We start from the raw sequence: 56,892 nt of genomic DNA on the forward strand, positions 1-56,892 counted from the left end.
GGACCCGGCCCTCCGTCGTGACGTACAACTGCCGTGTCGTACGCGGCTGTTCAGATCACCGCCGCCGGCTCACCGCCGTCAGGTCACCACCGTCATATCAGCGTCGGCTCGTCGCCGTCCGCCGGAGCGCTCGCGGAGCCGGTGGTCTCCTCGGGCGGGGTGGACACCGGTGTACTGGGCAGCTCCGGCGCCGGGCCGCTGGCCGAGTTGTCCGGCGGCGTGGGCGGGTCCGGCGGGTCGTCGGGCGGCGGAACGGTCGGGTCGTCCGGCGGCGTGGGGTCGTCCGGCGGGTCGACGGTCGGCGGAACGGTCGGGTCGTCCGGCGGCGTGGGGTCGTCCGGCGGGTCGACGGTCGGCGGATCGGACGGGTCGTCCGGGTCCTTCGTCCCGGTCGGATCGTCTTCCGACGGCTTCTTGCTCGGAGTCGGCGTCGGATCGTCCGCGGTTCCCACGATGCCGTCCTCGCCCGGGTCCGGGGGCGCCGGACGGCTCGTGGAGTCCGAGTTGCTGTCGTCGTCCCTCACCGGCTGGTCCGCGCCGAGCCCGCCGCCGTTCTCACCCGGACCGGCCGACGGGTTGACGCCGACCCGCTCCGAGGGGGTGTTGTCGTCGGGGTTCGAGGTCGCGCCGAGCGTCACCACCGTGCCGAGCACGGCGACGAGGAGCGCGCCCGCGCTCGCGGCCACCAGATTGCGCCGGGTGCCGTGCACCAGCCGCTTGACGCCGCTGGTCCGGTGCGACGCCGGAGGTCCGGTCCGACGCGTGACCACCGTCGCGAGCTGGGGCGTGGGCGGCGCCACCGAAGCGAACGTGGCAGGTACGCCACCGGGGGGCGACGCCGACTCCTCGTACCGGGCGTCGGGCACCTCCTCGCCCGCCATCGACCCGAACCCTGCCGCCGGAGTGGCACCCGTACGGTCGTCGACCAGCGCGAGGGCGCGGCGGCCTGCGACGGCACCGCGCTTGTCGGCGACGGCGCCGCGCAGCCCGACGGAGGATTCCAGCTCGGCGCGGGCCCGATCGTACTGTCCGCCGCAGAGCGCCAGTATCCCCAGCTCATGGTGGAAGTAGGCTTCTTCGGAGACCTCACCGGCGACCCGGGCCACCTCGGCGCCCGCCCGCAGCGTGCGCTCCCAGGAACCCCAGTCCAGGCTCGCGGCGAACGCGGGCGCGACCGCGCGCGCCAGCTGTACGGCGGCGTTCTCCTCCTCGCCCTCCACCGGCGGCAGGGCGACCGACACCAGCGTGGTGAGCGCCGCGAGCACGGCGTCCGCCTCGGCGGCGACCCGCTCCGGGGTGACCGAGGGATGCCCGGCCCACCAGGCGTAGTGCTGGGCGGCGGTGTTCGCCTTCTCCTCCGCGTCGGACGCGTACCCGACGGTGACCAGCTGGGTGTGTACGCCCGCCGCGAGCCGGTAGTGCGAGCCGACCGGCGTGACGAGTGCGCAGCCGACCAGCTCCGCGAGCGCGGCGTCCGCGTGCGTGTCCCCGACGAGGGCGGGCAGATGCGCCTGGTGCGGCACCTCGCCGCCCAGCGCGACGGCGAACCGCAGCGTGGCGCGCGCCGATTCGCTGAGCCGGGAGGCGAGCAGCGCGGCGGGCGCGGCGCCGTCGGCGAGCGAGGGCAGCGGTACGTCCTGGACGTCCTCGGCGTCGAAGGGCGCGTCCACGGGCGCGTCCTCGTAGTAGCCGAACTCGTCGAAGGCGTTCGGATCGGCGCGCAGCTGGTCGCGCTGCCGCAGCAGCGCACCGGCCTGCACGAAGCGCAGCGGCCGTCCCTCGGACTCGAACCAGAGGTCGCCCGCCCAGTTCGCCTCGTCCTCGGTCAGTACGCGGCCCACGGCACGCTCGAGCAGTTCGAGCCCGCCGGCCCGGCCGAGGCCACCGAGGAACACCTCTTCGAGGAGGGAGTCGGCGGACGGCGCGGCGACCTCGGGCGTCGCGGAGATCAGGAAGGCGCACTCGGGTGTCGCGTCGAGCAGCTCGTCGAGCGCGCTGCCGCCGAACTCGATGTCGTCGAGGACGACGACCGCGCCGATCTCACGGACGAGGGCGAGCAGTTCGTCCGGTTCCGGCCGGTACAACGGCGCGCTGTAGACGGCCGCGAAGAGGTCGTGCAGCAGATCGCTCACCGTGCGGCGGTAGCCGCTGAGGCGTACGACGCCGTCGGGCGCGAGGTCCGCGCAGTCGTCGGCGACGGCGTCCAGGAGCGCCGTACGGCCCGATCCCGACGGCCCGGTGAGCCGTACGGAGCGCCCGCGCGCAAGCAGGCGTACGAGCCGCTCACGCTCCTCCTGCCGCTCCAGGAGCGGCAGCCTGGGTTGCACATGCCCCGGTGGTACGGGCGGCTGCGCGGCGCGCGCCAGCTCGGCGCGCTCGGCGGGCGTGAACTTGACCGGTCTACCCGGCCGCTCGCCCGGCGGGCAGAGCTCTATCTCGCTGCCGTCGACAGGATTGACGGTGAGCAGGAAGTCACCGGACACCAGCTGAACGGTGCGCGCCAGCGCCGGTGTGCCCTGGCCGCTTCCCGGTGCGAGCGCCTGCGTGAGCGGATCGCGCGGCGGTCGCTGTCGAGGCGTACGACCTCCCCCACTCTCGAATTCGCTCAAGTGGGAGGTGCCCCCACCATCACGGCCGAGCTCTTCGGGTCCTCGGTTGTTCGTCGGGTCCATAGGTCCAAGCCCCCCAAAAGCGTTGTGTGCCGAGCCCCCCGGCCTGCTGCACACTGCGCTGTCGCTTCTGGTCCGGTGCCCGCTCACGGGTTGGTGAGGGTAGCGAGCAGCCGAACCCTAAACCTTCACACAGTATCTACGAACAGACGGGGTACGGCGTCGTCCGAGACGTCACAGCTTCATGAGGATTGTGCGTCCTGTGCTTTTCATGCAGGAGACGGCGGTCCGTTTCCTTGAGAAAGCTGGTTCGAGTAAGCGGCGGTACGTTCCTTCTGGAGGCGGCGGTCCGGCTCTCACACCCGGGGCAGCGACTCGACTCCGATGCCGCCCTCGACCGCCAGGATCCGGTGCAGCCGGGTCGCCACCAACAAGCGTTGCATCTGCGGCGGAACGCCGCGCAGCACAAGCCTCCGGCCGCACCGCCCCGCCCGCCGGTGGGCCCCCATGATGACACCGAGTCCGGTGGCGTCCCAGGAGTCCAGCTCTGACAGGTCGAGCACCAGGTCGCCGGCTCCGTCGTCGACGGCCGAGTGCAGGACCGTACGGGCGTCCGCCGCGCTGACGACGTCGAGGCGGCCCCCGACGACCAGCTCGGCGTGGTCGCCCTTGATGTGCATATGCGCTCCCCGAGAGTGCGTTTGGTGTTCAGCGTCTTTCGTGCTCTTCCGTGTCCTGTGTTTGTGCCAGGACTGACTGTTGTACCGGGGCAGAAGTTGCCGTCTGTAAGCGAACCGATACCGAAACCACCCCGAAGGGTGATCACTGTAAGGGACGACAGAAGGTCAGTAGGGGTAAAAACCCTGCCCGCTCTTGCGTCCGATATCGCCGGCGTCGACCATCCGGCGCATCAGTTCCGGAGGGGCGAACTTCTCGTCCTGGGTCTCCGTGTAGATGTTGCTCGTCGCGTGCAGCAGGATGTCCACGCCCGTCAGGTCGGCGGTGGCCAGCGGCCCCATCGCATGACCGAAGCCCAGCTTGCAGGCGACGTCGATGTCCTCGGCGCTGGCCACGCCCGACTCGTACAGCTTCGCCGCCTCGACGACGAGCGCCGAGATGAGCCGCGTCGTGACGAAGCCGGCCACGTCGCGGTTGACGACGATGCAGGTCTTGCCGACCGACTCCGCGAACTCCCGTGCGGCGGCGAGCGTTTCGTCGCTCGTCTTGTAGCCGCGCACCAGTTCGCACAGCTGCATCATCGGGACCGGCGAGAAGAAGTGGACGCCGACGACCCGCTCCGGGCGCTCGGTGGCCGCCGCGATCTTGGTGATCGGGATGGCGGAGGTGTTGGACGCGAGTACGGCCTCGTCCCTCACCAGTTTGTCGAGCGCGCGGAAGATCTCGTGCTTGACTTCCAGCTTCTCGAAGACGGCTTCGACGACGATGTCGGCGTCGGCGACCGCGTCGAGATCGGTGGTCGCGGTGATGCGCCCCAAGGCCTCTTCGGCCGCACCGGCGTCCAGCTTCCCCTTGCTCACGAACTTCTCGTACGAGGCCTTGATGCCGTCGGTGCCACGGGCCAGCGCCTCATCGGTGACATCCCTCAGGACGACGTCCCAGCCGGCCTGTGCGGACACCTGGGCAATACCGGAACCCATGAGTCCGGCCCCGATGACGGCAAGCTTCCGTGCCACAGTCCGACTCCCCTAACCCGCTTAACACGCTGCTTATATCTGCCTCTCCGGCGGACCTTAGCGCTCGTGAAGGGCTGTGTGACTAGTTAGTAATGCGCGTCACGTCTCATAGGGCGGACATCACACCGGCATGGGTCATTCCGCCGCTCGTACGGCGTAGTTGAGGACCTTCTCGCCCAAAAGGTCCTCCATGTCGTCGAGAAGGTCGAGGGCTTCACGGGACACCTCGGCGGCCCTCCGGCCCGCGACCATCTCGCGGCCGATCATGGCCATGAGGGTGGACTGGACCCAGCTGATCTGTCCCGCCATCAGTGTGGGCAGCGGGTCGTCGGGGGCCGCGTCCGTCTCCTCCCTGAGGGTCTGCTCGAGGTGTTCCAGGGCCTCCTGCTGAACGCGCCACAGCCGGGCCTTGAGTGTGTCCGCCTCGTGAATGACACGAAGGAAGTCGCCGTAACCCTCCATGAGGCCCACCTTGGGCGAGACGGCCTCGACCTCCTCGCGCAGTTCGCGCAGCACAGCGGCGGCGGCCGACTCGCCTTGACCCCGGGCCCGTACGTACCGCGAAAGCCGGTCGACGATGCCCTTGCTGCGGTCGAGGAAGAGGTCCTCCTTGGCCGGGAAGTAGTTGTACACGGTGTTGACGGAGACGTCGGCGGCGTCGGCGACTTCGGCGATGGTCACCGTCACGAAGCCCCGCTCCACGAACAGCCTGGTGGCGATGTCCGAGATGTGCTGCCGGGTCTGCCGCTTCTTCCGCTCCCTGAGCCCCTCTGCCATGCCTCCATCGTAGCTTTGTTGTAGTCGCTGAAATTTTGGTGTCGTTGCAAAATTTCAGCGACTCTGTTTTTCTTGGGCGCATGGCAATCATCAGCACGGCCGGGCTGGCCCGGACCTTCCAGACGAAACAGGGCCCGGTGGAGGCGGTGCGGGGCGTGGACCTCACCGTCCAGCCGGGCGAGATCGTCGGCTTCCTCGGACCCAACGGCGCCGGCAAGACGACCACGCTCCGGATGCTCACCACGTTGCTCGCACCCACCGGGGGCGCGGCCACGGTCGCGGGCTGCGACCTGGTCCGCGAACCCGGCCGTGTGCGCGAGAAGACCGGCTATGTCGCCCAGTCCGGAGGCGTCGACCCGACCATCTCCGTACGCGAGGAACTGGTCACCCAGGGGCGCCTGTACCGCCTGACGAAACCTCAGGCGATCGCTCGCGCCGAGGACTTGGCCCGGGAGCTGGACCTGACCGAGCTACTGGACCGCAAGTGCGCGGCGCTCTCCGGCGGCCAGCGACGCCGGCTGGACATCGCGATGGGCCTGATGCACCGGCCCGAGGTGCTCTTCCTCGACGAGCCGACGACCGGGCTCGACCCCGGCAGCCGTGCCGATCTGTGGGACCTGGTGCGGCGACTGCGCGACGAGTACGGCACGACGGTCTTCCTGACCACGCACTACCTCGACGAGGCGGACGCGCTCGCCGACCGCCTGGTGATCGTCGACAAGGGAACAGTGGTGGCCGAGGGCACGCCGAGCGCGCTGAAGCTCAAGTACGGCGGCTCGATCGACGCCACGCTCCAGGACACGTTCCTCGCCATCACCGGACGCAGCGCCCCGCCCCAGGACACCACCCCCGTCGCCGTCTAGTCGCCGTACAGGAGTCATCCCTTGCTCGCCCACGACACCGCGCTGGTCTTCGGCCGCTATGCCCGCCAGACCCTGCGCTCCAGGTTCCAGATGCTTTTCGGCATCCTCATGCCGTTGCTCTACCTGCTCTTCTTCGGACCGCTGCTCACCGACCTGCCCCTGGGCTCGCAAGGCTCGTCGTGGCAGGTGCTGGTCCCCGGGCTGCTGCTTCAACTCGGCCTGTTCGGCGCCTCCTTCAGCGGATTCTCGATCATCATCGAGAAGCAGACCGGAGTGATCGAGCGGATGCGGGTGACACCGGTCAGCCGACTGGCCCTGCTGCTCGGACGGGTACTGCGCGACGCCCTCCTCTTCGTCTTCCAGTCCGTGCTGCTGGTGCTCACGGCGCTGGTGATGGGCCTGCGCGCACCGCTCGTCGGTGTCCTCATCGGCTTCGCCTTCGTGGCGCTGCTCTCCGTGTCGCTCGCCGCGCTCTCGTGCGCGTTCGCGATGACGGTGCGGACTCCGCAGGAGTTCGGTCCCGCCATCAACGCGATCGCGATGCCGTCCATGCTGCTGTCCGGTCTGATGCTGCCGATGGCTCTGGCGCCCGGCTGGCTGGACGTGCTCTCGCGGTTCATGCCGGTGCGCTATCTGGTCGACGCGGTACGAGACGCATACATCGGCTCGTACGCGACTTCGTCAATGCTGTACGGCGTGATCGTGGCCGTCGGCTTCACGACGCTCGCCGTGACAGTGGGCACACGAGTGTTCCGGAAGGCCGGAGCGTAACTAACCTGGTCACATGGTCAATCTGACGCGCATCTACACCAGGACCGGCGACCAGGGCACCACCGCCCTCGGCGACATGAGCCGGGTCGCCAAGACCGATCTACGGATCGCGGCGTACGCCGACGCCAATGAGGCGAACGCGGTGATCGGTACGGCGATCGCTCTCGGGGGGCTGGACGAGGAGCTCGTGAAGGTCCTCACCCGCGTGCAGAACGATCTCTTCGACGTCGGGGCCGATCTGTCCACGCCCGTCGTCGAGAACCCGGAGTTCCCGCCGCTGCGCGTCGAGCAGTTCTACATCGACAAGCTGGAGGCGGACTGCGACCGCTTCCTCGACGAGCTGGAGAAGCTGCGCTCCTTCATCCTCCCCGGCGGCACGCCCGGTGCGGCACTGCTGCACCAGGCGTGCACGGTCGTACGGCGGGCGGAGCGGTCTACGTGGGCGGCGCTGGAGGCGCATGGCGAGGTGATGAACCCGCTCACGGCGACCTACCTGAACCGGCTCTCCGACCTACTGTTCATCCTTGCGCGTTCCGCCAACAAAGATGTCGGGGACGTGCTCTGGGTCCCGGGTGGGGAGCGCTGACTTCTCCGCGTAGCCGTACGGCGCCTTCTTCGGGAACACCGTGTAGCCGAGCGGGATGAGCAGGTTGATGCCGATCACGAACAGCATCCTCGACTGCCAGGTGCGCAGCGACTCGGTCTCGCCGCCGGAGCCCACGTACCAGATCGCGGCCTGGAGCAGTGCCAGGGCGACGACCGCCGCGAGAATCCACCGGCCCGCGACCTTCCACTCGTGCACCGCGCGGGCGAAGCCGTACTTCGGCGGCTTCACCGGTGGCGGGCCGCCCGCGAAGCGGTGCGCGAACTGGGCGTCCGCCCACTTGATCATGGAGTGGCCAAGGCCCACGGTGAAGCCGATGTAGACGGCGGCAAGGCCGTGCTTCCAGTCGGGCTCGGCGCCGTTCTTGAGGTCGATGGCGGTGACGGTGAACAGCAGGACTTCGAGGAGCGGCTCGCACAGCAGCAGGGCGAGGCCGGTCCTCGGCATCTTGAGCAGATAGCGCGCGGTCAGGCCCGCGGCAAGCAGCACCCAGAAGGCGACTTCACAGACGATGATGAGTGTGACGATCATGGTTCGCTCCTCTCGGTCACCGTTCCAGGCTCCCGGCGGCAGCGGCCCGGATCGTCGTCGGCGGTGACGAAACGGCACTGCATCCTTCGATGTAGCCGCGGACCGTTCCCCAGGATCAGGCGCCGGGCGCCTACGCCGTGTTGGATGGATTCATGGCCGTACGACTCCCCCGCCCGCACCGCGACGACGTGCGGATCGCGGTGGCCGGGCTGCTCGGAGGGCTCCTGCTCTGGGTCCTCGGCCTCTTCCCCCGCCCGGCGGGCGACAACGGGATCGTCCTGTGGTCCCCGGAGTGGGCGGCGCTGCTGCCGCTCGTCGTGACGGCCGGCTGCGAGCTGCTGCGCCGGACCATGCCGCGTACGGGTCTGCTCATCGGGGTCGTCATGCTGACCGTGGACACGATCACGCGGGGCAACGTGGCCACCGTCGTGCTGTTCACCGACCTCGTCTACGCGGCCGTCCTGTACGGCACCCCCGCTTCCGCCCGCCGCATCCCCTGGATCACCGGGCTGCTCACGGTGCTCGCCGCGGTGGTGCCCGTCGCGGTCTGGCAGGTGCCGGAGGCCATCCTGATCGGCGTGGGCGTCGGCGTGGTGGGACTCGCACCCGCCACCACCGGCTTGATCGTCCGCCACCACCGCGACACCGCCGCCGCCGAGCGCCTGCGCGCCGAACAGACCGCCCTGCTCGCCGAGATCGACCGCACCCAGGCCGTCACCGCCGAACGTGCCCGGATGGCAAGGGAGTTGCACGACATGGTGGCCAACCACCTGTCCGCCATCGCCATCCACTCCACGGCCGCGATCTCCCTCGACGACCCGGACACGACAAAGGACGCCCTCGGCATCATCCGGGAGAACAGCGTCGAGGGCCTGGCGGAGATGCGGCGGCTCATCGGGATACTGCGGGACTCCAGCGGTGACACCGAGCCCTCGGCCGCCCCCACCCTCGACGGACTCGGCGCACTCGTCGACACCGCCCGCGCCAACGGCCTGGACGTCACGCTCGACACCACGCACGTAAAGCTCCCCGCGCCGGTCGAGCTCGCCGCGTACCGGATCGTCCAGGAGTCCCTGACCAACGCCCTCAAGCACGCCTCTCCCGGCCGGGTCACCGTGACGCTCGCCCAGCAGGACAGCACCCTGAGCCTGCGGGTGACCAGCCCGTACGGCGACCGCGACGGCCCGCGCGCCCCCGGCTCGGGCGCCGGTCTCGTCGGCATGCGGGAGCGGGTCGCGCTGCTGGGCGGCACCTTCGAGGCCGGGCCCGAGAGCGCGCCCGACGCGGACGTCTCACGCGACGGCAAGATCTGGACCGTACACGCCACCCTGCCGACCACTCTGGGAGGAACCGAATGATCCGCGTGCTCGTTGCCGAGGACCAGTCCGCCGTACGCGCCGGGCTCGTCCTCATTCTGCGCAGCGCGCCCGACATCGAGGTGGTCGGCGAAGCCGCGGACGGTGAGGAGGCGGTCGCGCTGGCGCGTGAACTGCGGCCCGATCTGGTCCTGATGGACGTCCAGATGCCCCGCCTCGACGGCGTCTCGGCCACCCGTCAGGTGGTCGACGGGGGCCTTGCCGACGTGCTCGTACTGACCACCTTCGACCTCGACGAGTACGTCTTCGGGGCGCTGCGCGCGGGCGCCTCCGGCTTTCTGCTGAAGAACACCGAGGCGCGCTCTCTCCTCGACGCGGTCCGCACGGTCGCGCGCGGCGAGGGGCTGATCGCGCCCGCGGTCACGCGACGCCTGATCGCCGAGTTCGCCGCCAAGCCCGTACGGGATCCAGGGCCCGACCCGGCGGTCCTGGAGTCCCTCACCCGCCGTGAACGCGAGGTGCTGTCCTGCCTGGGCGACGGGCTGTCCAACGCCGAGATCGCGGGCCGCCTGGAGATGGCCGAGGCCACGGTGAAGACCCACGTCAGCCGCCTGCTGGGGAAACTGGAGCTGCGCAGCCGGGTGCAGGCGGCGGTGCTGGCTCAGGAGTTGGGCGTGTAACAGCACCACCCTCATTGGTCTGGACCTCTTGACCTGTGGTCCAGACCTTTCTATTGTCCAGCGCACCCCCTCACACTGCCCTCATCTCCTTCACCTCCCCGAGGAGTCCCTGGATGCGCTTCGGCCTCAGAGTCAGACACAGAGCCATGGCAGGGTTCGCCACCCTGCTGCTCCCGCTCGCCGCCCTGGTCGGCCTCGCCGGCCCCGCCCAGCCCGCCACCCCGAGCTCCGCCCCGGACGCCGTGGACATCGCGACCGCTCCACCCCCGGTCCAGAAGGTCAAGCTCGGTTACTTCATCGAGTGGGGCGTCTACGGCCGCAACTACCACGTCAAGAACCTGGTGACCTCCGGCTCCGCCGCGAAGGTCACGCACATCAACTACGCCTTCGGAAACGTCGTCGACGGCAAGTGCGCGATCGGCGACTCATGGGCCGACTACGAAATGCCGATCACCGCCGACAATTCGGTGAGCGGCAAGGCCGACACCGCGGATCAGCCGCTCAAGGGCAACTTCAACCAGCTGCGCCAGCTGAAGGCCAAGTACCCGCACATCAAGATCCTCTGGTCCTTCGGCGGCTGGAGCTGGTCCGGCGGCTTCACCGAGGCGGCCAAGGACCCGGCGGCCTTCGCCCGGTCCTGCCACGACCTGGTCGAGGACCCGCGCTGGGCCGATGTCTTCGACGGCATCGACATCGACTGGGAGTACCCGAACGCCTGCGGTCTGACCTGCGACACCAGCGACGCCACGGCCTACGCGGACATGATGCGGGCCCTGCGCACCGAGTTCGGCTCGAAGTATCTGGTCACCGCCGCCGTCACGGCCGACGCCTCCCCCGGCGGCAAGATCGAGGCCGCCGACTACGCGGGCGCCGCGCGGTACCTCAACTGGTACAACGTGATGACGTACGACTTCTTCGGCGCCTGGGCGGCGAACGGCCCCACTGCCCCGCACTCCGCGCTCATCCCCTACAACGGCATTCCGCAGAAGGGCTTCACCAGCGCCGAGGCCATCGCCAAGTACAAGTCGCTCGGCGTGCCCGCGAAGAAGCTGCTGCTCGGCATCGGCTTCTACGGCCGTGGCTGGACCGGCGTCACACAGCCCGCGCCGGGCGGTACGGCGACGGGGGCGGCCCCGGGCACGTACGAGGCGGGCTTCGAGGACTACAAGGTCCTCAAGACGTCCTGCCCGGCCACTGGCACGGTCGGCGGCACGGCATACGCGCACTGCGGCAGCGAGTGGTGGTCCTACGACACCCCGGCGACGATCCTCGGCAAGATGAGCTGGGCCAAGAAACAGGGCCTGGGCGGCGCGTTCTTCTGGGAGTTCAGCGGTGACACCAGCAACGGCGAGCTGGTGAAGGCGATCAACAACGGCCTCAGGTAACTACCTAGGCCACATTGACGCGCTGTCCGGGCGGAGCCGCCTCCAGCCACGCCAGGAACCCGGTCAGCGCGTCCTCGCTCATCGCCAGCTCAAGGCGCGTACCCCGGTGGAGACAGGCGAGCACGATCGCGTCGGAGAGCAGCGCCAGCTCCTCCTCGCCTTCTGGGGCGCGGCGGCCTGCCACCTCGATCGACGAGCGTTCCAGGATGCGGCGCGGGCGAGGGGCGTAGGAGAAGACGCGGAACCATTCGATGCGGTCGCCGCTGTAGCGGGCGATGCCGTAGCCCCAGCCTTTGCCGCTGGTGTCGCTCTTCTCGGCGGTGTTCCAGCGGAGGCTGCAGTCGAAGGTGCCGCCGGAACGCTGGATCACTCTGCGGCGCACACCGAAGGCGAAGAGTCCGGCGGCCACCAGAAGGATTACCAAGCCGCACACAGTCAGAGCGAGGACCATCGACACCGACCTCCTCGTCTCCTAGGTAACGGAAAAGGAAAAAGCACCCGCATTGCCGCAGCCGCGACCCGGTCCGGAGAAGGCTCCGGTCCTGGCCGCGGCTGAGTCATGTCCAGTGGCGCGCTGGGTTCAGCGTGCCGCCACCGCTCGCAGTCGGACGTCCGCGCGACGCTCGGCGGACTCGTCGCCCTCCGCCTTCGCGCGCTCGAGCTCCCGCTCCGCGCTCTGGACATCGATCTCGTCCGCCAGCTCGGCGATCTCGGCCAGTAGCGACAGCTTGTTGTCCGCGAACGAGATGAAACCGCCGTGCACCGCAGCGACGACCGTTCCACCATCACTCGTACGGATGGTCACCGGGCCCGACTCCAGCACACCGAGCAGCGGCTGGTGACCGGGCATGACGCCGATGTCGCCGGACGTGGTACGCGCGACGACCAGGGTGGCCTCGCCGGACCAGACACTGCGGTCCGCGGCGACGAGCTCGACATGCAGCTCAGCAGCCAAGGTGGGCTCCTCGGGTCACCACCCGGCGGTTGCTGCCGGGTGTTGGAAGTAAGTCTAGTAGGGCTCCGCATGTCAAAAGTGCGGGGTCCCCACCCAGCACTCGGCTGGGGGTCCGGGGGTTATCTCCCGGGTAATGCTGCGTAGGCGTACGAAGAAGGGCGGGACGCACCCCGCGAGGCGGCCCCGCCCCCCTTCATGAACACGAAGTTCAGGAGACGCCGAGCTCCTTGGCCTTGGCCTTGAGGTCCTCCAGGCCACCGCACATGAAGAACGCCTGCTCCGGGAAGTGGTCGTACTCACCGTCGCAGATCGAGTTGAACGCGGAGATCGACTCGTCGAGCGGCACGTCCGAACCGTCCAGGCCGGTGAACTGCTTGGCGGCGTGGGTGTTCTGCGACAGGAAGCGCTCCACGCGACGGGCACGGTGGACGACGAGCTTGTCCTCCTCGCCGAGCTCGTCGATACCGAGGATCGCGATGATGTCCTGGAGGTCCTTGTTCTTCTGCAGGATCGTCTTGACGCGCATGGCGCAGTCGTAGTGCTCCTGCGAGATGTAACGCGGGTCCAGGATGCGGGACGTGGAGTCCAGCGGGTCCACGGCCGGGTAGATGCCCTTCTCCGAGATCGGACGGGAGAGCACCGTCGTCGCGTCGAGGTGGGCGAAGGTGGTGGCCGGGGCCGGGTCGGTCAGGTCGTCCGCGGGGACGTAGATCGCCTGCATCGAGGTGATCGAGTGACCACGGGTCGAGGTGATGCGCTCCTGGAGCTGGCCCATCTCGTCCGCGAGGTTGGGCTGGTAGCCCACCGCGGACGGCATGCGGCCGAGCAGGGTCGACACCTCGGAACCGGCCTGGGTGAAGCGGAAGATGTTGTCGATGAAGAACAGCACGTCCTGCTTCTGCACATCGCGGAAGTACTCCGCCATGGTCAGACCGGCCAGGGCCACGCGCAGACGGGTGCCCGGGGGCTCGTCCATCTGACCGAAGACCAGCGCGGTCTTGTCCAGCACGCCGGACTCGGTCATCTCGTCGATGAGGTCGTTGCCCTCACGGGTGCGCTCACCGACGCCGGCGAACACGGAAACGCCCTCGTGCAGCTTGGCCACACGCATGATCATTTCCTGGATCAGCACGGTCTTGCCGACACCGGCACCACCGAACAGACCGATCTTGCCGCCTCGTACGTACGGGGTGAGAAGGTCGACGACCTTCAGGCCCGTCTCGAACATCTCGGTCTTCGACTCGAGCTGGTCGAAGGCCGGGGCCTTGCGGTGGATCGGCCAGCGCTCGCCCTCGAACCGCTCGTCGGAGTTCAGCACCTCACCGAGGGTGTTGAACACCTTGCCCTTGGTGAAGTCACCGACCGGGACGGTGATACCCGTGCCGGTGTCGGTGACCGGGGCCTGGCGGACCAGACCGTCGGTGGGCTGCATGGAGATCGTACGGACCAGTCCGTCACCCAGGTGCTGGGCGACCTCCAGGGTCAGGATCTTCTTCTTGCCGGCCTCGGCCGGGTCGGCCACCTCGACGTGAAGGGCGTTGTAGATCTCCGGCATGGCGTCGACGGGGAACTCCACGTCGACGACCGGGCCGATCACCCGGGCGACGCGGCCCGTGGCAACGGCCGTCTCAACTGTCGTCGTCATTACTTGTCACTCCCCGCGGTCGCGTCGGCCAGGGCGCTGGCGCCACCGACGATCTCGCTGATTTCCTGGGTGATGTCGGCCTGGCGGGCCGCGTTGGCAAGCCGGGTGAGGTTCTCGATGAGATCCCCGGCGTTGTCGGTCGCCGACTTCATCGCGCGGCGCGTGGCGGCGTGCTTGGAGGCAGCCGACTGGAGCAGCGCGTTGTAGATACGGCTCTCGACGTAGCGCGGCAGCAGGGCGTCGAGGACGTCCTCCGCCGACGGCTCGAAGTCGTACAGCGGAAGGATCTCGCCCTTGGTCTGCGACTCCTCCGCCACTTCCTTCAGGCTGAGCGGCAGCAGGCGGCTGTCGACCGCCGTCTGCGTCATCATCGAGACGAACTCGGTGTAGACGATGTGGAGTTCGTCCACGCCGCCGTCCGCCGTCTCCTTCTCGATGGCCTCGATCAACGGGGCCGCGATCTTCTTCGCGTCCCCGTACGAGGGCGCGTCGGTGAAGCCGGTCCACTGCTCCGAGATCTTGCGCTCACGGAAGTTGTAGTGGGCGACACCGCGGCGGCCGACGATGTAGATGTCGACCTCCTTGCCCTCGCGCTCGAGACGGGCGGTCAGCTGCTCCGCCGCCTTGATGGCGTTGGAGTTGAAGGCGCCGGCCAGGCCGCGGTCGCTCGTGAGGAGCAGTACCGCGGCGCGGGTCGGGTTCTCCGCCTCCGTGGTCAGCGGGTGCTTGGTGTTCGAGCCGGTGCCGACCGCCGTGACCGCGCGCGTGAGCTCGGTCGCGTACGGCGTGGAGGCCGCCACCTTGCGCTGCGCCTTGACGACACGCGAGGCGGCGATCATCTCCATCGCCTTGGTGATCTTCTTGGTCGCGGTGACGGATTTGATGCGACGCTTGTAGACCCGGAGCTGGGCTCCCATGAGTCAGGTCCCTTCCGTCGTCACTTGCCCGCAGCGGCAGGGGTGTCCTCGCCGAGCAGCTTGCCGTCCGAGGTCTCGAACTGCTTCTTGAACTCCGCGACGGCGTCACTCATGGCCGTGATCGTGTCGTCCGACATCTTGCCGCCCTCCTTGATGGAGGTCAGCAGGCCCTGCTCCTTGCGGTGCAGGTACTCGAGCAGCTCCTTCTCGAAGCGGCGGATGTCGGCGACCGGCACCTCGTCCATCCTGCCGGTGGTGCCGGCCCAGATGGAGACGACCTGGTCCTCGGTGGCCATCGGCTGGTACTGCGGCTGCTTGAGCAGCTCGACCATCCGCTGACCGCGCTCCAGCTGCGCCTTCGACGCGGAGTCCAGGTCGGAACCGAAGGCGGCGAAGGCCTCCAGCTCACGGAACTGGGCGAGGTCGACGCGGAGCCGCCCGGAGACCTGGCGGATCGCCTTGTGCTGGGCGGAGCCACCGACTCGGGAGACGGAGATACCGACGTTCAGCGCGGGGCGCTGACCGGCGTTGAACAGGTCCGACTCCAGGAAGCACTGGCCGTCGGTGATGGAGATGACGTTGGTCGGGATGAACGCCGAGACGTCGTTGGCCTTCGTCTCGACGATCGGCAGACCGGTCATCGAGCCCTTGCCCATGTCGTCGGAGAGCTTCGCGCAGCGCTCCAGCAGACGGGAGTGCAGGTAGAAGACGTCACCGGGGTAGGCCTCACGCCCCGGCGGACGGCGCAGCAGCAGGGACACGGCGCGGTAGGCGTCGGCCTGCTTCGAGAGGTCGTCGAAGACGATGAGGACGTGCTTGCCCTCGTACATCCACTGCTGGCCGATGGCCGAACCGGTGTACGGCGCAAGGTACTTGAAGCCGGCCGGGTCGGACGCCGGGGCGGCGACGATGGTCGTGTACTCCAGGGCGCCGGCCTCTTCGAGGGCACCACGCACGGAGGCGATGGTCGAGCCCTTCTGACCGATGGCGACGTAGATGCAGCGGACCTGCTTGTTCGGGTCGCCCGTGCGCCAGTTGTCACGCTGGTTGATGATCGTGTCGACGGCCAGCGCGGTCTTGCCGGTCTGCCGGTCACCGATGATCAGCTGACGCTGGCCACGGCCGATCGGGGTCATCGTGTCGACAGCCTTGTAGCCGGTCTCCATCGGCTCGTGCACCGACTTACGGACCATGACGCCCGGAGCCTGCAGCTCCAGGGCGCGGCGGCCTGACGTCTCGATCTCGCCGAGGCCGTCGATCGGGGCGCCGAGCGGGTCGACGACGCGGCCGAGGTAACCCTCGCCCACGGCGACCGACAGGACCTCGCCGGTACGGCTGACCGGCTGGCCCTCCTCGATGCCGTTGAACTCACCGAGGACAACGCAGCCGATCTCGCGCTCTTCGAGGTTGAGCGCGAGGCCGAGGGTGCCGTCCTCGAACTTCAGCAGTTCGTTGGCCATGGCCGAGGGCAGGCCCTCGACCTTCGCGATGCCGTCGCCGGCAAGGGTGACCGTACCGACCTCCTCGCGCGAGGCCGCGTCCGGCTTGTACGCCTGGACAAAGTTCTCCAGCGCGTCCCGGATCTCCTCCGGCCGGATCGTGAGCTCCGCCATCTGGGTTCCCTGCTCTCCTTGTTGGGCCCGAAGTTTCAACTTGGGGGTCTGGGGGCGACCCCCAGGAATCCTCTGCACGGCCCAACCAGGGCCGTAGTACTGCCTGTCTTCGTACGTGCGTGATTGGTACGTGTATTGAGTTGCTGTCAGCCCGCCATGCGGCGAGTGGCGTCCTCGAGCCGGTCCGCGATGGAGCCGTTGATGACCTCGTCGCCCACCTGCACCCGGATCCCTCCGACGACCTCGGGGTCGACATCGAGATTGAGGTGCATCGGACGCCCGTAGAGCTTCGCGAGGGCGGCACCCAGGCGCCGCTTCTGCGGGTCGCTCAGCGGGACCGCCGAGGTGACGATGGCGACCATGCGGTCTCGGCGCTCGGCAGCGAGCTTGGACAGGGACTCGAGTCCCGCCTCCAGGCTACGTCCCCGCGGCGCGGTCACAAGGCGCGTGACCAACCGCTCGGTCCCGGCCTTGGCCCGGCCGCCGAGCAGGCTGCGCAGCAGCTCGGTCTTGGCGGCGGTGCCGGCGGCGCGGTTCGTCAGCGCGGCACGCAGCTCGGTGTTGGAGGAGACGATCCGGCCGAACCGGAACAGCTCGTCCTCCACCTCGTCGAGCGTGCCCGCCTGCTGGGCCGCGGTGAGGTCGGCCGTGTTGGCCAGCTCCTCGATCGCGTCCACCAGGTTGCGCGGCTGCGACCAGCGGGAGCGCACCATGCCGGACACCAGGTCGACGGTGGTCCCGCCGACCTGGCCGCCGAACAGCCGTCCGGCCAGCTCGGCCTTCGCCTCGCCGGGCTGCGCCGGGTCGGTGAGGACCCGACGCAGGCTGATCTCGCGGTCGAGCAGCGCGGTGACGGCGGCCAGCTCGTCGGCGAGCGCGAGCGCGTCCACGGACGTGTTGTCCGTCAGCGCGTCGAGACGCTCACGTGCGGCAGCGGTTGCCTCGCGGCTCGCTCCGTGCGCTGTCATCGAGCCGCCTCGGCCTTCTCCTCGAGCTCGTCGAGGAAGCGGTCGATGGTGCGGCTCTGCCGGGCGTGGTCCTCGAGGGACTCGCCCACGAGCTTGCCGGCCAGGTCGGTGGCGAGCTTGCCCACGTCCTGCCGCAGCGCGGACGCCGCGGCCTTGCGGTCGGCCTCGATCTGGGTGTGACCGGCGGCGATGATTTCCTCACGCTGCCGCTGGCCTTCCGCGCGCATCTCGGCGATGAGCGTGGCGCCCTGCTCCTGCGCCTCCTGGCGCAGCCGCGCGGCCTCGTGCCGGGCCTCGGCGAGCTGGGCCTTGTACTGCTCCAGCACGCTCTGGGCCTCGGTCTTCATGGCGTCGGCCTCTTCGATGCCGCCTTCGATCGCCGCGCGGCGCTCTTCCAGAACCTTGTTGATGTTCGGGAGGAGCTTCTTCCAGAAGAAGAAGAACACGATGGCGAAGGCGATGGTGCCGACGAGCAGCTCGGGACCCGGAGGCATGAGCGGGTTCTGCTCACTCTCGGTCGCCAGCTGTACGAGATTGGCGATCACATCAGTGCCTTTCGTCGAAACGTGTCGGTGAGCAAAAATTACTGACCGAACACGAACGGCATGACGATGCCGATGAGGGCGAGCGCCTCACAGAACGCGAAGCCGAGGATCTGGTTGGCACGGATCAGGCCGGCCGCCTCGGGCTGGCGAGCGAGGGCCTGGGTGCCGTTACCGAAGATGATGCCGACGCCGATACCGGGGCCGATGGCGGAGAGGCCGTAGCCGATGGAGCCGAGCGAACCGGAGACAGCGGCGAGGGTCTCAGTGGCAGCCATGCTGATTCTTCCTTCTCTTTCATGGACCGGCGGGGGTTGGCCACCGGACGTTCTATGGGACTTGCGGGGGCGGGACAGGCTCAGTGGTGCTCGGCCAGAGCGCCCTGGATGTACGTGCAGGCGAGGAGTACGAAGACGTACGCCTGGACAGCCTGCACGAAAAGCTCGAAGCCGATCATGGCGATGGTCATCACGAAGGAGACACCGGCCGCCGGGATCATCCAACTGTTCAGCAGATACCAGGAGGCGACCGTGAACATGACCAGCATCAGGTGCCCGGCGAACATGTTGGCGAACAGTCGCACCGCGTGCGTGAACGGCCGGACGAGCAGGTTCGAGAAGAACTCGATGACCATCACGAGCGGCAGCACCGGGCCGAGCGACTTGTCGTAGCCGGTGATGTTCTTGAAGAACCCGACGAAGCCGTGCCGCTTGAAGGTCAGCGAAACCCAGGTGACGTACACGATCGCGGCGAGGACCGCCGGGAAGGCGATGATCGACGACACCGGGAACTGCGCGAGCGGGATCACGGACCAGATGTTCATGATCCAGATGAAGAAGAACAGCGAGACCATCAGGGGGACGTACTTCTCGCCCTCCTTCTTGCCGAGGGTCTCGTACACGATGCCGCGGCGGACGAAGTCGTACCCGGCCTCGCCGACCATCTGCAGCTTGCCCGGAACCACCTTGGCCTTGCCGAAGGCCAGCGTGAAGAAGGTGATCACGAGGCCGGTGGTGATGAGGGCGAGCAACATCACCTTGTTGAACTCGAACCCCCCGACCGTGGCGATCGGCTTGAAGAGGAACGAGTGCAGGCCCGGAGCCGGGAAGCCGCAGCCGTTGTCGGACATGATCCGACAGCTCCAGTCAAAGGCGAGCTGGGTCTGTTCAGCACTCACCACGGGCTCCTTCGGCGTGACGCATAGGTACGGCAACCTCGTTGTGTCGGCGCGGCGCGCAGCCGCGGTTCGGCACTGGACTGGTGTTACGGATGTGGGGGCGGCTGTGGGGCATTGAGCCTCGCGCTAGAGCAGGCGTCAGCTCGGATGCCCGCGCCCGCGATGCCGCAGTTGGCACCGGACGATAGCAGGGCCTCGCGCGAGTCCTTATACCGGCCCTACCTCTCACGACGACGACCCGGACTTCTCGTTCTTCTCGTCCTTCGCGGCTTCAGGATCGACGTAGAAGATCTTGGCCTTCATGTGTGCACGCGCCTGCGCCGCCATCCATACGACGGTCGCCACGACGAGGCCGATCGCGAAGGTCTGCGGATCGAAGGCAGTGGTGTCTTTGAACAGGCCCACGAACATCAGGAGCAACAGGAGCTGAGCCACGTACAGCATCATGCCCATCGCTTGGAAGAGGTGCGGAAGCGATTTGGCAGTGCGCTGCAGAACGTACAGACCGATTCCCATGAAGAGGATCGCCAGCAGTACGCCGACAACAGCACCCAGCGCTCCCTTACCCCCCGCAACCACCCCGCTGACAACAGCGGCAATCGCGCCGACGGCAGCCGTGGGCACGGCGGCCTGAAGGAGAATCCGGGCGTCATTGGACGGCATGGCGGCAGCTCCGCTTACTAAGGGGGCAGGGTGTCGTCATGGACGAGCGTAGTCCCGGGTGGGGAGGGAACCTCACGCCAATGGGCCGTCGCACTGCGGCCCTTCGACTCATCCCCGAGCTTCGTGAACCGTATCACAAACTATTTGATGAGGTCTTTACCTGATTGGTGTGCTCGGCGTCACACATGAGAGTGAACCTGCCCGTCTGTGCACTCGTGCCGCCGAGTTTGTCTGCTATAGGGGCGGTTTGCGGAAGCGTCAGTGGGACGATCCGGCCTTGCGCCGGTCCAGAACGCGCGAACGACGGCCGACAGCCGTCGAACCGTTGACACCTGAGACGCCCGCGGTGACCGGAGCGTGACGTTCCTCGCCGGTCTCGCCGGACTCAGTGGCCTCACCGAGCTCGCCGGACGCGCCACTCGTGGCACCCGCGTACGCGACCGCAGGCGCCCCCTGCACGGCCTCCTCGGCCACCTCCTCCGCGAGCCGGTCACGGCGGCGGTAACGCGGCGGCACGAAGCGCTCGGCCCAAGCCGGCGTACGCGGTGTGAAGCGCGGCAGCAGGAGCAGCACCAGACCCACCGCGCTGAGGAACATGATGCCGAGCACGATCCACATGGCCCCCGAGTTCACCGAGTACCCGAGGGCCCCGAAGGCGACCAGGGCCGACCAGAAGTACATGATGAGCACGGCCCGGCTGTGCGAGTGCCCGATGTCCAGCAGGCGGTGGTGCAGATGCCCGCGGTCGGCGGCGAACGGGGACTGTCCGCGCCAGGTGCGCCGCACGATGGCGAGCACCAGGTCGGCGGCCGGTACCGCGATGATCGTCAGCGGTAGCAGCAGCGGGATGTAGACGGGCACCGTCTGGTGCACGGCCTCCTTCTCGGACCCGGCGAAGAGGTTCATCGCGTCGGGGTCGACCTGCCCGGTGATGGAGATGGCGCCGGCCGCGAGTACGAGGCCGATGAGCATCGAGCCCGAGTCGCCCATGAAGATGCGGGCGGGATGCATGTTGTGCGGCAGGAAGCCGAGACACATGCCGATGAGGATCGCGGAGAAGAGGGTCGCGGGGGCGGCGGACTCGAGCCCGTACCCGTACCAGATGCGGTAGGCGTACATGAAGAACGCCGCGGAGGCGATACACACCATGCCCGCGGCGAGGCCGTCCAGACCGTCGGCGAAGTTCACGGCGTTGATGGTGATGACGACGAGCGCGACGGTCAGCAGCGTGCCCTGCCACTGGGTCAGCGAGACCGAGCCGACGCCCGGCACCGGCAGCCACAGAATCGTCAGACCCTGCATCACCATGACACCGGCGGCGATCATCTGGCCGCCGAGCTTGATGAGGGCGTCGATCTCGAACTTGTCGTCCAGGACGCCGATCAGCCAGATCAGCGCGGCCCCGGACAGCAGCGCTCTCGGCTCGTTGGAGTTCTCGAAGACCTCACTGAGGTTCGTCAGATGGTCGGCGACCAGCAGGCCGGCGCACAGTCCGAAGAACATCGCGATCCCGCCGAGCCGCGGCGTGGGTTCCCGGTGCACATCACGTGCCCGGATCTCCGGCATCGCTCCGGCCACGATCGCGAACTTCCGCACCGGCCCGGTCAGCAGGTACGTCACCGCGGCCGTGACGAGGAGCGTCAGGAGGTATTCACGCACAGGCATTCCCCACAGGTCTCGCTGGCCATCTCAGCCCCACACCCTAGCTTTCAGCGCATACGGTTGGGGACTTCCGGGTAGAGCCGATGGTTGCACGCGTGGCTGTGTACGGGTTCGCGCCTACCCCGCTCTAGCCCGGATACGGCGGAAATCTTCCGGCCAGGTCCCGCACTTCTTCACGCACCCGCCGGGCAGCGTGTACATCACGCAGCACGGCGGCGAACAGTACCGCGATCCGGGCCATCTCCACCTCGCCCATGCCCTGCGTGGTGACGGCGGCCGTCCCCAGGCGCAGTCCGCGCACGTCCGGGTGGGGCAGTGCGCAGGTGTCGAGGACCAGACCGGCGGCGGCAAGGCGGCCGCGGGCACTGCGGCCGTCCACGCCGAGCGGTGCCGGGTCGAAGGTCAGCAGGTGGGTGTCGGTGCCGCCCGTGGTGACGGCGAGGCCCTCGGCGGTCAGCCCCGCCGCGAGCGCCTGGGCGTTGGCGACCACCTGATGGGCGTACGCCGTGAAGGCCGGCGTGGCCGCCTCGCCGAACGCGACGGCCTTGGCGGCGATCGTGTGCATCTGGGCGCCGCCCTGGGTGAACGGGAAGACGGCCCGGTCGACGCGCTCGGCCAGTTCCGTGCCGCACAGCAGCATGCCGCCGCGGGGGCCGCGCAGCACCTTGTGCGTGGTGGCGCAGACGACGTCGGCGTACGGCACGGGGCTGGGCGCCGCTCCCCCGGCGACGAGGCCGATGGGGTGGGCGGCGTCGGCGATGAGATAGGCGCCCACCTCGTCCGCCACGGCCCTGAAGGCGGCGTAGTCGATGTGCCGCGGGTAGGAGATGGAGCCGCACACGATGGCTTTCGGGCGGTGGGTCCGGGCGAGCGAGCGCACCTGCTCGTAGTCGATGAGGCCGCTCTCCGGGTCGACGCCGTAGCCGACGAAGTCGAACCAGCGGCCGGAGAAGTTTGCGGGTGAGCCGTGGGTGAGGTGGCCGCCGTGCGGGAGGCCAAGGGCGAGGACGGTGTCGCCGGGGCGCAGCAGGGCGGCGTATGCGGCGAGTACGGCCGAAGAGCCGGAGTGGGACTGCACGTTGGCGTGCTCGGCGCCGAAGAGGACCTTGGCGCGCTCGACGGCGAGGCGTTCGGCCACGTCGACGAGTTCGCATCCGCCGTGGTGGCGGGCGCCGGGGTAGCCCTCGGCGTACTTGTTCGCGAGCGGTGAGCCGAGGGCGGCCAGCACGGCGGGGGAGGTGAAGTTCTCGGCGGCGATCAGCTGAAGCGTCGTCGACTGCCGGTCCAGTTCCCCGAGGAGGATCTCGGCCAGCTCGGGATCCTGCCGAGCGAGCACGTCGGCGGGCAGCAGGCCGTCAAGCGTATGTGTGACCACCATCGTGGACTCCGGACCGGCAACCCCGTACGGGGCGACCTGATATCGGTGGGAAAGTACGTCCAATGTAGAACCGCGTCCCCTGCTGCGCCCGTTGTTACGCCCGACCCGGGGACCCCCGGGAGCGGTCAGGTGCGGGCCGGTACGCCCGTCAGCGCGGTCACCACCGGATCGATCGCCTGCTGGATCTCGTCCCCCACCGAGCGGAAGAACGGCAACGGTGCCCCGTACGGGTCGTACACCTCGTCGGCCTCCACCGTCGGGGCCAGGAGCCACCCGCGTAGAGCTGCCGCGGCGCGGACCAGGGCTCGTGCGCGCGCGACCACACCGTCCTCCAGGGGAGGCAGGGTTGCCGGGTCTATGGCCTTCACCAGGCGGGTGAACTCCTTGAGGGTGAAGGTGCGCAGGCCCGCGGAGTGGCCCATGGAGATGACCTGGGCCCGGTGGTCGCGGGTGGCCGTCAGGACCAGGTCCGCTCTGATGACGTGTTCGTCCAGCAGCTCCCGGCCGACGAAGCCGGAGGCGTCCGCGCCGAAGTCGGCGAGGACCGCTTCCGCGTTGGCCTCCATGGGGGCGCCCTCGTGGCCCCAGGTGCCGGCGCTCTCCACGATCAGGCCGCCCCACAGCGGGTCGCCGAGGCGGTCCGCCAGGGCATGGCGGGTCAGCCGCTCGGTGATCGGCGAGCGGCATACGTTGCCGGTGCTGACGTGGAGGATGCGGAAGGTGTCCCGGGGTAGCCCTGTGAAGGTCCCCGTATCGTCCCCGTTGCCTATGCCACGCCCCGCGTCAGGGGCCGTCAATTCGCCACCTCGAGGTCGGGTACCACCTTGCGCAGCTCCTCGGCCGACAGTGCGCCCGCGCGCAGCAGGACCGGAACCTTGCCGGTGACGTCGACGATCGAGGAGGGGACGTTGCCGGGGGTGGGCCCGCCGTCCAGGTAGACCGAGACGGAGTCGCCGAGCATCTCCTGCGCGGCGTCGCAGTCCTCCGGCGCCGGATGGCCGGTCAGGTTCGCCGAGGACACGCCCATGGGACCGACCTCGGTCAGCAGCTCGATGGCGACCGGGTGCAGCGGCATGCGCACGGCGACGGTGCCACGGGTGTCCCCCAAGTCCCACTGGAGGGACGGCTGGTGCTTGGCGACCAGGGTCAGCGCGCCCGGCCAGAATGCGTCGACGAGCTCCCACGCCATCTCGGAGAAGTCGGTGACGAGGCCGTGCAGGGTGTTCGGGGAGCCGATGAGGACAGGGGTGGGCATGTTGCGCCCACGGCCCTTGGCCTCCAGCAGATCGGACACGGCCTCCGAGCTGAACGCGTCGGCGCCGATGCCGTACACGGTGTCGGTGGGCAGCACGACGAGCTCGCCCCGGCGTACGGCGGACGCGGCTTCGCGCAGACCTGTGGAGCGGTCGGTCGCGTCGTTGGTGTCGTATCGCCGTGCCATTTAGCGAGCCTCCTCGTACACGTACTGCTGGCTTGAAGTCTTCGAACAAGGCGTGCCGAACGCAATGCCGCGCGCCGAGTTCACGGCATCGCCCTGCGGGCCGTGGCGAACCGCGGCCGGTTGTTGAGGTCGGGGTGGTCGGCGGCGTCGGCCCAGCCCCGCTCCTCGGTGAAGATCCACGGCACATGCCCGCCCTGGGTGTCGGCGTGCTCGACGACGACGACACCGCCGGGCCGCAGCAGCCGGTGCGCGGTGCGCTCAAGGCCACGGATGAGGTCGAGTCCGTCCTCGCCCGAGAACAGGGCGAGTTGAGGATCGTAGTCCCGCGCCTCGGGCTGTACGTACTCCCATTCGGTGAGCGGGATGTACGGAGGGTTGGAGATGACGAGGTCCACCTGGCCGTCGAGGTCGCGGAAGGCGTCCCGGGCGTCTCCCTGGCGCAGCTCGACCCTGGATCCCTCGACGTTCTTGCGCGTCCACCGGAGCGCGTCCTCGGACAGCTCCACGGCGTGTACGCGGGAGCGCGGCACCTCCTGCGCCATGGCGAGCGCGATCGCCCCGGACCCCGTACAGAGGTCGACGATGAGCGGTTCGACGACGTCCATCGCGCGTACGGCGTCTATGGCCCAGCCGACGACGGACTCGGTCTCCGGGCGCGGCACGAACACCCCTGGCCCGACCTGGAGTTCCGTGTACCGGAAGAAGGCCCGCCCGGTGATGTGCTGGAGCGGTTCGCGAGCCTCTCGGCGGGCGATGACCTCCCAGTAGCGGGCGTCGAAGTCGGCGTCCTTGACCGAGTGCAGCTCGCCCCGCTTCACGCCGTGCACGAAGGCGGCGAGCTCCTCCGCGTCATTGCGCGGTGAGGGCACGCCGGCGTCGGCAAGGCGCTGGGTGGCCTGGGCCACTTCCGCGAGCAGCACGCTGCGGGGGTTCGGGGGCCGCCCCCCAAAATGTTGCTGCACGCTGGTCCTCCGGGGCTGAGCTGTTGTCTTGTCGCTGTTGCGCGGCGTTACGAGGCGCTACGGGGCTTTATGCGGCGGCGAGCTTCGCGGCCGAGTCCGCGTCCACACAGGCCTGGATCACCGCGTCGAGGTCGCCGTCGAGCACCTGGTCCAAGTTGTACGCCTTGAAGCCGACGCGGTGGTCCGAGATGCGGTTCTCCGGATAGTTGTACGTTCGGATCTTCTCGGAGCGGTCGACGGTACGGACCTGGCTGCGCCGGGCGTCCGCCGCCTCCTTCTCCGCTTCCTCCTGGGCCGCCGCGAGGAGCCTGGAGCGCAGAATACGCATCGCTTGCTCCTTGTTCTGCAACTGGCTCTTCTCGTTCTGGCAGGAGGCGACGACTCCGGTGGGAATGTGCGTGATGCGCACCGCGGAGTCGGTGGTGTTGACGGACTGGCCGCCGGGGCCCGAGGAGCGGTAGACGTCGATCCGCAGGTCGTTGGGGTTGATCTCGACGTCGATCTCCTCGGCCTCCGGGGTCACGAGGACACCGGCCGCGGAGGTGTGGATCCGGCCCTGGGACTCGGTCGAGGGCACGCGCTGCACGCGGTGCACCCCGCCCTCGTACTTCATGCGGGCCCAGACACCCTGGCCGGGCTCGGTGGCGCCCTGGCCGCCCTTGGTCTTCACGGCGACCTGGACGTCCTTGTAGCCGCCGAGCTCGGACTCGGTGGCGTCGATGATCTCGGTCTTCCAGCCGATGCGCTCCGCGTACCGCAGGTACATGCGCAGCAGGTCGCCCGCGAACAGCGCGGACTCGTCGCCTCCGGCGCCGGCCTTGATCTCGAGGATGACGTCCTTGTCGTCGTTGGGGTCACGCGGGACCAGCAGCAGCCGCAGCTTTTCGGTGAGCTCCTCGCGCTGCTTCTCCAGCTCCTTGACCTCGGCCGCGAACTCCGGGTCGTCGGCGCCGAGCTCACGGGCCGTCCCGATGTCGTCGCCGGTCTGCTTCCAGGAGCGGTACGTCGCGATGATGGGGGTCAGCTCGAAATAGCGCTTGTTGAGCTTGCGCGCGTTCGCCTGGTCCGCGTGGACCGACGGGTCGGCGAGCCTTTTCTCAAGATCGGCGTGCTCGCCGATCAGTTCCTCGACCGCCTCGAACATCTCCGGCTCCAATGACGTACGTGAAAACAGGGGCTGCACCATCGCAAAGCGCCGGTCCCGAAGTCCCCTTTGCGGGGACAACGAGGACCGGCGCTGTGAGGTCGCTACTTCTTGGCAGCGGCAGCCTTGCCGAAGCGGGCCTCGAAGCGGGCCACACGGCCACCGGTGTCGAGGATCTTCTGCTTGCCCGTGTAGAACGGGTGGCACTCGGAGCAGACCTCGGCACGGATGCTGCCGCTGGAGATCGTGCTACGGGTGGTGAACGACGCGCCGCAGGTGCAGCTGACCTGCGTCTCGACGTACTCGGGGTGGATGTCGCGCTTCAAGGTGTCTCCTAGTTTCGGGAGGGCACCGGGTCGCTGCCGCGGGCTGCGGAGCGTGAACCGGGGCCGACGTACCAGTCTGCCAGCACTGGCGCTATCCCCCAAAACCGGGGGCTCGGGTTGTCTATTCCCTGACGGCGGAGGGGTGGGTTCGCAAGACGGGGTGCCGGGTTATCGCCGTGGGCGTCTGCGGGTCCGTCGTGGCTGGTCGCGCAGTTCCCCGCGCCCCTTACGGGGCCGCTGGTCGCGCCCCTACGCGGCGCCTACGACGCTCTTTGCCTTTCCCGTCGCCGTGCCTTCTGTGGCCGTCTTCGGGATGGGGCGGTCGTTCTTCAGGGCCTTCCACACCAGGTCGGCCTTGGACTTGACCATGAGGACCCGGTTGCCGTCGGCCGGGTCGTACTGGACCGGCATCGTCACCATCGTCATGTTCGAGGAGCCGATGCCCTTGAGTCCGCCCGCGAACGAGGCCAGGTCCTGGGGCGAGTCGAGGTCGGAGTCGGTGGTGACGGCGTTCGTCGCGGTGTCCGCGAGGTCCCACAGCTTCTTCGGGCTGGTCAGTACGCCGACCTGCTTGACCTGCTCGACCAGCGCCTTGATGAACGCCTGCTGGAGCTGGATGCGGCCGAGGTCGGAGCCGTCGCCGACGCCGTGCCGGGTGCGGACCAGGCCGAGGGCCTGCTCGCCGGTGAGCTGGTGGGTGCCGGCCTTGAGGTCCAGGTGGCTGTCAGGGTCGGATATGTCCTCGGCCGTGGTGACCTTGACGCCGCCGAGGTCGTCGATGAGCTTCTGGAAGCCGCTGAAGTCGACCTCTATGTAGTGGTCCATGCGGATGCCGGTCATCGACTCGACGGTCTTCACCGCGCAGGCGGCGCCGCCGGTGGAGTACGCGGAGTTGAACATCGCGCTGGACGCACCCTCGTGCGTGTCGCCCTCGGTGTCGGTGCACTCGGGACGCTCCACGAGAGTGTCGCGGGGTATGGAGACCACGCTGGCCTTCTTGTGGCCCTTGTAGACGTGCACGATCATCGCCGTGTCCGAACGGGCCGAACCGTCGTCGATGCCGCCGCCCAGCTTCTTGTTACTGCCGGAGCGGGTGTCGGAGCCGAGTACGAGGATGTCCTGCGAGCCATTGTCGACGTCCAGGGGCCGGTCGGTACCGAGGGCCTGGTTGATGTCGACGCTGTTGAGGTTGTTGTTGAGCTTGAAGTACACGTAGCCGAGTCCGGTGCCGCCCAGGACCACGACGCCCGCCGCGGCCCAGGCCGTGACGAGGAGGGCCTTTCCGCGTGTGCTTCGCGGCTTGCGGCGGCGGCCCTTGGCGCGGCGGCGCGGGCCGGTGGGTCCGGAGGCTTCCGGGTTGCCGGAATCAGGTGTGCTCTCGGCAGACATGTGCTCCTCAGTCCTCGTCCGGTCGGTTACCCCCTGTGTGCAGGGTCAGGCATGGGGTGTCAGGCATGACTGGCATGTCACGACCCGTCACGTCAGACGTTGAAACCGAAAAAAGGGTTGCACGACGCACTGTGGCCACCCTGTGGGCGAATATGAGCAATCCGTGACCTACGAGAGCGAAGTCCGCCCGTTCACCTGCGATTTCAGGCCAAGTATTGGTCCTGTTCGCAGTGGGTGGCGGTCTTCACACGTGTGGCGAAGGTCTCGCCGGGTGCCCTTCATGGCCGTACAGGCGCGACGCAAAGGGCCGCCCCCGTCACGTGCGTGACGGGGGCGGCCCTCAGAAAACTGATGCAGGAAAACTGACGTCAGTCGCCGTTGCCCGGCATCGGCGTCGTCTTCTGGATCTGCAGCAGGAACTCGCCGTTCGACTTCGTCTGCTTCATCTTGTCCAGGAGCAGCTCGATCGCCTGCTGCTGGTCGAGCGCGTGCAGCACTCGGCGCAGCTTCCAGACGACGCCCAACTCGTCGTTGCCGAGCAGGATTTCTTCCTTACGGGTGCTGGACGCGTCCACGTCCACCGCCGGGAAGATGCGCTTGTCGGAGAGCTTCCGGTCGAGCTTGAGCTCCATGTTGCCGGTGCCCTTGAACTCCTCGAAGATCACCTCGTCCATGCGCGAGCCGGTCTCGACAAGCGCGGTGGCCAGGATGGTCAGCGAGCCGCCGTCCTCGATGTTGCGCGCGGCACCGAAGAAGCGCTTAGGCGGGTACAGCGCGGTCGAGTCGACACCACCGGACAGGATGCGGCCGGAAGCGGGGGCGGCGAGGTTGTACGCACGGCCCAGACGCGTGATCGAGTCGAGCAGTACGACCACGTCGTGGCCCAGCTCCACCAGGCGCTTGGCGCGCTCGATGGCCAGCTCCGCGACCGTGGTGTGGTCCTCGGCCGGGCGGTCGAAGGTCGAGGAGATGACCTCGCCCTTGACCGACCGCTGCATGTCGGTGACCTCTTCCGGACGCTCGTCGACCAGGACGACCATCAGGTGGCACTCGGGGCTGTTGACCGTGATCGCGTTGGCGATCGCCTGGAGGATCATGGTCTTGCCGGTCTTCGGCGGGGCCACGATCAGACCGCGCTGGCCCTTGCCGATCGGCGCGACCAGGTCGATGATCCGCGTCGTCAGCACCGCAGGGTCGGTCTCCAGACGGATCCGGTCCTGCGGGTACAGCGGCGTCAGCTTGTTGAACTCCGGGCGGCCACGGCCGAGTTCGGGCGCCATGCCGTTGACGGAGTCGAGCCGGACAAGCGCGTTGAACTTCTCGCGGCGCTCGCCCTCCTTCGGCTGCCGGACCGCGCCGGTGACGTGGTCGCCCTTGCGCAGACCGTTCTTGCGGACCTGGGCGAGGGAGACGTACACGTCGTTCGGACCGGGCAGGTAGCCGGACGTACGGATGAACGCGTAGTTGTCGAGGATGTCCAGGATGCCCGCGACGGGGATCAGGACGTCGTCCTCGGCGACCTGCGGCTCGGCGATCTCGTCGCGGCCACGGCGGCCACGGCGGTCCCGGTAGCGACCGCGACGGCCGCGACGGCCGCCCTCGAAGTCGTCATCGTCCTGCTGCTGACGGTCCTGCTGGCGGTCCTGACGGCCGCCGCCCTGCTGCTGGCCGCGCTGCTGCTGGCCGCCGCCCTGGCCCTGCTGGTCGTCGCCCTTGCCGCGGCCGCGCTCCCGGTCACGGCCGCCTCGGTCGCCCCGGTCACGGTCACGGCTTCCCCGGTCACGGTCGCGGCGGCCCTGACGGCCCTCGCCACCCTGGTCACCGGCGTCGGCCCTGGTCTCGCCCTGGGGCTGCGCCTGGGCGGGCGTCTCGGCCTTCGGCTCGCTCTTCGCCTCGGCGGTGACCGTCTCGGGGCTGCCCGCGTCGGCGATGGCCCGGCGACGCCTGCGCTCGACGGGAGCGTCGTCACTGGCCGGCTGACCGGGAATCTCGATCTGCTGCTGGGCCACGGCCTTCTCGGCGCTCTCGGCCTTGTCCGCCTTCTTCTCGCTCTTCTCGGCGGACTTGGCGGCGGGGGGTGCGGATTCGTCCCCCGTACGAGCCTTCGAGGTGGTCCGGCGCTTCGGCTTGGTCTCGGTGGCCACCTCGGCGGTCTTCGCCGGGGCGCCCCCTCCCGCCTGCGCCTCCTTGATGACCTCGATCAGCTGGCTCTTGCGCATCCGCGCGGTGCCCCTGATGCCGAGGCCGGATGCGACCTGCTGCAGCTCGGCCAGCACCATGCCCTCAAGGCCACTGCCGCGGCGCCGACGGGAGCCTGAAGCACCGGTGGCAGGCGCGGCGGAGGCGTCCGTGGCGGGCGCGGCAGCGGTCTCCTCGACACGTGCGCCCATCAGATCGGTGGTGTCGCTCACGAAGGGTCCTTCCCTGGAGCGGACGTCGGCCTGTCTGGCTCGGCGACCGGTTGTGCTGTCCGGCTTTGGTCCTGTGGTGTGGACCGCGCCGGGGCGGTGGTCCGCCAAAGAGGCGGAGGGAATATTTGCTGGATGACGTTTCCGGGGGCCGTGACACTGATGTGCGGTGTCGATCGGCTCGGTCACGCCGGTTCCGGAGCGTGCTCAGGACTGCTCAGCGCATAAGCACCGAATGCGTGACACAAAGCAGTTTGGGAGGCTCCCGGAAAGAGGTCTGTCCCGGACGGGGACACGAAGCACCTCGCCATGGTGGGGTCGGGTGCAGACTTGAGATTAACACTACCGGATCCAACAAACATTCCCCCTCTCCAAATCCGGCAACCGTACGCTTTTAATCGACACCGTAGGTGGCAAGCGGCAGCACGCTCGCTCCCTGGGCATCGAGGCTCAGCCGGTTGGCCGCCCAGCCCTCGCCGGCCAGGCGCGAGACCTTGTCGGCGGTGGCTTCGTCGGCCAGCGCGAGCACGGTGGGACCCGCACCGGAGATCACGGCGGGGACCCCGTCGGCCCGCAGCCGCTCCACCAGGGCGGCGCTCTCCGGCATGGCGGGAGCGCGGTACTCCTGGTGCAGTCGGTCCTCGGTGGCGGGCAGCAGCAACCCGGGGCGCCTGGTGAGGGCCTCTACGAGCAGTGCGGCGCGGCCCGCGTTGGTGGCGGCGTCGACGTGCGGCACGGTGCGCGGCAGCAGTCCGCGGGCGGTCTCCGTCAGCACCGGCTTCCCCGGTACGAAAACCACCGGAACGATGGAATCGGCGGGATCCATCCTGATGGCGCGTGCGGCGCCGCCCTCGATCCAGGACAGCGTGAAACCGCCGAGCAGACAGGCCGCGACGTTGTCGGGGTGGCCCTCGATCTCGGTGGCGAGCTCGAGGAGCGCCTCGTCGTCGAGCTTCGTGTCCCCGCCGATGGTCACGGCGCGCGCGGTGACGATGCCCGCGCAGATCGCGGCGGACGAGGAGCCGAGGCCGCGGCCGTGCGGGATGCGGTTCGCGCAGACGATTTCGAGTCCGCGCGGCTGTCCGCCCAGCAGATCGAAGGCGGTACGGAGGGAACGTACGAGGAGGTGACTCTCGTCACGCGGGAGTGTCTCGCTGCCCTCACCTGCGATGTCGATGTCCAGGCCGGAGTCGGCCACCCGGACGACCACGTCGTCGTAGAGCCCCAGCGACAGGCCGAGGGCGTCGAAGCCCGGGCCGAGGTTGGCGCTGGTGGCGGGGACGCGCACCCGGACGGCGGCGGCGCGGAACGCTGGACCGGCCATCGCTCGATGACTCTCCTTGAGCTTGAGCTGCGAGATTGTCGAGATGTGTCGAAATCCTGCGAGACGAACGGAAGATCACGGAAGACCCGGCGGCCGCAGATACGGCGCGGCACCGCGGCATATGCGGCGGGCGGGTTACCTACAGCTTATCGAAGGAAGGTTCCGTGGCGACATAGGGCGCACGGGAGGCGCATGATGCGTGCCATAAGCCCCCCGTGCACCCCCTGTCAGGAATTACAGGTTAGGCGAAACCGAGCCGCCACGCTTACGCAAGCCCGAGACGCTCCGCCGCAGTTGCCGCGTCCACCGGGACCGTGACGGGCTGCGGGGCGCCCGCGACGGCCCAGTCCGGGTCCTTGAGGCCGTTTCCGGTCACCGTACAGACGATGCGCTGGCCCGGGTCGACCTTGCCCTGCTCGGCGGCCTTCAGCAGGCCGGCGACGGACGCGGCGGACGCGGGCTCGACGAAGACGCCCTCCTGGGAAGCCAACAGCCGGTAGGCGCGCAGAATCTCACGGTCCGTCACCTCATCGACGAAACCGCCCGATTCGTCCCGCGCGGCAAGCGCGAACTTCCACGAGGCCGGATTGCCGATCCGGATCGCGGTGGCGATGGTCGACGGGTCCTTGACGACCTCCCCGCGCACGATCGGAGCGGAACCGGAGGCCTGGAAACCCCACATTCGAGGGGTCTGCTTCGCGATCCCGTCCGCCGCGTACTCCGTGTAGCCCTTCCAATAGGCCGTGATATTGCCCGCGTTGCCCACCGGCAGGACGTGAATGTCAGGTGCGTCACCCAGCATGTCCACGATTTCGAACGCGGCGGTCTTCTGACCCTCGATGCGCACCGGATTGACTGAATTCACCAGCGCCACAGGGTAGTTGTCGGACAGATTACGCGCGAGCGTGAGGCAGTCGTCGAAGTTCCCGTCGACCTGGAGGATCTTCGCGCCGTGCACGAGAGCCTGGCCCATCTTGCCGATCGCGATCTTGCCCTGCGGTACGAGGACGGCGCAGACCATCCCGGCCCGTACGGCATAAGCGGCGGCGGATGCCGACGTATTACCCGTGGAGGCGCAGATGACGGCCTTCGCGCCCTCCTCCTTGGCCCGGGTGATGGCCATGGTCATACCGCGGTCCTTGAAGGACCCCGTCGGGTTCGCGCCCTCCACCTTGAGGTGCACCTCGCAGCCCGTGCGCTCGGAGAGCAACTGCGCGGGCACGAGGGGCGTGCCGCCCTCGCGAAGCGTCACGACCGGCGTGCTGTCGGATACCGGCAGCCGGTCCCGGTACTCCTCGATGATTCCGCGCCATTGGTGGGTCATTGCTGGTTACTCTCCTTCAACCCGCATGATGCTGGCGACACCCCGCACGGTGTCGAGGCTGCGCAGCGCCTCGACGGTCCCGTTCAGGGAGGCGTCGGACGCGTGGTGGGTGACGACGACGAGAGAGGCCTCGCCGTCTTTCCCTTGCTGGCGAACCGTATCGATTGAGACACCGTGCTCGGCGAAAACGGTCGCGACCTGGGCGAGAACACCCGGTTTGTCCGCCACATCGAGACTGATGTGGTAGCGCGTGACGACCTCGCCCATCGGCGAGACGGGCAGCTGGGTGTACGCGGAGGCGCCGGGTCCGGTGGCACCGCTGATCCGGTTGCGGCAGACGGCCACGAGGTCGCCGAGGACCGCGGAGGCGGTCGGCGCACCGCCCGCGCCGGGACCGTAGAACATCAGCTGCCCCGCGGCGTCCGACTCGACGAACACGGCGTTGTACGCGCCGCGCACGGAGGCGAGCGGGTGGGCCAGCGGAATCATCGCGGGGTGCACGCGCGCGGTGACGGACCCTCCGTCGGCGGCCCGTTCACAGATGGCGAGCAGCTTGATGGTGCAGCCCATCCCCTTCGCCGAGGCGAAGTCGGCGGCGGTGACCTCGGTCATGCCCTCGCGGTACACGTCGTCGAGCCCCACGCGCGTGTGGAAGGCGATTCCGGCGAGGATCGCGGCCTTGGCGGCGGCGTCGAAGCCTTCGACGTCCGCGGTGGGATCGGCTTCCGCGTACCCGAGCGCGGAGGCCTCGTCGAGGGCCTCCTGGTAGCCGGCGCCCGTCGAATCCATCTTGTCGAGGATGAAGTTGGTGGTGCCGTTGACGATGCCGAGCACGCGGTTGACCTTGTCGCCGGCGAGGGACTCGCGCAGCGGCCGGATCAGCGGGATGGCACCGGCGACGGCTGCCTCGTAATAGAGGTCCTTGTTCTGCTCCTCGGCGATGGCGTGCAGGCCCGCGCCGTCCTGGGCGAGCAGCGCCTTGTTCGCGGAGACGACGGAGGCGCCGTGCTCGAAGGCGGTGGTGATGAGGGAGCGGGCAGGCTCGATACCGCCGATGAGCTCGACGACCACGTCGATGTCCCCCCGTTTGACGAGGGCGGTGGCGTCGGTGGTGATGAGCTCGGCCGGGATGCCCTCCCGTACCTTGTCGGGCCGCCGGACGGCGACGCCCGCCAGCTCGACGGGGGCCCCGATGCGGGCGGCGAGGTCGGCAGCGTGCGTCGTCATGATGCGCGCCACCTCTGAGCCGACAACACCACAGCCCAGCAGCGCCACCTTCAGCGGACGCGTACGCATCATCCGACCTCGTTTCCTCTTACCGTCACGGTGGATCCAGTCTCACTCACCGGACGGGACTTTCTATGCCATGTCCGGATCGTGAGATGTCTATTTCATTTCTCCGGCGGCCGATCACAGGAGATCTTCCGCCGGTTGTCTGCGTACGTCAGCGGGTCATCCGGCTGCGTACGTCAGTGGCTCATCCGACATCGAGGCGCAGCAGGTCCTCCTCCGTCTCCCGGCGCACGATCACCCGGGCCTCGCCGTCCCTGACCGCGACGACGGGCGGGCGCAGCGCGTGGTTGTAGTTGCTGGCCATCGAGCGGCAGTACGCCCCGGTGGCCGGCACGGCGATGAGGTCACCGGGCGCGAGATCGGCGGGCAGGAAGGCGTCGCGTACGACGATGTCGCCGCTCTCGCAGTGCTTGCCGACGACGCGTACGAGCATGGGTTCGGCGTCGCTCACGCGGGAGACGAGGGCGACGGTGTACTCGGCGTCGTACAGGGCGGTGCGGATGTTGTCGGACATGCCGCCGTCGACGGAGACGTAAGTGCGCAGTCCGTCGAGCGGCTTGATGGTGCCGACCTCGTACAGGGTGAAGGCGGTCGGCCCGACGATGGCGCGCCCCGGCTCGACGGAGATGCGGGGGGTGCGGAGCTTCGCGGACTCGCACTCGCGCGTGACGATCTCGTTCAGCGCCTTGGCGATCTCGTGCGGCTCGCTCGGGTCGTCCTCGCTGGTGTAGGCGATGCCGAGGCCGCCGCCGAGGTCGATCTCGGGCAGCTCGACGCCGTGCTCGTCGCGGATCTCGGCGAGCAGCTTGACCACCCGGCGCGCGGCGACCTCGAAACCAGCCATGTCGAAGATCTGCGAGCCGATATGGCTGTGAATCCCGATGAGTTCGAGTCCGTCGAGGGCGAGGGCCCGCCGTACGGCCTCGGCGGCCTGCCCGTCCGCGAGCCCGATGCCGAACTTCTGGTCCTCGTGGGCCGTGGCAATGAACTCGTGCGTGTGCGCCTCGACGCCGACCGTCACCCGGATCTGCACGCGCTGCCGCCTGCCGAGCGACTGGGCGATGTGCGCGACGCGGACGATCTCCTGGAAGGAGTCGAGGACGATGCGTCCCACGCCGCGGCTGATGGCCTCGGTGATTTCCTCGGTGGACTTGTTGTTGCCGTGGAAGGCGATGCGGTCGGCGGGCATGCCGGCGGACAGGGCGGTGGTGAGTTCGCCGCCGGAGCAGACGTCGAGGTTGAGCCCCTCCTCGTGCAGCCAGCGCACGACGGCGCGCGACAGGAACGCCTTGCCGGCGTAGAAGACGTCGGCGTCCTCCCCGAAGGCGGTACGCCAGGCGCGCGCCCGCGCACGGAAGTCGGCCTCGTCGATGAAGTACGCCGGGGTGCCGAACTCCTCGGCGAGCTTCTTCACATCGATGCCGCCCACGCTGACGACTCCGTCGGTCGTACGCGTGACGGTCTGCGCCCAGACCTTCGAGTCCAGGGCGTTGAGATCGGTGGGCGGCGCGGTGTAGTGCCCCTCGGGCAGAACATCGGCGTGACGGGGCCCGGCGGGATGTGCGGAACGGCTCATGACTTGTCTTTCTTCGGCTCTCTCAGAGGTGTTCGGGTGCGTCGATGCCGAGCAGGGACAGGCCGCCGGCCAGCACCGTCCCGGCGGCTTCGGCAAGCGCCAGCCGGGCCCGGTGGGCGGCCGAGGGTTTCTCGTCACCGAGAGGGAGGACGCGGGTGACCTCCTGGTAGCGGAGGAGGGCGTCGGCGATGACGACGAGGTGGCGGGCCAGGTGGTCGGGGGCGCGGCGGGTGGCTGCGGTGGCGAGGGCGGCGGGGTGGTCGGCCAGGGCCGTGAGGAGGGCGGCTGAGGAATGGTCGGGGTTTTGTGGCTGTACGTCGCCGGGGGCGCCGTCGAAGCCGAGGTCGGCGGCGTTGCGGCTGAGGGCTCGGGCGCGGGCGTGTGCGTAACGGACCCTGAAGAGGGGGTTGGTCTCGCGCTGCACGAGGTGGTCGGCGGTGATCCTGGGCCGGTCGTGGGGGGCCGGGTGGAGAAGGGCCCAGCGGGCGGCGTCACGGCCGAGGGGGGTGGGGTCCTCGGGTGCCGGTACGGGGCGGAGGTTCACGTCGAGGGGGATGCGGTCCTCGGGTGCCGGTACCGGCCGGGGGTTCACCTCGAGAGGGGCGGGAGCGCCGGGTCGGCCGTGGGCGTCGACGGTCACGCCGAGGGGCTCGGCCCACACGGGGTCCGGTTCGGCCTCGCAGGACGTACGGACGAGGGCACCCTGCGTACGGAGGATCCCGGCGAGCACCTGCCCACTGACCGCGGCGCGCACCTCGCACGGGTGGTGCAACTGCACGATCCGCCCGCTCGGTTCCTCGGCGTACCCGTAACGAACGCCGCGCCGCAGGATCTCCCGGACCAGGGCCTCCGCTCCCCCGTCGAGGGTGATGTTGAGGAAGCCGGGCCCGGTGATCTCGACGCGTGCGACCCCCTCGGCCTCGGTGATGAGCGGCCGCAGGATCTCGGCGACATGGCGTGGCGGACGCCCGGCGGGCCGGGCCAGCTGCAGGGCGACATTCGTGGCGTAGTCACCGCATCCCCCAGGCCCCGGCGGCGCCACCACGGCCCGCGCGGGCACGGCCACGCTGAGCTCACCGGCGTCCACGGCGCGGCGCACGGCGCACAGGACGGTACGGGAGAGCTCGACGGGGGTCACGGGGACAAGCGTATGGGAGGAGGGGGGTGGGTGAGCGAGCCGATTTGGGGAGGGTCCGGGATGTGGACGGGAGGATGCGGACAGTGCTGGGCCGGGCCGTCAGCGCACGGATCCGTGGGGCGCCGACCCGCCGGGGCCGGACCGTCGCCCCTCCCCCTTCAACCGCCGGCGCGCCCCGCCCGCTCGGCACACTCGGTCTCGCCCGCGGCTCCCGGGGCCCCGAGCGGACTCCCGAGGGAGGCTCCGCCACCGCGCCGCTCCATCAACTGCCGTACGAGCCGCACGAGTTCGGCAGGCTCAAAGGGCTTGGCCAGAAAGGCGTCCACCCCCACATCGAGCCCGCCCTCGACCTCGTACTGCGAACAGGCGCTCACGACGGCGAGGGGCAGATTCCGGGTCCGCGGATCGGCACGGAGCCGGGCGGCGGTCCGCAGCCCGTCGAGCCGGGGCATCACGACGTCCAGGGTGATGACATCGGGCCGCACGTGATGAACGACATCCAGACACTCGGCACCGTCAGCCGCGGTCACGACCTCGAAACCCTCCAGCTCGAGGTTGACCCTGATCAACTGCCGGATGACCTTGTTGTCGTCCACAACAAGCACCCGACCCGACGCGCCTGGCACAACTCGAGAGTAGGTCCGCTCCCCCGCCCGCGTCCGGCTTTTCCCCACTTCCACCCCGCCCACGGGCCCGCGCCCCCACCCGTTTCCCCACACCAAAACCGGTTCCTGATGCCCCCGAAAGAGCTGGTAGGGTTCTACCCGTCGCCGCACAAACCGCGCCCGACACGCCCCCGTAGCTCAGGGGATAGAGCAACGGCCTCCGGAGCCGTGTGCGCAGGTTCGAATCCTGCCGGGGGCACCGGAAATCAAGGCCCTGAACTGCAGAAACGCAGTTCAGGGCCTTTCTTGTGCATGCCAAAAGGCACACGGCCTACTTGCCCATGACCACCCGGTCCAGCGAGCCTTTGACCTGCGACTTTACGGTGCCAGGCGGACGAAACCCCAAATGTCCGATCCCGCAGACTCGCTTCGTGCGGGACATACGCGGGACAGAGGACTGCCGGACGAAACCACAACCGAAAAACACCCAACGTGACCTGCACGTTTGCCGACGAGGACGGCCGTAAAACAGACGGAGAAACACGCCGTTTCATTTTCCCCGGCCAGCCCTCGGCACGAACGTGAGCAGCTCGTCGCCGCAGCGGATCCGAGAGCCGCTACCACGACGCGACGGGTTACGGCATGCTGAGCGTATGAGCAGGTACGCCGCCGCGAGGATCTACGCGCTTCCGGAGTCACTCGACGAGTTGGTCGGGCCGTCCTCCGGAACTGTGACCCTGCCCCGGCACATCGACTGGGGCCCGCACTACGAGTACGACCTCGCCGACGAGGCCGACCTGCTCCTCATGTACGAGCGGGTCATCCGCGAGGCCCAGTCACAGGCCGACCTACAGGTGCACCTGAATGCCGATCTGATGCGCCGACACTGGACGGACCTGTTCCTGCCCACTCCGGCCCGTAGGGCCTGGCAGACCCGCTTCCCCGAGCTCGCGCCTGCGGCGGCCGCGGCATAGTGGACGAGCTGCACCGCCGACTGATCCGCATCGGGCTCGACGCACTCGCCGACGACTTCGGCTACGCCCTGGCAGGCGGCTACGCCGTCCAGGCCCATCAGTTCGTCAACCGGGTCAGCGACGACGTCGACCTCTTTGCTCCGATCAACCGGGCCACCGCCGAGATGCCTGCGGCCACCGAACGCGTCATCGCCGCCTACGAGGCTGCGGGCTTCACCGTGGAACTGGCCCACCAGAACACCGAACACACCTATACGCGGCTGAACGTCACTGATCCCATCAGCGGCATCCAGAACAAGGTGGAACTCGTCGCCGAGTTCCTCAACCATCCACCGGTGTCCTCCGAGTTGGGCCCGGTCCTGCACCCCGACGACGTTGCCGCCGGGAAGACCAGCGCCTTGGACGGCCGGGCTGAGGTCCGCGACGCCATCGACGTCGACGGCCTCCTCAAGGCCGGATACACCCGCGAGCGCCTGATGGAGCTGGCCAGGCAGAACGACGACGGCTTCGCCCCGCGAATGTTCGCCGACTCGCTCGCCCGCATCCAGCGCTATACCGACAAGCAGTTCGCCGCCTACGGCCTTACGGCCGCCGAAGCTGCATGCCTGCGCCAGCGATTCGCCGACTGGCAACGCGAACTCATCGGCCCGCAGGACGAGAATCCCGCGGAATAGCGAGCCGCAGCCGCAGCGACCGTCGCGTCGTCCCGCCTTCAGTCCGTCTAAAAGAACACGGCCGCTGACGCGAAACCTCCGTCGCCTGGGCCCGGTTCTCCCGAACGACCATGGCCGCGTGGCCGTCGCCGGAGTTGATCCCCGGTCCAGGCGATGACACATCGAGCAGCGGCCGCTCCCTGCTCCAAAGCCGCTCAGCGTGGCCTGGCACCGCGGTGTCGGCCCAACGGCCCGGCTGCAGATACTCCGTAGCGCACAGATACCAGACGTGAGGAATCTCCCGCTGCGGCACGGGAACCAACTCGGCCTGCCAGCCGACGCCTTGGGAAAAAACGCTGCACGGACGCCTGTTGCGGCCTCGTCTATCGCCTGCTGAGCATCCTGAGCAGGGCATCAGTCAGCCTTGCCCTTTGCGCGGTTGTCGGATGACGCCCCCTCGCACAGCTGTCTGATGACACCATGTCGGCATGACCACCGGGCTGGTGTCTCGCGCCGTACGAGCCGCGTTCTTCGCGGTCGTCTGCGTGTTGACGGCGGCTGTGGGCCATGCCTGGGCGTCCGGCGTGTCTCCGTCCTGGTTCGTCCTGGGGAGCGCCTTCGTCGGCACAGCGTCCGCTGCGTGGTGGGTCGCCGGGCGCGAGCGCGGCGCCGTGGTGGTGACCGGCTCCACGGTTGTGGCCCAACTCGGCCTGCACTCCCTGTTCGATCTGTTGCACCCGGACCCGATGGCTTCCATGGCGAGCGCGGAGCACGCCGAGCTCATGAAGCGCATGAGTCACGAACAGCTCATGGAACACATGGACAGCATGAGCATGAGTTCCATGAGCATGATGGCGTCTGGTGGTCACACCTCCACCCTCATGTTTGCCGCGCACTCGCTTGCCGCCCTGGTATGCGGGCTGTGGCTGTGGCGCGGTGAATCCGCAGCGTTCCGGCTCGGCCGCGCACTCGCTGCTGCGGTGTTCGTGCCGCTCCGGCTGGCTCTGCGGATCGCGGGCTCACTGTCCCGGCCGCAGCTGCCCGAACGTCCGGTAACCCCAGGCCCCGCACGCAGGCTGCGTGCGGCACTGCTGCAGCACGTCGTCTCGCGTAGAGGCCCTCCGGGGTACATGGCCCACTGCTGACCGTCTGTCCATGACAGACGGAGTACCGGCGTGCCCGTCTGCCGTATGCACCGTGAGGTGGCACCGCGCTGCACGCCGGCCCTTGGCCCATGGCGCTCCGGCGCGCCTACCCGCCGTGGATGAGGCGCGTCTTGAGTGCCCCGACTGCCGGGCCGCGCCCTGCCGTTCCTTGGTGCGCGCCCGCAGCATCCCGAAGGACGCTTTGTGATGATCCCTGCCCTTGCCGGGCTTGCCCCGAGGCCATCCGGTCCGGGGAACGACGAAGAAGAAGTGACCGATTGGGCGCTGGCCGCCCGGAATGGCGACCCCATGGCCGTCGAGCGCTTCGTCAGGGCGACCTACAGTGACGTCTGGCGGTTCGTGGCCCACCTCAGTGGCGACACTCACGGTGCCGACGACCTGGCCCAGGACGCCTTCCTGCGCGCCTTGAACAGCCTGCCGCAGTTTGCCGGTCGTTCAGGCGTCCGCACCTGGCTCATGGCGATCGCCCGCCGGTCAGTCATCGACCGCTACCGGTACGCCTCTGCCCGCCCCCAGGTTGCCGAGACCGCCGACTGGCGGACTGCGGCCGAAGGCACACAGCCGTCCGGGCTGCCGGGCTTCGATGAGGGCGTGGCGCTGCTCGATCTGTTAGATGGCCTGGCTGCCTCGCGCCGTGAGGCGTTCGTACTGACCCAACTCCTCGGACTGTCCTATGCCGACGCCGCCTCCGCCGTGGGATGTCCGATCGGTACCGTCCGCTCCCGGGTGGCGCGGGCCCGCGAGGACTTGAACGCCTTGCTGTGGGCTGCGGAGGTATGCGGGGAGCCGGAACGTTAGCGGCGCGAATTCAACTGTCCCTACTAGGGGTCGTGGCGCGGCAGCGTCTGGTTCCCGGCCCCTGTCGAGAATCGGAAGCATTTGAAGCACGGGGAGCGTGCGGGGCATTTTCTGCTCCGCCCGCACCTCCACAGCCCGCCGGCAAGCGATTTCCGCCCGGACAGCAGGGGTACGCCCCTTGCTGTCCGGGCGGGGAATCGGACCTTGGACCTCGGAATCCTGGAGATATCTATGACACCGGAGATAGAGAACGCCTTCGCCGCGATTCGGGACAAGTACGGATCGGAATCGATCGTGCGGGTCGAGGAGATGCTGGAGGCGAAGACTCGGCAACGGCATCCCCTGCAGAAGGGCGCCAAATGGGTCATGCCGGGAATTTCTCAGCAGCCCTGGCACGATCCGTACGGGCACCCTGAACTGATCCCGGTGGTCCACGCGTTGGAAGCGAATCACGCCTCGATCAAGGCCGAGCTGGAAACCGCCTGGACGGCCCGCCGGAACGCGTTCTCGGACTACGAGCACTACCTCACACGCCAGCAGGACTGGCAGGCCCTGTATTTATTCCGCAAGGGCGCGCTGGTCGAGGAGTCGGCCGATACCGTTCCCACCGCGTTCAAGGTGCTGAAGGAACACGCCGTTGATACGGAGAAGATCTGCCCTCTCCTGGAGTGCCACTTCTCAACACTCCTGCCCGGCGCGGCGATCGCCCCTCACTGCGACCTGTGGAACTTCAGCATCAACCTGCATCTCGCCGTCGACATCCCGGAAGGGTGCGGCATCACGGTCGCGGGCGAGAGCCGTTCCTGGGACGAGGGCAAGTGCCTGCTCTTCGACTACTCCTTCGAGCACGAAGCGTGGAACCGCGGGGTCCGCCCGCGTACCTGCCTGCTCGTCGACCTCTGGCACCCGGACACCACCGTCCCCGAGCGGGCGGCGCTCGTCGCGCTCATCACCGAGATCCGCAAACTGATGGGCGAAGCTTGAGCGAGCGCCGTCCGTCATCACAGCGGGCCCGGGCTTACCGTCACCGCGGTGGCCTTGACCTGGCCGGAGTTCCGGAACCACAGGATGAAGCGCACCTTTTTCCCAAGTTCCAGCTTCGGTGGGTCAAGGACTGCCACCTTGATGGTGGACGGGTCCATGCGCAGGCTGCCGCCGGCAGGAACGGTGACGGGGCCGATGGGCTCCGTGTCGTTCTCGCCGTTCTCTGTGACCGTGCGGGCGAGCATGGTGAGCCCGAGGTCCACGGATGAGACCGACTCCAAGGTGTCCTTGGCGCCACCCGTGTTACGGATGTAGAAGAAGGCTGTGGTGATGGCGGCGCCGGTCGGCTGGAAGACACGGCCGTCGCTGACGCTGATGTTCTCGGGTGGATCGCCGGCCGCCCCGGTTGCCGTGTAGGCGGAGAGCAGCAGAAGAACTGCCGCGCACGTGCCGGTCGGTACCAGCGCGGAACGCACGGCGCCGGATGTGGCCAGGCGCCGCCACAGCGGGGCGGGGCGTTCAGCGGACGCTGCTGACGCTGAGGTCATCGGTTTCCTTCCGGGGACGGGTGTCGTCGGTGCCTTCCGCGTGACCGGAGTCCAGTGGAACCGCCTGGTAGGCCCGCAGCCGCAGGCTGTTGGCGACCACGAGGACGGAGCTGGCGGACATCGCCACGGCGGCGAACATCGGGTTGAGCCAACCGGTGGCTGCCAGCGGGACGGTGACCACGTTGTAGCCGAAGGCCCAGATGAGGTTGGCCCGGATGGTGGTCAGGGTTCTGCGGGTGAGCCGTACCGCCTCCACGACGGCCTGCATGTCCTCCCGTACGAGGGTGATGTCGGCCGCGCCGATCGCCGCGTCGGTTCCGCTGCCCATGGCGATGCCCAGGTCGGCCGAGGCCAGGGCGGCGGCGTCGTTGACGCCGTCGCCGATGACCGCTACGCGCCGTCCGTCTGCCCGTAGCATCGCGACGATGTCCGCCTTGCCCTCCGGGGTGATCCCGGCGTGCACCTCGTCGATGCCCACCTGCTCGGCCACGGCGTGGGCGGCCGCCGGACCGTCGCCGGTCACCAGGATCGGCTCGATTCCGAGCACCTGTAGTTGGAATACGGCGTGCTCGCTGGAGGGCCGCAGGCTGTCGCCGACGGCGAGGACGGCGATGGGGCGGCCGTCCACTTCGACGACCACAGCGGTGTGCGCGGCGGCTTCGGCGCGGTCCAGGGCCTGCCGCAGCTTGTCGGGCAGTACGGTGTCGGGCCGCGGGCGCCCCACGGAGACCTCGCGACCGTCGACCCGGCCGCACACCCCGGACCCGGCCACGGCCCGGAAACCGGTCACTGGTGGCAGCGGCGCGCCGTCCGTGGCACGGCGCGCGGCGGCGACGACAGCCCGGCCGATGGGGTGTTCGGAGCCGTACTCGACCGCTCCGGCCAGCCGCAAAACCTGTGCTGCGTCCTCGTCGGCGGCACTTACGGTCGTCTCGAGGAGCGTCATGTGGCCGGTGGTGAGGGTGCCCGTTTTGTCGAAGACCACGGTATCGACGCGCTGCAGCCGCTCCAGCGCCTCGGGCCCCCGGATGAGCACGCCGAGCTGAGCACCGCGCCCGGTGGCCGCCAGGAAGGCAGTCGGCGTGGCCAGGCCGAGCGCGCAGGGGCAGGCGACGACGAGTACGGCCACCGCTGCCGTGACGGCCGACTCACCGTCCGCCCCGGCACCGAGCCAGAAGCCCAGCACCGTGCACGCCACCGCGACGATGGCGGGCACGAAGACACCCGCGACGGAGTCGGCGAGCCGCTGGATGCGGGCCTTGCCCGCCTGGGCGTCGGTCACCAGCTGAGTGATCCGGGCAAGCTGGGTGTCGGCACCGACCGCGGTGGCGCGGACCACGAGCAGCCCGCCGGCGTTGACGGCGGCGCCCACCACGGCGGATCCCGGGCTCACCTCCACGGGGGCACTCTCACCGGTGACCAAGGACAGATCCAGAGCGGAGCTGCCCTCGGCCACGACCCCGTCCGTGGCGACCTTCTCTCCCGGCCGCACCACGAACTCCTGCCCCACACGGAGTTCGGAGATCGGGACTCGGCGGCTACCTCCGCCCTCCCTCAACTCGACGTCCTTGGCCCCGAGTTCGGCGAGCGCGCGCAGTGCCGATCCCGTGCCGTGCTTGGCCCGCGCCTCCAAGTACCGGCCGGCGAGCACGAAGAGCGGCACGCTCACCGCCGCTTCCAGGTACAGGTGGGCGGTACCGGCCTCGGCGCCGGGCAGCAGGTCGAACGGCATGCGCATGCCCGGTTCTCCCGCGCCCCCGAAGTACAGCGCGTATCCGGACCATAAGAAGGACGCGACCACCCCGAGGGAGACCAGGGTGTCCATGGTCGCCGCAGCGTGGCGCAGCCCGTTCAACGCCCGCTGGTGGAACGGCCACGCGCTCCACAGCACGACCACCATGGTGAGGTTGAAGCACACCCACTGCCAGTAGTCGAACTGCAGGGCCGGGACCATGGACAGCACCAGTACGGGCACCGACAGCATCGTCGTGATCCGCAGCCGGGCCCGCTCGCTCGCGCCGGCAGCGGCCTCCGGCCGCTGGTCCGACGCCTCTTGGCTTTCCGGGGCGGCGGGCGCCGGCGGCAACTCGGCGGTGTAGCCGGCCTTCTCGACTGTGGAGATCAGCTCCTGCGAGGTCACCACCGCAGGATGGGAGATCCGGGCCCGCCCTGTGGCCAGGTTGACCGTCGCCGTCACGCCCTCGACCCGTCCCAGCTTCTTCTCCACCCGCCCCACGCAGGCGGCACACGTCATCCCGCCGACCATCAGATCGGTGGTCACCAAGGAGCCGTCCTGCGCCGGACGGTGGTCGGCGGACGTCATCGGCCCTCCTGCACGGCGCGGTCCACGGCGCCCATGCCATGCATGTCTGACATTCCCGGCTCTCCAGGACCTGCCGGGTTTTCCACAGTCCGGTGCATTCCCGGCGCCACAGGACCCGCCATGCGTCCAACGGCATACGAAACAGCCGTCAGCGAGCACAGGAGGAAGATGAACCCCAGCAAAACAGGGGGCACGACGAAACTTCGCTTTTGGGTATCGGTTGACGGCATCAGGGTGCCTCCACGCTCTGCCATGAACTCCTCATGCCACATACCGTACGGGGGTACCCAGAGGAATCGCCACCCAGACAGCGTGATGAAAAATATCGGCGCCACCGGGAACCAGGACAACTTCCCGTCCGACTACCAGAAAAGGCCCTTTTTCATTCACGGCGGAGGGACCAGTTCCGCACCCCCATAGGAGAGCTATGACACGGCGTCAATTCGATTAAATTAGCAGGCGAACTGGTCATCTATTCAACTTCCAGCCGCCCCTCGCGTGGCCGAAAAAAGCAGGTTTGGTTGAGTCATCGCCATCGGCCGGCCGCACAGGAAAATCACAGCCAAGACGGCCTTGAGTCCCGGGAGGGCCACGATTCCTGGGATATCGACTCCCGACATCAGGAAAGGGTCACCCCGGGCGACCGACTCTCCCACGGTTCCGTCGTACGCACGAGCGAGTCCAACAACCGGAATCTGAGCCAGTCCAAAAACGGGGGGAGATGGCTTGTCGCAGTGCACGGAGTGAGCCACGATCCAGGACGAGCCGCGCTCCAGGCGGGTGATTCACAGCCCGAGGGCCGGCGAATTCGATACGCAGCACATGCTCAAAGTCGCTGCCGCTGCGATCACCTATCGCAGCGGTGCACGTGAAACAAGGGATCCGCCGCGCACCGCCTGGTGGACCTCAAGGGGGATTGTCCGGAAATGTCTGCACTGAAGTCGCCATCCGCTCCGCCGCGCCAACGTCTCGGACTGCCCCTGCTCGTCCTGGCCACCGCGCAATTGGTCATCTCGCTCGACTTCAACATCGTCTACGTCGCCCTCCCCAGCATCGGCAGCGGGCTCGGCTTCTCCGGCCAGGACCTCCAATGGGTGGTCAGCGCCTATGTCGTGGCCACCGGGGGGTTCCTCCTGCTCGGAGGACGGGCCACCGACCTGCTCGGAAGACGCCGGATCTTCATCCTCGCCGCGCTGCTGTACGCCCTCTCCTCACTGGTGGGCGGGCTGTCCGGCTCCGCCGGCGTCCTCGTCGCGGTGCGCGCCATCCAGGGCATCGGCGGCGCCCTGCTGTTTCCCGCCACCCTCTCCCTGATCAACACGCTCTACGACGAGGGCCCGAGCCGTAACCGGGCACTGGCCGTATGGGGAGCCGCCGGAGCGGGCGGACTGTGCTTCGGCTCACTGCTGGGCGGGGTACTCGTGGACGCCTTCGGCTGGCCGTCGGTGTTCATCGTCAACATCCCCCTGGCCGGAGGAATCGCGCTGGCCGGTGCGCTTCTCTTCCCCGCCGACGGGCCGCTGTCCCGGCAACGGGATTTCGACCTCCTCGGCGCCCTGACCGCCACCTCAGGGATCACGCTGCTGGTCTTCGTCCTCGTCCACGCACCCGAAGCCGGCTGGGGCAGCAGCAGCGTCCTGATCTGCGCGGCCCTCTCCGTCGTCCTGCTGTCGCTCTTCGCCCTCATCGAGGCGCGTACCAGCGATCCCCTCACACCGACACGGATGTTCGCCCACCGCAGCCTGGTCGGCGCCATGGCCCTGACCGCGCTGTTCAGCGCCACGTTCAGCTCCGTCCCCTACTTCCTGACCCTGTACTTCCAGACGGTGCACGGCTACAGCGCGTTGGGCACCGGACTCGCCTTCCTCGTCCCCGCCGTCGTTGTCGCCGCCGGAACACAGGCAGGGGAGAAAGCCGTGTCCGCCCTCGGGGTACGGACCACCATGCTGGGCGGCATGGCCGTGGGGGCTGTCGGCGCGCTGCTCCTGGCCGTCGCTCTCACCGACGACGGCTCGTACGTGCGCCTGCTGCCGGGCATCGTGCTGCTGAGCCTCGGCCAGGGCGCCGCCTGGACCGGAATGTGGGTCGCGGCTGCGGCCGGTGTCGCCCCCGGCGACCAGGGCATCGCCTCCGGCATGGCATCGACCACGCTGCAGGTGGGCGGCGCCGTGGGCCTGGCCGTCCTGGTCGCCGTCGCCAATACCGGAGACCATGACCTCTCCGGCTCCGAGCTGCTCGACGCGGTCCGTGACGCCATGTATGTCATCGCCGCCGGAATCTGTCTCGGCGCCGTGGCCATCCTCACGCTCCGCAGGCGCTCCCACCGGTAGAGGCCGCCGCGCTCCACCCGGTCGGCCCGGCACCGCCCTGCCCGCAGCCCCCCTCCCTGCTGTCTCTGAGCACCCCCGCATCCGCACCCCAGAGCACGACAACGAGGAGACACCGCTGTGCCCAGCATGCCCGCACGCCCGCTCAACCCCTACGATCCGCCGCCACCCGCACCGCAGGAGCGGTCAGCCGTCCTGTGCGGGCTGGCCGGCTGGGTTCCCCCGCATGTCGTGACCAACGAGGAACTGTCCCGGCGGCTCGACACCAGCGACGACTGGATCCGGACCCGGACCGGGATCAGCCGACGGCACTTCGCCGAGCCCGGCCAGGCGACCTCGGACCTGGCGGTGGAGGCCGGCCGCCGCGCTCTGCTCTCCGCAGGCACGGAAGCCGCGGACGCGGTCATCGTCGCCACCACGACCCCGGACCGCTCCTGCCCGGCCACCGCCCCACTCGTCGCCACCAGACTGGGCCTGACGGAAGCGGCGGCATTCGACATCAGCGCCGTCTGCACCGGATTCGTCTACGGACTGGCCTCGGCCGCCGGTCTGATTGCCGCCGGTGTGGCCGAACGCGTCCTGCTCATAGGCGCGGACACCTACTCCACGATCGTCGACCCGCAGGACCGCGCCAACGCGATCATCTTCGGGGACGGGGCCGGAGCTGTCGTCCTGCGGGCCGGGCGCCCAGACGAGCCCGGCGCCGTCGGCCACTTCGACCTCGGCAGCGACGGCACCGGGGAAGAATTGATCATGGTGGCCGCCGGCGGCTCCCGGCAGCGCTCGACGCCGGGCGACGTGGGCCCGCAGGACCACCACTTCTCGATGCAGGGCAAAGAGGTCTACCGGCATGCGGTCACACGTATGGCGGCCTCGGCGCGCACCGCACTCGCCCTGGCCGACTACAAGGCCGACGACATCGACCACTTCGTTCCCCACCAGGCGAATCTGCGCATCCTGCGTTCGGTGGCGGAAGACCTCGGACTGCCCCCGGAACGCTGTGTGTCCAACGTCGAGTCGGTGGGCAACACAGGCGCCGCATCCATCCCCCTCGCCCTGGCCGACGCGGCCTCTCACCAGACCATCCAGCAGGGGGAGCGCGTCCTGCTCACCGCGTTCGGAGGCGGTCTCACCTGGGGCTCCTGCCTCCTGAGCTGGCCCGCCCTCTCCCAGATCAGCCGTCCGTACGACAGAGGAGGAGTACCCGCATCATGAGCACCACCTATGACCAACTGGTCGCGATCCTCGCGAAGTTGCACGATGCGCCCCCTGACCGGATCGGCCCGGACGTCACTTTCGCCGGGCTGGACGTCGACTCGCTGACCATGGTCGAGATCAGCATGCGCATCGAACGCGACCTCGGCGTCACCGTCGAGGACAACGAACTCCAGGAGGACCTCACCCTGGACGCGACCGCCAAGCTGATCGACTCGAAACTCGCCCAGTAACCGTCCCAAACGGAAAGCGGAGAACCGTGGAAATCAAGGCACAGGCTGGCAAGGAAATCGGCGCCGCCGTCGAGGGATTCGACTACGCCACCGCCTCACCGGCGGACTTCGAGAAGCTCAAGGAGACGGTCTATTCCAAGAAGATCGCGGTCCTGAAGAACCAGGACCTGACGCCGCAGCAGTTTCTCGAACTCGGCAAGTTGCTGGGCCGTCCGGAGACCTACTACGAGCCCATGTACAAGCACCCCGAGGTCGAGGAGATATTCGTCTCCTCCAATGTACCGAAGGACGGAAAGCAGATAGGCGTGCCGAAGACCGGAAAATTCTGGCACGCCGACTACCAGTTCATGCCGGACCCGTTCGGCCTCACCCTCATCTACCCGCAGGTGATACCCGAGAAGAACCGGGGCACCTACTTCATCGACATGGGGAAGGCGTACGAGAGGCTCCCCGAGGAGCTCAAGAAGGAACTCGCGGGAACCTACTGCCGGCACTCGGTTCGCAAGTACTTCAAGATCCGTCCGCACGATGTGTACCGGCCGATCTCCGAGATCATCGACGAGGTCGAGACGAAGACCCCTGCCGTCGTCAAGCCGACCACCTTCACCCACCCCATGACCGGCGAAACGGTCCTCTACATCAGCGAGGGCTTCACCGTCGGCATCGAGGACGAGGACGGCAAGCCGCTGGAGAGGGACCTGCTCCACGAGCTCTTCGAGGCCACCGGGCAACTCGACGACACCTTCGCCCACAGCAACATCCACCTGCAGAGTTTCGAGAAGGGTGACTTGCTGGTCTGGGACAACCGCAGCCTCATCCACCGGGCCCGGCACACCACCACGCCCGAGCCGACGGTCTCCTTCCGGCTGACCGTCCACGACGAGCGCAAGCTCTACGACGAGGCCGCGGCATGAGCGCAAAGGCCGCCGTACGACTGGCTTCGCCAGCACAGGACTTCGAAAGCGACGACGAACTCCTGGTTCAGGTACTGAGGCCGTACAAGGCGAACTGCAAGTATCTGAAATCCGCGTCGGTCAGCTCACAGTCCGGTCGCGTGACGGCGCAGTGCGAATTTTCCATCCCGGAATCCTGCTACATCGACGACACCGGCCATCTCAACGCGGTCGAAGTCAACATCAGCTACAACCAGATGATGTACTACGCCGTCGCCAAGTCGGTAAAAGAGGGCCTGCTGGAAGACTTCAAGTCGTGGACCCTGGACGACTACTGGCGGCATCAGCTCCCGGACATCCTCATCGCCCGGTTCGGCGGCAATTTCCGGCGCCCCATCAACGCCCGTTCTTTCTCCGGAGAGATCGAATTCCTGTCGGTGGGACGGCGGTCACCCGGCGGAAATCCGCTGATTGTCGCCGACACCTCCTACCGGTACTGGGACAGCGCGGGCGGCCGATGCGACGGCGAAGTGAAGCTCGCCATCGTGAACGGACCGTAAGCAGGAACCGATCCCACGGCGCGCCGCCGCCACATGGCGGCGCGCTTTCGGACGACCGAGAGCGGAGATCCTGAACATGGCCGAATTGTCGGCGCCGCAGAAGACCGGCAGCGAACTGCACTACCCGGAACTGAAGACCCTGGTCGACACGGCACGCTTCCACGCCGCACACCAACCGCTGGCCACCGCCGTTCTCTGTGAAGGGCGCAGCCTCACCTACGAACAACTGCATCGCGAGAGCAACCGCGTCGCCCACGCCATCCGCGCCGCAGGAGCGGCCCCAGGCGCCAGGATCGCGTATCTGGGCAAGGAGTCCGAGCACTACTACGAGATCCTCTTCGGGTGCGCCAAGAGCGAGACCGTCCTGGTACCCATCAACTGGCGGCTGACCGCGCCCGAGGTCAGCCACATCCTCCAGGACTCCGGCAGCGAACTGCTCTTCCTGGAGGAGGACTTCGCGCCGGTCCTGGAACGGCTGCCGACCGCGCCCCCGAAGACGGTCGTCCGGCTCGGCACCGCCAACGGCTTCCCAGCCTGGAAAGCGGCCCAGCCCACCACCGACCTCACACCGTCCGCCAACCCCGACACCCCGGTCGCCCAGCTCTACACCAGCGGCACCACCGGCCTGCCCAAGGGCGTCGTCCTGGCCCATCGCAGCTTCTTCGCCATCCGTGACGCCCTGGCGAGCGAAGGGCTGGACTGGATCGACTGGCGCACCGGCGACACGGCCCTCATCGGCATCCCCGGATTCCACGTCGGCGGCCTGTGGTGGGCCACCCAGAACTTCAACGCCGGCGTGACCGTCGTGGCGATGCGCGCCTTCGCGGCCCGCGACGCGATCGACCTCATCCGCGACCTGGGCATCACCACCGCCTGTGTCGTCCCCGCGATGCTGCGCATGATGCTCAGCGAACCCGGAGCCACACCAGGTGACTTCACGACGCTCCGCAAAATCGTGTACGGCGGGTCGCCGATCTCGGAAGCACTGCTCGAAGAGAGCCTGACCATGTTCGGAGCCGAGTTCGCGCAGATCTACGGACTCACCGAGACCGGCAACACCGCTGTCTGCCTGCCCCCGGCCGACCACATTCCCGGCCACCCCCGCATGCAGGCCGCAGGCCACCCTTACCCCGGCGTCCGCAGCAAGGTGATCGACGACGACGGCCACGACTTGCCGCCGGGCGCGATCGGCGAGGTCTGCCTGGCCACCCCGGCCCACATGGTCGAGTACTGGGGCCTGCCCGAGAAGACCGCCGAGACCCTGGTCGACGGGTGGGTCCACACCGGGGACGCCGGATACGTCGACGAAGACGGCTACATCTTCATCCGCGACCGCATCAAGGACGCGATCCTCGTCGCGGGCGAGAACGTCTACCCCGCCGAGATCGAGAACGCGCTGGAGCACCACCCCGGCGTGGCCGAGGCGGTGATCGTGGGAGCCCCCGACGAGCAGTGGGGAGAGACCGTCCACGCTTTCGTCGTAGCGGTTCCCGGACAGCAACCGGCCCCCCGGGACCTGCACCGCTTCCTCATCGACCGGCTCGCCGGTTTCAAGCTGCCGGCCCGGTACGAGTTCATCGACCACGTGCCGCGCAACCCGAGCGGGAAGATCCTCCGCCGGGAGCTGCGCGACCGCTTCTGGACCGACTCCGAACGCAAGGTCAACTGACCGGCACACAGCTGCAACCCACCAGCTACCAAGAGAGAGCGACATGCCTGAGCCCCTGACGCTGGCGGGCTTCCGTGCGGACCTGGCGGAGTTCCTGCATCAGCAACCCGACGAAGTCGACCTGGAAGAAAACCCCCTCTACGCCGGCCTGGACTCACTGCGTATCACCACCCTGGCCGCACGGTGGCGGGACGCCGGCGCGGACGTGAGCTTCCTGGAGCTCGCCGAACGCACCTCGTTCGCCCAGTGGTGGCAACTGTTGTCCGAACGCCAGGCGGGAGCAGCCCATGCCGACGCCTGACGCGCACGGCGAGCGGCACCCACTGCTGGCCGCCCAGGAAGGCATCTGGACCGGCCAGCAACTCGACCTGGACAGCCCCGCCTACAACACGGCCGAATACGTGCAAGTCCACGGACCAGTGGACTCCGCGGCCTTCGAGGAGGCACTCCGCCACACGGTGGCCGAAGTCGAGGCCCTGAACGTCCGCTTCGTCGTCGACGGCCACGGGCAGCCCTGGCAGCTGAGCGTTCCCGGCATCGACTGGCAGCCGTACATCGCCGACCTCACCATCAACGCGGACCCGCACCGTGCTGCCCTCGACTGGATGGCACACGACATGGCCCGCCCGGTCGATCTCGAGCACGACCCCGTCTTCGGACACGCCCTGCTGCGGACGGCCCCCGACCAGTTCCTCTGGTATCACCGCGTCCACCACATCGCCCTCGACGGCTTCGGCCTCTCCCTGGTCGCACAGCGCGTGGCGCAGGTCTACACCGCCCTGGTGGAGGGCGCGCCCCTCGGCGACAGCGGCTTCGGAACCCTGGAGTCGGTGCGGCAGGAAGAGCGCGCGTACCGCGAGTCGAAACGCTTCGTGGTAGACCGTACGTACTGGACACAGCGGTTCGCGGACCGTCCGGCGGTGGCCGGCCTCGCCGAAGGACAGGCGCTCCCGGCGCGGGACTTCCTGCGTCGCATCACGGACCTCGATCCGGGTGATGTGGAGGCGCTGCACTCCGTCGCCCGCGAACTCTCGGTGTCCTGGTCCGATGTCGTGCTGGCCGCGACCGCGGCGTACATCCAGCGGGCCACCGGAGCGCCCGAAATCGTCCTCAGCCTGCCGGCCATGGGCCGCCTCGGCTCCGTTTCCCTGCGGGTGCCGAGCATGGTGCGGAACATCCTGCCGCTGCGCATTGTCGTCAACGAGCAGGACAGCCTGCGGGATCTGGCGGTGCGGGTGTCCGGCGAGATGCGGGCCGGGCTGCCGCACCAGCGGTACCGCTATGAGCAGTTGCGGCGCGATCTGAAGCTGGTCGGCGGGAAGCGCCGGCTGTCCGGTCCGGGCGTCAACATCATGCCGTTCGAGTATGACCTGCGCTTCGCCGGGCATCGCAGCACCGTCCACAACGTGTCCGCGGGTCCTGTCGACGACCTGGCGGTCAATGTGTACGACCGCGCGGAGGGCTCGGGCCTGAGGATCGCCGTCGACGCCAACCCGGACCTCTACGACGAGGCGGAACTGGCCGCACACCAGCAGGGGTTGCTGGGCCTGCTGCGTGAGGCGGTCGCCGCTCCGGCCCAGGTGATCGGCGGGCATCGGCCCGTCACCGTACTCGACGGCGGACCGCTTCCCCTGCCTGCCCGGCCAGTGCTGGGCCTGATCGCCGACCACGCCGCCCGGCGCGGCGGCGCCACCGCCGTCGAGCACGGCGGGCAGAGCATCACCTATGCGGAGCTGTTCGGCTCCGCACGGCACCTTGCGCGGCGGCTCGCGGCCCAGAGTGTCGGACCGGGCGCGCTCGTGGCCGTCGCCCTGCCACGAGGCATCGACGCCGTCACCGCGATCCTCGGCGTCCTGCTCTCCGGGGCCGCGTACTGCCCGCTCGACCCGGGCGCGCCGGAGTCCCGCAGGGCGACGCTCCTGGAGGACGCGGAACCGGCCCTCATCCTCACCTCCAGCACATACGCCGCCCGGTTCCCGGACCGTGCCGTCCTGCTCATCGACGCCCCGGACACCGACGCCCAGGCACCGGCTTCAGCCTCCGGCGATCCAGGCGATCCGGCGTACGTCATCTACACCTCGGGATCCACCGGCCGACCCAAGGGCGTGGAGATCAGCCACGGCGCGCTGGCCACGTTCGTCACCGGTGCGACCCACCGCTATGGTCTCCGCCGCGAGGACCGTGTCCTGCAGTTCGCGCCCCTGCACTTCGACGCCAGCGTCGAGGAAATCTTCCTCACCCTGTGCGTCGGCGCGACGCTCGTCGTCCGCACCGCCGAGATGACCGAGTCGGTGCCCCAGCTCCTGCAGGCGTGCGACCGGCTGCGGATCAGCGTGCTCGACCTTCCCACGGCCTACTGGCACGAACTTGCCTACGCCGTCTCGACCGGTGCCGCGGCCCTTCCCACCGAGGTACGCACCGTCATCATCGGGGGCGAGGCCGCGCTGCCCGAACGCGTCGGCCGCTGGCGGGAGTCGGTCGGCCCGTCGGTGCAGCTGTTCAACACCTACGGCCCGACCGAGGCGACCGTGGTCGCCACCGTCGCCGCACTCCACGACCCCGCTCTGTCTCCCGGCGACGTGCCGATCGGGGTTCCGCTGCCCGGCATGCGGGCTGCCGTCATCGGCGATGAGCTGTACCTCGTCGGCGATGCGCTGGCCCTCGGCTACCGAGGCGATCGGCCCCAGGACGACACCCGGTTCGCCCCGCTCTCCCAACTGCCCGGCAGCCCTCGCGGCTACCGCACCGGCGATCTGGTGCGGCTCGGCGACGACGGACAACTGCGGTTCGTCGGGCGGGCCGACGACGAGTTCAAGATCAGTGGCCACCGCGTGCAGCCGGCCGAGGTCGAGACCGTCCTCCTCACGCACCCACGGATCCGTGAGGCCGCCGTGGTCGGACAGGTGCTGCCGGACGGAACACGGAGGCTGGCGGCGCACGTCGTCGCCGAACACCCCGCGCCGGCGGCGGCCCAGGTCCGGGAACATCTGCGGGCGACGCTGCCGGCAGCGATGGTCCCCTCCGCTGTGGAATTCACCGACCGGTTGCCCCGCACCGGCTCGGGAAAGATCGACAGGAATGCGCTCAGCACGGCCGTGAATGCCGCGGACAGTGTGGAGAACGTGACCACCACGGCTCCGACAACCGGCAGTTCTCTGGAACAGGCCATCACGGGCATCTGGGAGCAGATTCTGGGCGCCGAGCACATCTCGCCCCACGACGACTTCTTCGACCTCGGAGCCCAGTCGCTCCAGGCCATCCAGGTCGCCAACCGGCTCGGCGTGGAGCTGGCACGGGAGGTCCGCGTCGCCTGGCTCTTCCAGCACCCGACAGCCTCCGAACTCGCACGCCACCTGGAACACCACCAGGACGCGCCGGCGACCACCCCCGGCCTTCCGGACACGGTCCTCGCCGACGCCGTACTCGACGAGGACATCGCACCCGCAGCCCCGGCCGATACCCGAAGCGCGCCGCGCAGGATCCTGCTTACCGGCGCCACCGGTTTCGTCGGCTCACATCTACTGGCGGAACTCCTGACCGCGACCGATGCCGAGATCATCTGCCCGGTCCGCGCGACGAGTCCGGCCGAAGCAGCCGACCGCATCCGCCGAGCCCTGACCGACCAGCAGCTTCCGCTGCCCGCCGACCCGCAGCGCATCACCGCCCTGCCCGCCGACCTCGCCCGACCCCATCTCGGGCTCGGTCCCGCCCGGTTCGCGGAATTGGCCAAGAGCTGCGACGTGATCTTCCACAACGCCGCGACGGTCAGCATCATGCGGGACTACGCCAGTCTGCGCGCTGCCAACACCGAGTCCACCCGCGAGCTGCTGCGCATGGCATCGGTACGTTCGGTCCCGCTCCACCTCGTCTCGACCCTGTCCGTCGCCCCGCCCCGCGGCCACAGTCCCGAAGTACCCGAGGCGTTCCTCCCGCCGCACCCCGGGCTCGTCTACGGCTACCAGCAGTCCAAGTGGGCCTCCGAACGGCTGCTGGAGCAGGCCGCCGAGCGCGGGCTGCCGGTCACGCTGCACCGTCTGGGCCGGGTCGTCGGAGCACCGGACACCGGCTTTGTAAACGAGCGGGACTTCCTGTGGAGCGTGCTCCAGTCAGGCATCCCCGCCGGCATCCTGCCTGACCTGTTCGAGGCAGAAGTCTGGACGCCGGTGGACTACGTCGCCCGAGCCGTCGTACGGCTGTCCCTGACGGCCCCACCATCCGGCACGGTCTTCAACCACGCCCCCGTACCCCCGCTCCGGCTGGCCGACCTCTACGACTGGGTGCAGGAATACGGATACGCGGTGAAGCGGCTGCCCTTGGCACAGTGGCGTACGGAACTGCCACGTTCCGCCGACGTGGCCGCAACGACCGGCGCGTTCTTCGACTCCTGGACCGGCAGCGGTGACGCCGAAAGCAGCGACGCCGAACCCGACCTCGGGCTGGGCCGCGTCCGGGCCGACAACGTCCTGCGCGGCCTCGAAGGCAGCGGCATCTCCTGCCCGCTGGCCGACCGCGCCCTGGTGTTCCGCTACCTCGACCACTGCGTCAAGACCGGAACGCTCCCGGACCCGGCCGCAAGAGAGGTCTAACTCCTGGGAACCCGGGCGGACTTCGCACCGACTACCTGAGCGGAGTCCGCCCTACCCCAAGGAGCCTGCATGCTGACGAAACGGCCCGTTGCCGCGGTCCTGGCCGGAGCACTCTGCCTGGCCACCGCGGCCTGCGGAGCCTCGTCCTCCCCGACGGCTGAGACCGCTGCGGAGGCGAACGCCCCCGGCTACCCGGTGAGCATCAAGAACTGCGGGCAGACCACCACATACACCAAGGCGCCGAGCCGGGTGGTCGTCATGAACGGTGCCTCCGTCGCCGAGG

At 68.7% G+C, this 56,892-nt stretch carries 52 protein-coding genes and 1 tRNA gene (1 of these 53 running past the window's edge); 21 read left to right on the forward strand and 32 right to left on the reverse strand.

Annotated features, from left to right (window positions below; all coding sequences use genetic code 11):
• Positions 1 to 92 precede the first annotated feature (92 nt).
• From IEZ21_RS04865 to IEZ21_RS04880, 4 genes are all read right to left on the reverse strand, one after another.
• Positions 93 to 2,672 (reverse strand): ATP-binding protein, encoded by a 2,580-nt coding sequence (locus IEZ21_RS04865; RefSeq protein WP_189320626.1) that lies wholly within the window; start codon positions 2,670 to 2,672, stop codon positions 93 to 95.
• 293 nt (positions 2,673 to 2,965) lie between these two features.
• Entirely contained in the window at positions 2,966 to 3,289 is a 324-nt protein-coding gene (locus tag IEZ21_RS04870; RefSeq protein ID WP_033323891.1) for an STAS domain-containing protein, read from the reverse strand.
• 165 nt (positions 3,290 to 3,454) lie between these two features.
• Positions 3,455 to 4,303, reverse strand: coding sequence for a 3-hydroxyacyl-CoA dehydrogenase family protein (locus IEZ21_RS04875; protein ID WP_189320627.1), 849 nt, complete (start codon positions 4,301 to 4,303; stop codon positions 3,455 to 3,457).
• A gap of 135 nt (positions 4,304 to 4,438) precedes the next feature.
• Positions 4,439 to 5,080: a TetR/AcrR family transcriptional regulator gene (locus tag IEZ21_RS04880; protein ID WP_189320628.1), complete on the reverse strand. Its 642-nt coding sequence runs from the start codon at positions 5,078 to 5,080 to the stop codon at positions 4,439 to 4,441.
• Positions 5,081 to 5,160: 80 nt separating this feature from the next.
• Here IEZ21_RS04880 and IEZ21_RS04885 point away from each other — a divergent pair, with 80 nt between their 5' ends.
• From IEZ21_RS04885 to IEZ21_RS04895, 3 genes are read left to right on the forward strand one after another with little or no spacing between them, the layout of a single operon-like run.
• On the forward strand, positions 5,161 to 5,943 hold the full coding sequence (locus IEZ21_RS04885; protein ID WP_189320629.1) for an ABC transporter ATP-binding protein: 783 nt from the start codon (positions 5,161 to 5,163) through the stop codon (positions 5,941 to 5,943).
• Between the two features lie 21 nt (positions 5,944 to 5,964).
• On the forward strand, positions 5,965 to 6,714 hold the full coding sequence (locus IEZ21_RS04890) for an ABC transporter permease (RefSeq protein ID WP_189320630.1): 750 nt from the start codon (positions 5,965 to 5,967) through the stop codon (positions 6,712 to 6,714).
• Positions 6,715 to 6,727: 13 nt separating this feature from the next.
• A complete protein-coding gene (locus tag IEZ21_RS04895) occupies positions 6,728 to 7,300 on the forward strand; it encodes a cob(I)yrinic acid a,c-diamide adenosyltransferase (protein WP_189320631.1) in 573 nt (190 codons plus the stop codon).
• On the opposite strand, the gene IEZ21_RS04900 is transcribed toward IEZ21_RS04895, so the two are convergent.
• Positions 7,226 to 7,849 (reverse strand): hypothetical protein, encoded by a 624-nt coding sequence (locus IEZ21_RS04900; RefSeq protein ID WP_189320632.1) that lies wholly within the window; start codon positions 7,847 to 7,849, stop codon positions 7,226 to 7,228. The two genes, IEZ21_RS04895 and IEZ21_RS04900, sit on opposite strands and share 75 nt — an antisense overlap.
• 152 nt (positions 7,850 to 8,001) lie before the next feature.
• On the opposite strand from IEZ21_RS04900, the gene IEZ21_RS04905 reads away from it, so the two are divergent.
• The 3 genes from IEZ21_RS04905 (at position 8,002) to IEZ21_RS04915 (ending at position 11,230) form a co-directional block, all read left to right on the forward strand.
• A complete protein-coding gene (locus IEZ21_RS04905; protein ID WP_189320633.1) occupies positions 8,002 to 9,207 on the forward strand; it encodes a sensor histidine kinase in 1,206 nt (401 codons plus the stop codon).
• Positions 9,204 to 9,845 carry a response regulator gene (locus IEZ21_RS04910; RefSeq protein WP_189320634.1) on the forward strand — a complete coding sequence of 214 codons (642 nt, stop codon included), beginning with the start codon at positions 9,204 to 9,206 and terminating at the stop codon, positions 9,843 to 9,845. The genes IEZ21_RS04905 and IEZ21_RS04910 overlap by 4 nt, the downstream gene beginning before the upstream one ends.
• A 146-nt stretch (positions 9,846 to 9,991) precedes the next feature.
• The gene (locus IEZ21_RS04915; RefSeq protein ID WP_506004878.1) at positions 9,992 to 11,230 is read left to right on the forward strand and encodes a glycoside hydrolase family 18 protein; all 1,239 of its coding nucleotides are present in this window, start codon (positions 9,992 to 9,994) and stop codon (positions 11,228 to 11,230) included.
• A 4-nt stretch (positions 11,231 to 11,234) separates the two neighbouring features.
• On the opposite strand, the gene IEZ21_RS04920 is transcribed toward IEZ21_RS04915, so the two are convergent.
• From IEZ21_RS04920 to IEZ21_RS05040, 25 genes are all read right to left on the reverse strand, one after another.
• On the reverse strand, positions 11,235 to 11,681 hold the full coding sequence (locus IEZ21_RS04920; protein ID WP_033323868.1) for a DUF2550 domain-containing protein: 447 nt from the start codon (positions 11,679 to 11,681) through the stop codon (positions 11,235 to 11,237).
• 129 nt (positions 11,682 to 11,810) lie between these two features.
• On the reverse strand, positions 11,811 to 12,185 hold the full coding sequence (locus tag IEZ21_RS04925) for a F0F1 ATP synthase subunit epsilon (protein ID WP_033323867.1): 375 nt from the start codon (positions 12,183 to 12,185) through the stop codon (positions 11,811 to 11,813).
• A gap of 208 nt (positions 12,186 to 12,393) precedes the next feature.
• Positions 12,394 to 13,830, reverse strand: coding sequence for a F0F1 ATP synthase subunit beta (gene atpD, locus IEZ21_RS04930; protein ID WP_189320636.1), 1,437 nt, complete (start codon positions 13,828 to 13,830; stop codon positions 12,394 to 12,396).
• Positions 13,830 to 14,747 (reverse strand): F0F1 ATP synthase subunit gamma, encoded by a 918-nt coding sequence (locus IEZ21_RS04935; protein WP_189320637.1) that lies wholly within the window; start codon positions 14,745 to 14,747, stop codon positions 13,830 to 13,832. The genes atpD and IEZ21_RS04935 overlap by 1 nt, the downstream gene beginning before the upstream one ends.
• A 20-nt stretch (positions 14,748 to 14,767) precedes the next feature.
• Entirely contained in the window at positions 14,768 to 16,360 is a 1,593-nt protein-coding gene (gene atpA / locus IEZ21_RS04940; protein ID WP_189320638.1) for a F0F1 ATP synthase subunit alpha, read from the reverse strand.
• A 146-nt stretch (positions 16,361 to 16,506) separates the two neighbouring features.
• A complete protein-coding gene (locus IEZ21_RS04945) occupies positions 16,507 to 17,328 on the reverse strand; it encodes a F0F1 ATP synthase subunit delta (protein WP_189320639.1) in 822 nt (273 codons plus the stop codon).
• The gene (locus IEZ21_RS04950; RefSeq protein ID WP_033323860.1) at positions 17,325 to 17,873 is read right to left on the reverse strand and encodes a F0F1 ATP synthase subunit B; all 549 of its coding nucleotides are present in this window, start codon (positions 17,871 to 17,873) and stop codon (positions 17,325 to 17,327) included. Before IEZ21_RS04950 ends, IEZ21_RS04945 begins: the two co-directional genes overlap by 4 nt.
• A 38-nt stretch (positions 17,874 to 17,911) precedes the next feature.
• Positions 17,912 to 18,148: an ATP synthase subunit C-like protein gene (locus IEZ21_RS04955; protein WP_010040161.1), complete on the reverse strand. Its 237-nt coding sequence runs from the start codon at positions 18,146 to 18,148 to the stop codon at positions 17,912 to 17,914.
• Between the two features lie 80 nt (positions 18,149 to 18,228).
• Positions 18,229 to 19,047, reverse strand: coding sequence for a F0F1 ATP synthase subunit A (gene atpB / locus IEZ21_RS04960; protein WP_506004879.1), 819 nt, complete (start codon positions 19,045 to 19,047; stop codon positions 18,229 to 18,231).
• A gap of 225 nt (positions 19,048 to 19,272) precedes the next feature.
• On the reverse strand, positions 19,273 to 19,710 hold the full coding sequence (locus IEZ21_RS04965; protein WP_033323858.1) for a Cg1360 family ATP-synthase-associated protein: 438 nt from the start codon (positions 19,708 to 19,710) through the stop codon (positions 19,273 to 19,275).
• 258 nt (positions 19,711 to 19,968) lie between these two features.
• Positions 19,969 to 21,369 carry an MraY family glycosyltransferase gene (locus IEZ21_RS04970; protein WP_189320640.1) on the reverse strand — a complete coding sequence of 467 codons (1,401 nt, stop codon included), beginning with the start codon at positions 21,367 to 21,369 and terminating at the stop codon, positions 19,969 to 19,971.
• 130 nt (positions 21,370 to 21,499) lie between these two features.
• Entirely contained in the window at positions 21,500 to 22,750 is a 1,251-nt protein-coding gene (gene glyA / locus IEZ21_RS04975) for a serine hydroxymethyltransferase (protein WP_189320641.1), read from the reverse strand.
• A 125-nt stretch (positions 22,751 to 22,875) separates the two neighbouring features.
• Positions 22,876 to 23,547 (reverse strand): arsenate reductase/protein-tyrosine-phosphatase family protein, encoded by a 672-nt coding sequence (locus IEZ21_RS04980; protein WP_033323856.1) that lies wholly within the window; start codon positions 23,545 to 23,547, stop codon positions 22,876 to 22,878.
• On the reverse strand, positions 23,544 to 24,191 hold the full coding sequence (locus tag IEZ21_RS04985; protein ID WP_033323855.1) for an L-threonylcarbamoyladenylate synthase: 648 nt from the start codon (positions 24,189 to 24,191) through the stop codon (positions 23,544 to 23,546). Before IEZ21_RS04985 ends, IEZ21_RS04980 begins: the two co-directional genes overlap by 4 nt.
• A gap of 80 nt (positions 24,192 to 24,271) precedes the next feature.
• Positions 24,272 to 25,111, reverse strand: coding sequence for a peptide chain release factor N(5)-glutamine methyltransferase (gene prmC, locus IEZ21_RS04990; RefSeq protein ID WP_189320642.1), 840 nt, complete (start codon positions 25,109 to 25,111; stop codon positions 24,272 to 24,274).
• A 109-nt stretch (positions 25,112 to 25,220) separates the two neighbouring features.
• The gene (prfA, locus tag IEZ21_RS04995; protein WP_189320643.1) at positions 25,221 to 26,297 is read right to left on the reverse strand and encodes a peptide chain release factor 1; all 1,077 of its coding nucleotides are present in this window, start codon (positions 26,295 to 26,297) and stop codon (positions 25,221 to 25,223) included.
• 104 nt (positions 26,298 to 26,401) lie between these two features.
• Positions 26,402 to 26,623, reverse strand: a complete 222-nt coding sequence (gene rpmE / locus IEZ21_RS05000; RefSeq protein ID WP_033323852.1) for a 50S ribosomal protein L31 — start codon at positions 26,621 to 26,623, stop codon at positions 26,402 to 26,404.
• 249 nt (positions 26,624 to 26,872) lie between these two features.
• On the reverse strand, positions 26,873 to 28,012 hold the full coding sequence (locus tag IEZ21_RS05005; RefSeq protein WP_189320644.1) for an LCP family protein: 1,140 nt from the start codon (positions 28,010 to 28,012) through the stop codon (positions 26,873 to 26,875).
• A gap of 368 nt (positions 28,013 to 28,380) precedes the next feature.
• Positions 28,381 to 30,423: a transcription termination factor Rho gene (gene rho / locus IEZ21_RS05010; protein ID WP_189320645.1), complete on the reverse strand. Its 2,043-nt coding sequence runs from the start codon at positions 30,421 to 30,423 to the stop codon at positions 28,381 to 28,383.
• A 391-nt stretch (positions 30,424 to 30,814) separates the two neighbouring features.
• Positions 30,815 to 31,744, reverse strand: coding sequence for a homoserine kinase (thrB, locus tag IEZ21_RS05015; protein WP_189320646.1), 930 nt, complete (start codon positions 31,742 to 31,744; stop codon positions 30,815 to 30,817).
• Between the two features lie 265 nt (positions 31,745 to 32,009).
• Positions 32,010 to 33,068, reverse strand: coding sequence for a threonine synthase (gene thrC, locus IEZ21_RS05020; protein WP_189320647.1), 1,059 nt, complete (start codon positions 33,066 to 33,068; stop codon positions 32,010 to 32,012).
• 6 nt (positions 33,069 to 33,074) lie between these two features.
• Positions 33,075 to 34,367 carry a homoserine dehydrogenase gene (locus IEZ21_RS05025; RefSeq protein ID WP_189320648.1) on the reverse strand — a complete coding sequence of 431 codons (1,293 nt, stop codon included), beginning with the start codon at positions 34,365 to 34,367 and terminating at the stop codon, positions 33,075 to 33,077.
• A gap of 178 nt (positions 34,368 to 34,545) precedes the next feature.
• Positions 34,546 to 35,937, reverse strand: a complete 1,392-nt coding sequence (gene lysA, locus IEZ21_RS05030; protein WP_189320649.1) for a diaminopimelate decarboxylase — start codon at positions 35,935 to 35,937, stop codon at positions 34,546 to 34,548.
• A gap of 22 nt (positions 35,938 to 35,959) precedes the next feature.
• Positions 35,960 to 37,075: an ArgS-related anticodon-binding protein NrtL gene (nrtL, locus tag IEZ21_RS05035; protein ID WP_189320650.1), complete on the reverse strand. Its 1,116-nt coding sequence runs from the start codon at positions 37,073 to 37,075 to the stop codon at positions 35,960 to 35,962.
• Between the two features lie 158 nt (positions 37,076 to 37,233).
• Positions 37,234 to 37,749, reverse strand: coding sequence for a response regulator (locus IEZ21_RS05040; protein ID WP_189320922.1), 516 nt, complete (start codon positions 37,747 to 37,749; stop codon positions 37,234 to 37,236).
• A gap of 118 nt (positions 37,750 to 37,867) precedes the next feature.
• Between IEZ21_RS05040 and IEZ21_RS05045 the strand changes: the two genes are divergently transcribed.
• The 6 genes from IEZ21_RS05045 (at position 37,868) to IEZ21_RS05070 (ending at position 42,255) form a co-directional block, all read left to right on the forward strand.
• Positions 37,868 to 37,939: transfer RNA gene (locus tag IEZ21_RS05045), tRNA-Arg, on the forward strand.
• A gap of 394 nt (positions 37,940 to 38,333) precedes the next feature.
• Positions 38,334 to 38,654: a hypothetical protein gene (locus tag IEZ21_RS05050; protein WP_189320651.1), complete on the forward strand. Its 321-nt coding sequence runs from the start codon at positions 38,334 to 38,336 to the stop codon at positions 38,652 to 38,654.
• Positions 38,654 to 39,328, forward strand: a complete 675-nt coding sequence (locus IEZ21_RS05055; protein ID WP_189320652.1) for a nucleotidyl transferase AbiEii/AbiGii toxin family protein — start codon at positions 38,654 to 38,656, stop codon at positions 39,326 to 39,328. Before IEZ21_RS05050 ends, IEZ21_RS05055 begins: the two co-directional genes overlap by 1 nt.
• A 467-nt stretch (positions 39,329 to 39,795) precedes the next feature.
• The gene (locus IEZ21_RS05060; RefSeq protein WP_189320653.1) at positions 39,796 to 40,452 is read left to right on the forward strand and encodes a hypothetical protein; all 657 of its coding nucleotides are present in this window, start codon (positions 39,796 to 39,798) and stop codon (positions 40,450 to 40,452) included.
• Between the two features lie 207 nt (positions 40,453 to 40,659).
• Positions 40,660 to 41,271: a sigma-70 family RNA polymerase sigma factor gene (locus tag IEZ21_RS05065; protein WP_189320923.1), complete on the forward strand. Its 612-nt coding sequence runs from the start codon at positions 40,660 to 40,662 to the stop codon at positions 41,269 to 41,271.
• Positions 41,272 to 41,502: 231 nt separating this feature from the next.
• Positions 41,503 to 42,255: an aspartyl/asparaginyl beta-hydroxylase domain-containing protein gene (locus tag IEZ21_RS05070; protein ID WP_189320654.1), complete on the forward strand. Its 753-nt coding sequence runs from the start codon at positions 41,503 to 41,505 to the stop codon at positions 42,253 to 42,255.
• A gap of 17 nt (positions 42,256 to 42,272) precedes the next feature.
• Here IEZ21_RS05070 and IEZ21_RS05075 read toward each other — a convergent pair whose 3' ends face one another.
• Both IEZ21_RS05075 and IEZ21_RS05080 read right to left on the reverse strand, forming a co-directional pair.
• Entirely contained in the window at positions 42,273 to 42,803 is a 531-nt protein-coding gene (locus IEZ21_RS05075) for a copper chaperone PCu(A)C (RefSeq protein WP_189320655.1), read from the reverse strand.
• The gene (locus IEZ21_RS05080) at positions 42,775 to 45,126 is read right to left on the reverse strand and encodes a heavy metal translocating P-type ATPase (protein ID WP_189320656.1); all 2,352 of its coding nucleotides are present in this window, start codon (positions 45,124 to 45,126) and stop codon (positions 42,775 to 42,777) included. The genes IEZ21_RS05075 and IEZ21_RS05080 overlap by 29 nt, the downstream gene beginning before the upstream one ends.
• Positions 45,127 to 46,052: 926 nt before the next feature.
• Between IEZ21_RS05080 and IEZ21_RS05085 the strand changes: the two genes are divergently transcribed.
• The 9 genes from IEZ21_RS05085 to IEZ21_RS05125 all read left to right on the forward strand — a co-directional run.
• Positions 46,053 to 47,456 (forward strand): MFS transporter, encoded by a 1,404-nt coding sequence (locus IEZ21_RS05085; protein ID WP_189320657.1) that lies wholly within the window; start codon positions 46,053 to 46,055, stop codon positions 47,454 to 47,456.
• A 126-nt stretch (positions 47,457 to 47,582) separates the two neighbouring features.
• Entirely contained in the window at positions 47,583 to 48,668 is a 1,086-nt protein-coding gene (locus IEZ21_RS05090; RefSeq protein WP_189320924.1) for a beta-ketoacyl-ACP synthase III, read from the forward strand.
• Positions 48,665 to 48,901, forward strand: a complete 237-nt coding sequence (locus tag IEZ21_RS05095; RefSeq protein ID WP_189320658.1) for an acyl carrier protein — start codon at positions 48,665 to 48,667, stop codon at positions 48,899 to 48,901. Before IEZ21_RS05090 ends, IEZ21_RS05095 begins: the two co-directional genes overlap by 4 nt.
• A 26-nt stretch (positions 48,902 to 48,927) precedes the next feature.
• On the forward strand, positions 48,928 to 49,815 hold the full coding sequence (gene scoE / locus IEZ21_RS05100; RefSeq protein ID WP_189320659.1) for a (3R)-3-[(carboxymethyl)amino]fatty acid oxygenase/decarboxylase: 888 nt from the start codon (positions 48,928 to 48,930) through the stop codon (positions 49,813 to 49,815).
• Positions 49,812 to 50,354 carry a (2E)-enoyl-ACP glycyltransferase gene (gene scoD, locus IEZ21_RS05105; RefSeq protein WP_189320660.1) on the forward strand — a complete coding sequence of 181 codons (543 nt, stop codon included), beginning with the start codon at positions 49,812 to 49,814 and terminating at the stop codon, positions 50,352 to 50,354. The genes scoE and scoD overlap by 4 nt, the downstream gene beginning before the upstream one ends.
• 76 nt (positions 50,355 to 50,430) lie before the next feature.
• A complete protein-coding gene (gene scoC, locus IEZ21_RS05110; RefSeq protein ID WP_189320661.1) occupies positions 50,431 to 52,023 on the forward strand; it encodes a fatty acid-ACP ligase ScoC in 1,593 nt (530 codons plus the stop codon).
• 43 nt (positions 52,024 to 52,066) lie between these two features.
• Positions 52,067 to 52,324 (forward strand): phosphopantetheine-binding protein, encoded by a 258-nt coding sequence (locus IEZ21_RS05115; RefSeq protein WP_189320662.1) that lies wholly within the window; start codon positions 52,067 to 52,069, stop codon positions 52,322 to 52,324.
• A complete protein-coding gene (locus IEZ21_RS05120; protein ID WP_189320663.1) occupies positions 52,311 to 56,609 on the forward strand; it encodes a non-ribosomal peptide synthetase in 4,299 nt (1,432 codons plus the stop codon). Before IEZ21_RS05115 ends, IEZ21_RS05120 begins: the two co-directional genes overlap by 14 nt.
• A 69-nt stretch (positions 56,610 to 56,678) precedes the next feature.
• Positions 56,679 to 56,892: the beginning of an ABC transporter substrate-binding protein gene (locus tag IEZ21_RS05125; RefSeq protein WP_189320664.1), read on the forward strand. It continues 815 nt past the right edge of the window; 214 of the gene's 1,029 nt are visible here — the first part of the coding sequence; it begins with the start codon at positions 56,679 to 56,681; the stop codon falls past the right edge of the window.

Origin of the sequence: Streptomyces flaveus, assembly GCF_014647675.1 — a bacterium.
GTDB classification, from domain to species: Bacteria; Actinomycetota; Actinomycetes; order Streptomycetales; family Streptomycetaceae; genus Streptomyces; species Streptomyces flaveus.

What these genes read in the sequence shown, in the direction of transcription:
- IEZ21_RS04865 (WP_189320626.1), bottom strand. Translation starts at nt 2,672, where the DNA reads ATGGACCCGACGAACAACCGAGGACCCGAAGAGCTCGGCCGTGATGGT.
- IEZ21_RS04870 (WP_033323891.1), bottom strand. Translation starts at nt 3,289, where the DNA reads ATGCACATCAAGGGCGACCACGCCGAGCTGGTCGTCGGGGGCCGCCTC.
- IEZ21_RS04880 (WP_189320628.1), bottom strand. Translation starts at nt 5,080, where the DNA reads ATGGCAGAGGGGCTCAGGGAGCGGAAGAAGCGGCAGACCCGGCAGCAC.
- IEZ21_RS04885 (WP_189320629.1), top strand. Translation starts at nt 5,161, where the DNA reads ATGGCAATCATCAGCACGGCCGGGCTGGCCCGGACCTTCCAGACGAAA.
- IEZ21_RS04895 (WP_189320631.1), top strand. Translation starts at nt 6,728, where the DNA reads ATGGTCAATCTGACGCGCATCTACACCAGGACCGGCGACCAGGGCACC.
- IEZ21_RS04900 (WP_189320632.1), bottom strand. Translation starts at nt 7,849, where the DNA reads ATGATCGTCACACTCATCATCGTCTGTGAAGTCGCCTTCTGGGTGCTG.
- IEZ21_RS04905 (WP_189320633.1), top strand. Translation starts at nt 8,002, where the DNA reads ATGGCCGTACGACTCCCCCGCCCGCACCGCGACGACGTGCGGATCGCG.
- IEZ21_RS04910 (WP_189320634.1), top strand. Translation starts at nt 9,204, where the DNA reads ATGATCCGCGTGCTCGTTGCCGAGGACCAGTCCGCCGTACGCGCCGGG.
- IEZ21_RS04915 (WP_506004878.1), top strand. Translation starts at nt 9,992, where the DNA reads ATGGCAGGGTTCGCCACCCTGCTGCTCCCGCTCGCCGCCCTGGTCGGC.
- IEZ21_RS04920 (WP_033323868.1), bottom strand. Translation starts at nt 11,681, where the DNA reads ATGGTCCTCGCTCTGACTGTGTGCGGCTTGGTAATCCTTCTGGTGGCC.
- atpD (WP_189320636.1), bottom strand. Translation starts at nt 13,830, where the DNA reads ATGACGACGACAGTTGAGACGGCCGTTGCCACGGGCCGCGTCGCCCGG.
- IEZ21_RS04935 (WP_189320637.1), bottom strand. Translation starts at nt 14,747, where the DNA reads ATGGGAGCCCAGCTCCGGGTCTACAAGCGTCGCATCAAATCCGTCACC.
- atpA (WP_189320638.1), bottom strand. Translation starts at nt 16,360, where the DNA reads ATGGCGGAGCTCACGATCCGGCCGGAGGAGATCCGGGACGCGCTGGAG.
- IEZ21_RS04945 (WP_189320639.1), bottom strand. Translation starts at nt 17,328, where the DNA reads ATGACAGCGCACGGAGCGAGCCGCGAGGCAACCGCTGCCGCACGTGAG.
- IEZ21_RS04955 (WP_010040161.1), bottom strand. Translation starts at nt 18,148, where the DNA reads ATGGCTGCCACTGAGACCCTCGCCGCTGTCTCCGGTTCGCTCGGCTCC.
- IEZ21_RS04965 (WP_033323858.1), bottom strand. Translation starts at nt 19,710, where the DNA reads ATGCCGTCCAATGACGCCCGGATTCTCCTTCAGGCCGCCGTGCCCACG.
- glyA (WP_189320641.1), bottom strand. Translation starts at nt 22,750, where the DNA reads ATGGTGGTCACACATACGCTTGACGGCCTGCTGCCCGCCGACGTGCTC.
- IEZ21_RS04985 (WP_033323855.1), bottom strand. Translation starts at nt 24,191, where the DNA reads ATGGCACGGCGATACGACACCAACGACGCGACCGACCGCTCCACAGGT.
- prfA (WP_189320643.1), bottom strand. Translation starts at nt 26,297, where the DNA reads ATGTTCGAGGCGGTCGAGGAACTGATCGGCGAGCACGCCGATCTTGAG.
- IEZ21_RS05005 (WP_189320644.1), bottom strand. Translation starts at nt 28,012, where the DNA reads ATGTCTGCCGAGAGCACACCTGATTCCGGCAACCCGGAAGCCTCCGGA.
- thrB (WP_189320646.1), bottom strand. Translation starts at nt 31,744, where the DNA reads ATGGCCGGTCCAGCGTTCCGCGCCGCCGCCGTCCGGGTGCGCGTCCCC.
- thrC (WP_189320647.1), bottom strand. Translation starts at nt 33,068, where the DNA reads ATGACCCACCAATGGCGCGGAATCATCGAGGAGTACCGGGACCGGCTG.
- IEZ21_RS05025 (WP_189320648.1), bottom strand. Translation starts at nt 34,367, where the DNA reads ATGATGCGTACGCGTCCGCTGAAGGTGGCGCTGCTGGGCTGTGGTGTT.
- lysA (WP_189320649.1), bottom strand. Translation starts at nt 35,937, where the DNA reads ATGAGCCGTTCCGCACATCCCGCCGGGCCCCGTCACGCCGATGTTCTG.
- IEZ21_RS05050 (WP_189320651.1), top strand. Translation starts at nt 38,334, where the DNA reads ATGAGCAGGTACGCCGCCGCGAGGATCTACGCGCTTCCGGAGTCACTC.
- IEZ21_RS05060 (WP_189320653.1), top strand. Translation starts at nt 39,796, where the DNA reads ATGACCACCGGGCTGGTGTCTCGCGCCGTACGAGCCGCGTTCTTCGCG.
- IEZ21_RS05065 (WP_189320923.1), top strand. Translation starts at nt 40,660, where the DNA reads ATGATCCCTGCCCTTGCCGGGCTTGCCCCGAGGCCATCCGGTCCGGGG.
- IEZ21_RS05070 (WP_189320654.1), top strand. Translation starts at nt 41,503, where the DNA reads ATGACACCGGAGATAGAGAACGCCTTCGCCGCGATTCGGGACAAGTAC.
- IEZ21_RS05075 (WP_189320655.1), bottom strand. Translation starts at nt 42,803, where the DNA reads ATGACCTCAGCGTCAGCAGCGTCCGCTGAACGCCCCGCCCCGCTGTGG.
- IEZ21_RS05080 (WP_189320656.1), bottom strand. Translation starts at nt 45,126, where the DNA reads ATGACGTCCGCCGACCACCGTCCGGCGCAGGACGGCTCCTTGGTGACC.
- IEZ21_RS05085 (WP_189320657.1), top strand. Translation starts at nt 46,053, where the DNA reads ATGTCTGCACTGAAGTCGCCATCCGCTCCGCCGCGCCAACGTCTCGGA.
- IEZ21_RS05090 (WP_189320924.1), top strand. Translation starts at nt 47,583, where the DNA reads ATGCCCGCACGCCCGCTCAACCCCTACGATCCGCCGCCACCCGCACCG.
- IEZ21_RS05095 (WP_189320658.1), top strand. Translation starts at nt 48,665, where the DNA reads ATGAGCACCACCTATGACCAACTGGTCGCGATCCTCGCGAAGTTGCAC.
- scoD (WP_189320660.1), top strand. Translation starts at nt 49,812, where the DNA reads ATGAGCGCAAAGGCCGCCGTACGACTGGCTTCGCCAGCACAGGACTTC.
- scoC (WP_189320661.1), top strand. Translation starts at nt 50,431, where the DNA reads ATGGCCGAATTGTCGGCGCCGCAGAAGACCGGCAGCGAACTGCACTAC.
- IEZ21_RS05115 (WP_189320662.1), top strand. Translation starts at nt 52,067, where the DNA reads ATGCCTGAGCCCCTGACGCTGGCGGGCTTCCGTGCGGACCTGGCGGAG.
- IEZ21_RS05120 (WP_189320663.1), top strand. Translation starts at nt 52,311, where the DNA reads ATGCCGACGCCTGACGCGCACGGCGAGCGGCACCCACTGCTGGCCGCC.